47 protein-coding genes and 2 pseudogenes (1 of these 49 running past the window's edge) are annotated in these 57,671 nt (G+C 34.1%); 27 read left to right on the top strand and 22 right to left on the bottom strand.

Annotated features, from left to right (window positions below; translation table 11 throughout):
* Both B0A66_RS18070 and B0A66_RS18065 read left to right on the top strand, forming a co-directional pair.
* Positions 1–258: the 3' end of an aminotransferase class I/II-fold pyridoxal phosphate-dependent enzyme gene (locus tag B0A66_RS18070; RefSeq protein WP_089051260.1), read on the top strand. 1,002 nt of this gene lie to the left of the window's left edge; only the last 258 of its 1,260 coding nucleotides appear in the window; the start codon falls outside the window, past its left edge; the stop codon is at positions 256–258.
* Positions 259–378: 120 nt separating this feature from the next.
* Positions 379–852 carry a hypothetical protein gene (locus tag B0A66_RS18065; RefSeq protein ID WP_089051308.1) on the top strand — a complete coding sequence of 158 codons (474 nt, stop codon included), beginning with the start codon at positions 379–381 and terminating at the stop codon, positions 850–852.
* A gap of 85 nt (positions 853–937) precedes the next feature.
* Here the strand turns inward: B0A66_RS18065 and B0A66_RS18060 are convergent, their stop codons facing one another.
* Positions 938–2,056 (bottom strand): GTP cyclohydrolase, encoded by a 1,119-nt coding sequence (locus tag B0A66_RS18060; protein WP_089051259.1) that lies wholly within the window; start codon positions 2,054–2,056, stop codon positions 938–940.
* A 46-nt stretch (positions 2,057–2,102) separates the two neighbouring features.
* Entirely contained in the window at positions 2,103–3,101 is a 999-nt protein-coding gene (locus B0A66_RS18055) for a transporter (protein ID WP_089051258.1), read from the bottom strand.
* Between the two features lie 126 nt (positions 3,102–3,227).
* Between B0A66_RS18055 and B0A66_RS18050 the strand changes: the two genes are divergently transcribed.
* From B0A66_RS18050 to B0A66_RS18025, 6 genes are all read left to right on the top strand, one after another.
* On the top strand, positions 3,228–3,512 hold the full coding sequence (locus tag B0A66_RS18050; protein WP_089051257.1) for a DUF4834 family protein: 285 nt from the start codon (positions 3,228–3,230) through the stop codon (positions 3,510–3,512).
* 51 nt (positions 3,513–3,563) lie between these two features.
* Complete coding sequence (locus tag B0A66_RS18045) at positions 3,564–5,999, top strand: YfhO family protein (protein WP_089051256.1); 2,436 nt, start codon at positions 3,564–3,566, stop codon at positions 5,997–5,999.
* Positions 6,000–6,046: 47 nt separating this feature from the next.
* Positions 6,047–7,333 (top strand): glycosyltransferase family 4 protein, encoded by a 1,287-nt coding sequence (locus tag B0A66_RS18040; protein ID WP_089051255.1) that lies wholly within the window; start codon positions 6,047–6,049, stop codon positions 7,331–7,333.
* Between the two features lie 60 nt (positions 7,334–7,393).
* Entirely contained in the window at positions 7,394–8,866 is a 1,473-nt protein-coding gene (locus B0A66_RS18035) for an oligosaccharide flippase family protein (RefSeq protein WP_089051307.1), read from the top strand.
* 83 nt (positions 8,867–8,949) lie between these two features.
* Entirely contained in the window at positions 8,950–10,566 is a 1,617-nt protein-coding gene (locus B0A66_RS18030) for a mechanosensitive ion channel family protein (RefSeq protein WP_089051254.1), read from the top strand.
* A 285-nt stretch (positions 10,567–10,851) separates the two neighbouring features.
* Positions 10,852–11,100, top strand: a complete 249-nt coding sequence (locus B0A66_RS18025) for a hypothetical protein (protein WP_223871199.1) — start codon at positions 10,852–10,854, stop codon at positions 11,098–11,100.
* A gap of 90 nt (positions 11,101–11,190) precedes the next feature.
* Here the strand turns inward: B0A66_RS18025 and uvrA are convergent, their stop codons facing one another.
* The 3 genes from uvrA to B0A66_RS18010 form a co-directional block, all read right to left on the bottom strand.
* Entirely contained in the window at positions 11,191–13,986 is a 2,796-nt protein-coding gene (gene uvrA / locus B0A66_RS18020) for an excinuclease ABC subunit UvrA (RefSeq protein ID WP_089051252.1), read from the bottom strand.
* A 342-nt stretch (positions 13,987–14,328) separates the two neighbouring features.
* Positions 14,329–14,667 (bottom strand): n-acetylglutamate synthase, encoded by a 339-nt coding sequence (locus B0A66_RS18015; RefSeq protein ID WP_089051251.1) that lies wholly within the window; start codon positions 14,665–14,667, stop codon positions 14,329–14,331.
* Positions 14,668–14,767: 100 nt separating this feature from the next.
* A complete protein-coding gene (locus tag B0A66_RS18010; RefSeq protein ID WP_208862604.1) occupies positions 14,768–15,010 on the bottom strand; it encodes a helix-turn-helix domain-containing protein in 243 nt (80 codons plus the stop codon).
* Between the two features lie 564 nt (positions 15,011–15,574).
* Between B0A66_RS18010 and B0A66_RS18005 the strand changes: the two genes are divergently transcribed.
* From B0A66_RS18005 to B0A66_RS17970, 9 genes are all read left to right on the top strand, one after another.
* Positions 15,575–18,376 (top strand): triple tyrosine motif-containing protein, encoded by a 2,802-nt coding sequence (locus B0A66_RS18005; protein WP_283407332.1) that lies wholly within the window; start codon positions 15,575–15,577, stop codon positions 18,374–18,376.
* A gap of 239 nt (positions 18,377–18,615) precedes the next feature.
* A complete protein-coding gene (locus B0A66_RS18000; protein WP_089051249.1) occupies positions 18,616–21,681 on the top strand; it encodes a SusC/RagA family TonB-linked outer membrane protein in 3,066 nt (1,021 codons plus the stop codon).
* A 10-nt stretch (positions 21,682–21,691) separates the two neighbouring features.
* Positions 21,692–23,191 (top strand): RagB/SusD family nutrient uptake outer membrane protein, encoded by a 1,500-nt coding sequence (locus tag B0A66_RS17995; protein WP_089051248.1) that lies wholly within the window; start codon positions 21,692–21,694, stop codon positions 23,189–23,191.
* Positions 23,192–23,203: 12 nt separating this feature from the next.
* On the top strand, positions 23,204–24,811 hold the full coding sequence (locus B0A66_RS17990; protein ID WP_089051247.1) for a PKD domain-containing protein: 1,608 nt from the start codon (positions 23,204–23,206) through the stop codon (positions 24,809–24,811).
* A 52-nt stretch (positions 24,812–24,863) separates the two neighbouring features.
* Positions 24,864–26,543, top strand: coding sequence for a family 16 glycosylhydrolase (locus tag B0A66_RS17985; RefSeq protein WP_089051246.1), 1,680 nt, complete (start codon positions 24,864–24,866; stop codon positions 26,541–26,543).
* A gap of 79 nt (positions 26,544–26,622) precedes the next feature.
* Complete coding sequence (locus B0A66_RS17980) at positions 26,623–27,381, top strand: glycoside hydrolase family 16 protein (protein WP_089051245.1); 759 nt, start codon at positions 26,623–26,625, stop codon at positions 27,379–27,381.
* A 322-nt stretch (positions 27,382–27,703) separates the two neighbouring features.
* Positions 27,704–28,288, top strand: a complete 585-nt coding sequence (locus tag B0A66_RS17975) for an RNA polymerase sigma factor (RefSeq protein WP_089051244.1) — start codon at positions 27,704–27,706, stop codon at positions 28,286–28,288.
* Positions 28,289–28,338: 50 nt separating this feature from the next.
* The gene (locus B0A66_RS22965; protein WP_165766647.1) at positions 28,339–28,482 is read left to right on the top strand and encodes a hypothetical protein; all 144 of its coding nucleotides are present in this window, start codon (positions 28,339–28,341) and stop codon (positions 28,480–28,482) included.
* 643 nt (positions 28,483–29,125) lie between these two features.
* Positions 29,126–30,190, top strand: coding sequence for a tetratricopeptide repeat protein (locus B0A66_RS17970; protein ID WP_089051243.1), 1,065 nt, complete (start codon positions 29,126–29,128; stop codon positions 30,188–30,190).
* Between the two features lie 16 nt (positions 30,191–30,206).
* Here the strand turns inward: B0A66_RS17970 and B0A66_RS17965 are convergent, their stop codons facing one another.
* Positions 30,207–30,863 carry an endonuclease III domain-containing protein gene (locus B0A66_RS17965; RefSeq protein ID WP_089051242.1) on the bottom strand — a complete coding sequence of 219 codons (657 nt, stop codon included), beginning with the start codon at positions 30,861–30,863 and terminating at the stop codon, positions 30,207–30,209.
* Between the two features lie 326 nt (positions 30,864–31,189).
* Here B0A66_RS17965 and bcp point away from each other — a divergent pair, with 326 nt between their 5' ends.
* Positions 31,190–31,642 (top strand): thioredoxin-dependent thiol peroxidase, encoded by a 453-nt coding sequence (bcp, locus tag B0A66_RS17960; protein WP_089051241.1) that lies wholly within the window; start codon positions 31,190–31,192, stop codon positions 31,640–31,642.
* A 54-nt stretch (positions 31,643–31,696) separates the two neighbouring features.
* Here the strand turns inward: bcp and B0A66_RS17955 are convergent, their stop codons facing one another.
* Positions 31,697–33,157, bottom strand: a complete 1,461-nt coding sequence (locus B0A66_RS17955; RefSeq protein WP_089051240.1) for a TonB-dependent receptor — start codon at positions 33,155–33,157, stop codon at positions 31,697–31,699.
* A 90-nt stretch (positions 33,158–33,247) separates the two neighbouring features.
* On the opposite strand from B0A66_RS17955, the gene B0A66_RS17950 reads away from it, so the two are divergent.
* The 3 genes from B0A66_RS17950 to B0A66_RS17940 are packed head-to-tail and all read left to right on the top strand — an operon-like array spanning position 33,248 to position 35,035.
* Positions 33,248–34,012 (top strand): MBL fold metallo-hydrolase, encoded by a 765-nt coding sequence (locus tag B0A66_RS17950; RefSeq protein ID WP_089051239.1) that lies wholly within the window; start codon positions 33,248–33,250, stop codon positions 34,010–34,012.
* A gap of 12 nt (positions 34,013–34,024) precedes the next feature.
* Entirely contained in the window at positions 34,025–34,528 is a 504-nt protein-coding gene (locus tag B0A66_RS17945; RefSeq protein ID WP_089051238.1) for a hypothetical protein, read from the top strand.
* Between the two features lie 48 nt (positions 34,529–34,576).
* Positions 34,577–35,035 carry a hypothetical protein gene (locus B0A66_RS17940; protein WP_089051237.1) on the top strand — a complete coding sequence of 153 codons (459 nt, stop codon included), beginning with the start codon at positions 34,577–34,579 and terminating at the stop codon, positions 35,033–35,035.
* 82 nt (positions 35,036–35,117) lie between these two features.
* Here B0A66_RS17940 and B0A66_RS17935 read toward each other — a convergent pair whose 3' ends face one another.
* The 4 genes from B0A66_RS17935 to B0A66_RS17915 all read right to left on the bottom strand — a co-directional run bounded on the left by B0A66_RS17935 (position 35,118) and on the right by B0A66_RS17915 (position 40,053).
* Positions 35,118–35,762, bottom strand: a complete 645-nt coding sequence (locus B0A66_RS17935) for an alpha/beta hydrolase (RefSeq protein ID WP_089051236.1) — start codon at positions 35,760–35,762, stop codon at positions 35,118–35,120.
* A 674-nt stretch (positions 35,763–36,436) separates the two neighbouring features.
* Complete coding sequence (locus tag B0A66_RS17925; RefSeq protein WP_089051234.1) at positions 36,437–36,763, bottom strand: hypothetical protein; 327 nt, start codon at positions 36,761–36,763, stop codon at positions 36,437–36,439.
* 5 nt (positions 36,764–36,768) lie between these two features.
* Positions 36,769–38,025: a dihydroorotase gene (locus B0A66_RS17920; RefSeq protein WP_089051233.1), complete on the bottom strand. Its 1,257-nt coding sequence runs from the start codon at positions 38,023–38,025 to the stop codon at positions 36,769–36,771.
* A gap of 99 nt (positions 38,026–38,124) precedes the next feature.
* Positions 38,125–40,053, bottom strand: coding sequence for a vWA domain-containing protein (locus B0A66_RS17915; protein ID WP_089051232.1), 1,929 nt, complete (start codon positions 40,051–40,053; stop codon positions 38,125–38,127).
* A 472-nt stretch (positions 40,054–40,525) separates the two neighbouring features.
* On the opposite strand from B0A66_RS17915, the gene B0A66_RS17905 reads away from it, so the two are divergent.
* The gene (locus B0A66_RS17905) at positions 40,526–41,635 is read left to right on the top strand and encodes a lactonase family protein (RefSeq protein WP_089051230.1); all 1,110 of its coding nucleotides are present in this window, start codon (positions 40,526–40,528) and stop codon (positions 41,633–41,635) included.
* A 168-nt stretch (positions 41,636–41,803) separates the two neighbouring features.
* On the opposite strand, the gene B0A66_RS17900 is transcribed toward B0A66_RS17905, so the two are convergent.
* The 4 genes and pseudogenes from B0A66_RS17900 to B0A66_RS23230 form a co-directional block, all read right to left on the bottom strand.
* On the bottom strand, positions 41,804–43,156 hold the full coding sequence (locus B0A66_RS17900) for a DEAD/DEAH box helicase (RefSeq protein WP_089051229.1): 1,353 nt from the start codon (positions 43,154–43,156) through the stop codon (positions 41,804–41,806).
* A gap of 102 nt (positions 43,157–43,258) precedes the next feature.
* Positions 43,259–44,023, bottom strand: coding sequence for a TIGR02757 family protein (locus B0A66_RS17895; RefSeq protein WP_165766646.1), 765 nt, complete (start codon positions 44,021–44,023; stop codon positions 43,259–43,261).
* A 117-nt stretch (positions 44,024–44,140) separates the two neighbouring features.
* Positions 44,141–44,590, bottom strand: a pseudogene (locus B0A66_RS23235) (ABC transporter ATP-binding protein); the annotation flags it as partial.
* A 216-nt stretch (positions 44,591–44,806) separates the two neighbouring features.
* A pseudogene (locus tag B0A66_RS23230) lies at positions 44,807–45,019 on the bottom strand (ATP-binding cassette domain-containing protein); the annotation flags it as partial.
* Positions 45,020–45,191: 172 nt separating this feature from the next.
* Here B0A66_RS23230 and B0A66_RS17885 point away from each other — a divergent pair.
* On the top strand, positions 45,192–45,488 hold the full coding sequence (locus B0A66_RS17885; RefSeq protein WP_089051226.1) for a hypothetical protein: 297 nt from the start codon (positions 45,192–45,194) through the stop codon (positions 45,486–45,488).
* Positions 45,489–45,497: 9 nt separating this feature from the next.
* Here B0A66_RS17885 and B0A66_RS17880 read toward each other — a convergent pair whose 3' ends face one another.
* The 6 genes from B0A66_RS17880 to B0A66_RS17855 all read right to left on the bottom strand — a co-directional run bounded on the left by B0A66_RS17880 (position 45,498) and on the right by B0A66_RS17855 (position 50,413).
* The gene (locus B0A66_RS17880) at positions 45,498–45,800 is read right to left on the bottom strand and encodes a DUF6787 family protein (RefSeq protein WP_089051225.1); all 303 of its coding nucleotides are present in this window, start codon (positions 45,798–45,800) and stop codon (positions 45,498–45,500) included.
* 32 nt (positions 45,801–45,832) lie between these two features.
* Positions 45,833–46,273, bottom strand: coding sequence for a DUF6146 family protein (locus B0A66_RS17875; RefSeq protein WP_089051224.1), 441 nt, complete (start codon positions 46,271–46,273; stop codon positions 45,833–45,835).
* Positions 46,274–46,445: 172 nt separating this feature from the next.
* A complete protein-coding gene (locus tag B0A66_RS17870) occupies positions 46,446–47,003 on the bottom strand; it encodes a DUF937 domain-containing protein (RefSeq protein ID WP_089051223.1) in 558 nt (185 codons plus the stop codon).
* A gap of 103 nt (positions 47,004–47,106) precedes the next feature.
* Complete coding sequence (locus tag B0A66_RS17865; RefSeq protein WP_089051222.1) at positions 47,107–48,057, bottom strand: D-2-hydroxyacid dehydrogenase; 951 nt, start codon at positions 48,055–48,057, stop codon at positions 47,107–47,109.
* Positions 48,058–48,178: 121 nt separating this feature from the next.
* On the bottom strand, positions 48,179–49,249 hold the full coding sequence (gene serC / locus B0A66_RS17860) for a 3-phosphoserine/phosphohydroxythreonine transaminase (RefSeq protein WP_089051221.1): 1,071 nt from the start codon (positions 49,247–49,249) through the stop codon (positions 48,179–48,181).
* 93 nt (positions 49,250–49,342) lie between these two features.
* Positions 49,343–50,413 (bottom strand): acyl-CoA reductase, encoded by a 1,071-nt coding sequence (locus B0A66_RS17855; RefSeq protein ID WP_089051305.1) that lies wholly within the window; start codon positions 50,411–50,413, stop codon positions 49,343–49,345.
* Positions 50,414–50,563: 150 nt separating this feature from the next.
* Between B0A66_RS17855 and B0A66_RS17850 the strand changes: the two genes are divergently transcribed.
* Positions 50,564–50,914 carry a 4Fe-4S dicluster domain-containing protein gene (locus B0A66_RS17850; protein WP_089051220.1) on the top strand — a complete coding sequence of 117 codons (351 nt, stop codon included), beginning with the start codon at positions 50,564–50,566 and terminating at the stop codon, positions 50,912–50,914.
* Between the two features lie 160 nt (positions 50,915–51,074).
* Complete coding sequence (locus B0A66_RS17845) at positions 51,075–52,238, top strand: hypothetical protein (RefSeq protein WP_089051219.1); 1,164 nt, start codon at positions 51,075–51,077, stop codon at positions 52,236–52,238.
* A gap of 57 nt (positions 52,239–52,295) precedes the next feature.
* On the opposite strand, the gene B0A66_RS17840 is transcribed toward B0A66_RS17845, so the two are convergent.
* The gene (locus B0A66_RS17840; protein ID WP_089051218.1) at positions 52,296–54,962 is read right to left on the bottom strand and encodes a TonB-dependent receptor; all 2,667 of its coding nucleotides are present in this window, start codon (positions 54,960–54,962) and stop codon (positions 52,296–52,298) included.
* Between the two features lie 329 nt (positions 54,963–55,291).
* Here B0A66_RS17840 and ychF point away from each other — a divergent pair, with 329 nt between their 5' ends.
* Positions 55,292–56,386 carry a redox-regulated ATPase YchF gene (gene ychF / locus B0A66_RS17835; protein ID WP_089051217.1) on the top strand — a complete coding sequence of 365 codons (1,095 nt, stop codon included), beginning with the start codon at positions 55,292–55,294 and terminating at the stop codon, positions 56,384–56,386.
* 389 nt (positions 56,387–56,775) lie between these two features.
* Positions 56,776–57,453 carry a TIGR02117 family protein gene (locus B0A66_RS17830; protein WP_089051216.1) on the top strand — a complete coding sequence of 226 codons (678 nt, stop codon included), beginning with the start codon at positions 56,776–56,778 and terminating at the stop codon, positions 57,451–57,453.
* The last annotated feature ends 218 nt before the right edge of the window (positions 57,454–57,671 follow it).

Here is a 57,671-nt window from a genome sequence, read left to right as displayed (position 1 = left end):
CCAGTTTACTTAGAGGGAAGTATTCCTGAAGCAATGGTAATGGTAAACGATTTAAGAGAAAATTACGGAATTTTCCTTTCTATCGTAGTTTATCCTGTAATTCCAAAAGGTATTATTTTGTTAAGAATGATTCCAACAGCTTCTCATACTTTAGCTGATATTGATGAAACGTTAACTGCTTTCGAAGCAATTCGTGAGAAATTAGTAAACGGAACTTACAAAGAAATTGCAGAACGCACAACGGTAGATGTTTCTTAAGTAATGCGCCTAAAATAAAATTCCTTGATGTGGGAATTATGTAAAAAATCCATTCGTTTTGCGAATGGATTTTTTTTTATTTTAACTAATTTTATCTCACTAATCAAAAAAAAGCAAAATATGAAAAAAGTTTTAACATTAATGACCGTGATTTTAACCGTACTTATTTCTTGTAAAAAAGAAACAACTCCGGCTCCTCCGGCAATAACTCCAGATGCACCAAAAGAAGCTGAAATTGCAGAGCCTGCAGGCGACGAATGTTATGTCTCTACAGCAAATGATATTAAGCTAAGTTTTAATATTAATTCTCATCAGGAAGTGAACGGAAAACTATTTTATGGTTTGAAGGAAAAAGATAAAAACGAAGGAACTTTAATAGGAAATATAAAAGGAGATACATTAATTGCTGATTATACTTTTATGTCAGAAGGTGTTTCTTCTATTAGAGAAGTTGTATTTCTTCACAGAGAAAATACCTATATTGAAGGATATGGTGATATTGTAGAAACGAACAATAAAGTATCATTTAAAAATAGAAAGAACTTAAAATTTGATGCAACCAACGTGTTAACAAAAGTGGATTGCGACAAATAATTCCATATCAGAAAAAAAATTGTAAAAAAATAAAAATCCATTCGTTTTGCGAATGGATTTTTTATGTTTAAAAGATGTCTTAATCTTAAAGATATTTTAAATACGTTTTTCTTTGACAGTGAATGGTTGGATCGAAATTTTTCCAAAGCAAATGTATTGCCGTATTCTCTGCTAATTCCGGAGTTCTAATACAATTTACAATTCCTCTTTCAGTAAAAGTTTTAAAATATTCATCAAATATAATAGCAGTTACACCTTTATTTTGATAATCCGGATGAACTCCGATCAGGTAGAAAACCACATCTTTACTCTTTTTTCTTGCTTTTAGTAAATGAAGAAATCCAAACGGAAATAGTTTTCCTTTTGCTTTTTGTAATGCTTCTGAGAAACTGGGCATTACGATACTAAAAGCAATTAAATCATCATTTTTATCTACTACAAATTTGATGTATTCAGGATTAATAAAACTAATGTATTTCTTTTTGAAGTATTCTTTCTGAACATCAGAAATAGCAACAAACGAAGCCAGATTAGCGTATGAAGTATTAAAAAGATCAAACATTTTGTCCACATGCGGCATAATGTCTTTTGTCTTCGTAAATGTTAACGATCTTAGTCCGTATCTCTTTTTGATTAATTCCTGAGCTTTTAAGAAAAATTCAGGATGCACGTTAGAAAACGGGAAAATACTTTCGATGTATTCCTTTTCAACCTGAAAGCCTAATTGTTCAAAATGCGTTACATAATAAGGATTGTTATACCAGGTAATCATAGTTCCCATTTGATCGTATCCTTCTGTTAGAACGCCTACTTTGTCCAGATTAGAGAATCCCATAGGGCCTTCAACATGTTCCAGTTTGTTTGCTCTTCCTAATTCGTACACTTTCTCCAGTAAAGCCTTCGTAACTTCGATATCGTCGATTACATCAAACCAGCCAAAACGAACTTTTCTTTTGTGTTGGTTGTTTACTTCAGCCCAATTGATGATAGCTGTAATTCTTCCCACAATTTCATTATTCTTGTAGGCAATGTAAAAATAAGCTTCGGCATTTTCAAAAGCAGGATTTTTTGTTTTATCAAATGATTCCAGTTCATCAGCAATAATAGGAGGAACCCAATACGGATTGTCCTTGTATAATGAAAAAGGAAATTTGATATATTCTGTTAATTCTTTTTTGCTTTTAGCTTCTTTTATTGTAATCATTAAGATCGGTATTGAAAATGTCTCTGTTAGAGAAGTTGATTATTAATTATTCGTATTGTGATTTACGTTTTCTTTCCTGTTCTTGAAAATCAATTTCTTTCTTCGATTTTTTATTTTTAGGATCCTCCGGTAATTTATTTTTATCCTTAGCTTTTTTAGCGTCTTTTTTAAACTGCATTTGTTGCTCTTTGTATTTAGCATCATAACGCCATGAAACGCCAACTCCTCCGTACATTATAGAAGGTGAGTTTTTGAAGTTGCTGCTAAAAGAAGCATCAACCTGAAGATTAGGATTAATAAGATAAGCAGCTCCAACGCGCCCAATAGCATCGCTGTAAAAGTCGCTTTTAAAACCTTGGTTTTCTACAAAACCAGACCATCTTTCATTAAATCCGTGTGTCAAAGTTAATACATAACCGTAACTTGGAAAATCTGTTGTTATATGATCCGCAATGATGTTAGTAACGAAAACCCATCTTCCACCAGCAAACTGGTTTTGAGTAATCAACATAATTTTAGGAGAAATGGTAGCATCCGGAGAAAAAGAGTAAGGGTTTTTTGCTCCTACGAAATTTGCTCCTGCAAAAGCCGAAACTGCTGGTATTAATTGGTGCCAGTCAAATTTTCGGTTGGCATTATAACTGTAAATGTTTTTTTTCTTTTCGTAGTTTTTAAAAGGATCGTAGATTAAATATTTAGCTCCTAAAACGGTTTGTCTGAAATTATTTTTTTTGTAACTTGTGTAAGGAGTGTTAAAACTTTCAGTCTGGTATTGTAAATCAAGGATGAATTCCAGTTTTTCAAGAAAAGCACCATAACGAAAAGTCAGGTCAGTACCAAAACCGCTTCCGTCATAATCCAGCAGATCGTGTTTTTCTTTGATAGCGTAAACACCCGCTTCTGCTTGGATAACAGACCTTCCAACTGCAAAAGCAGACATTGTTTCGCCAGGTCTGTTAGAGTTGATTACGTCAGTAAATTGCGCGAAAAAAAACTGAGGTATTAAAAAGAGAGTTGCAACAAATAAATTTTTAATTTTCAACATACGTGTATTTTTGGGGTTAAAAAGATATAACGCATTTCAAATGTACTATATTTTATTATTAATTTAAGATTGATATTTTAATTTTAAAGAACGGATTTATTAATTTTGAAAAAAAATTATACAATTATGCAAGAAGCATCTTTTTCAGGTCTAATGAAAGCCATAGTTTACATGGTAGCATTTTATTATATTTTTAAATTTTTAGCTAGAATCTTTTTACCGGTATTGGTAAAAAAAGCGGTTGAGAAAGCGGGAGAAAATTTTTCGAGACAACAACAATATAATCAGGACAACTCGTGGCAAAAAACGCGTACTAATAATGATGAAATAATCATTAATACTGCTAATGCCAAAAATCCTCGTGAAACCAAAAAGGTTGGCGATTATGTTGATTACGAAGAAATAGATTAAGTTTGCGATCTGAATAATAAGATCCAATCATTTAACCCAAACCAGCCAAAATTGAAAATAGTAAATAAGTTCTATCCGCACGCCCTTGTTATCTTGGGCTTTATTCTCGTTTCGTTAATTTATTTTTACCCGGTTTTACAGGGAAAACAGATCTTTCAATCTGATATTGCTCAGTACACCGGAATGGCAAAAGAGCAAAATGATTTTAGAGCTGCGGAAGATTCCGAACCTTACTGGACCAATTCTGCGTTTGGTGGTATGCCAACGTATCAATTAGGAGCAAATTATCCAAACGATTATGTGGGTAAATTAGACGACGCTTTGCGTTTTTTACCGCGTCCGGCTGATTACTTATTTTTGTATTTCTTAGGTTTCTACGGATTACTATTGGTTTTAAAAACCGATCCTTTAAAAGCTTTTATTGGAGCCATTGCATTTGGTTTCTCTACTTATATGATTATCATTCTGGGAGTTGGTCACAATGCAAAAGCACATGCTATTGCATATATGCCGCTGGTAATTGCCGGTTTTATACTCGTCTTTCAGAAAAAATACGTTTGGGGAGGTTTACTCACCATGTTTGCAGTAGCGCTTGAAGTTAATGCGAACCACTTTCAAATGACCTATTATTTATTGATATTCTTATTGATACTTTCAGGTTATTATACTTTTACATTTATTAAAGAAAAAGAATATAAAGAACTTTTGACTTCAATAGGCGTTTTGGCTGTAGCCGGAATTTTTGCTATTGGAGCCAATGCAGCCAATTTAATGGCAACATCTGAATACGCTAAATTTAGTATTCGTGATAAAAGCGAACTGACATTTAATCCTGACGGATCAAAAAATCAAACTACCGCTTCTATGACTACAGAGTATATCACGGAATACAGTTACGGAATAGCAGAAAGTCTTAATCTTATTGCACCAAGAATTTTCGGTGGTTCAAGCCATGAAAATGTGGGTCCAGACAGCCATATGTATTCTTTTATGTTAGAACATGGTGTTGAACCGGCACAAGCGCAGGATTTTGTTTCAGGTTTACCAACCTATTGGGGAGATCAGCCTATTGTTTCTGCGCCGGCTTACATAGGTGCGGTTGTATTCTTTTTGGCAGTTTTGGCACTGTTTATTGATGAAAGAAAAATTAAATATGTATTCCTTTCCGGAGCATTATTTACGTTGATGCTTTCATGGGGTAAAAACTTCTCTTTGTTAACCGACTTCTTTATCGAGTACGTACCAATGTACGATAAGTTTAGAGCGGTATCGTCTATTCAGGTTATCTTAGAATTGTGTTTCCCTGTACTTGCTGTTATGGGATTACAATCGTTTTTTAAAGCAAAAGACGAACCAAAAGTGCAGCAAAAAGCTTTAATTCAGACAGGAGTTTTTGGTATAGGTGTTTTATTGATTTTAGTTATTGCTAAAGGTTTTTTCCATTTTACAGGAATGAGCGATAATCAATATATGGAAATGTACGGACCTGACTTCGTAGATGCTTTAAAAGAAGACAGAATGACAATGTATTCTGCTGATTTATTGCGTTCAGGGTTCTTTATAGTTGTAACTTTTGCCATGTTATGGCTTTTTATAAAAAACAAATTCTCTCAGACTACAACTTTAATTATTGTTGGTTTACTAATGATTTTTGATTTGTTTTTTGTGGATAAAAAATACGTTTCTGCAAAAGATTTTGTGAATCCGGTTCAAATTGCGGCTCCTTTTCAGGAAACACCTATTGATACTGAAATTTTAAAAGATACATCAGTGTACCGTGTATTTGATTTTCAGGGTCAGTTACAGGGAAGATCGTCTTATTTTCATAAAACAATTGGTGGTTACAGCGCTGTTCGTCCAAGAAGAATGCAACAGTTAGTTGATTATCAGATTGTGAAAGGTAATGTAGAAGTACTTAATATGCTAAATGTTAAGTATGTTATTCAGGTAGATAAAGAAGGAAAACAGTTTCCGGTCATCAATCCTGAAGCTAATGGAAATGCATGGTTCGTAAGTACAGTAAGGCTGGTAAACAAGCCTGATGATGTTATGAAAGCCTTAGACAACATCGATACAAAATCGGTAGCAGTATTTAATGTACGCGAAAGCGGAGAACACTTTAAGGCTGCCCGTTTAAAGAAATCGTGGGATACAACAGGAACAATTAAGCTTTTAAAATACAAACCAAATTATATTAAATACAAAGCAAACAGCAAGAAAGATGCATTAGCTGTTTTCTCTGAGATTTATTATAAAGATGGCTGGAATGCTTATATCGATGGAAAATTGACAGATCACTTTCCTGTAGATTACGTTTTAAGAGCGATGGTAATTCCGGGAGGAAAAGAACATACTATTGAATTTAAATTTGAACCACAAGTTGTAAAAACAGGAGGAACAATTGCCTTAATAAGTTCAATCGGAATGTTGTTGTTCTTGATTGCAGGTATTTACATTGAAAGAAAAAAAGCAAATACGGAACTTTAACAGCGAAAAATTAAATTCAAAGTAAGTAGTTTTAGAAAAGAAATAAATTGGAACAAAAAAAAATCTTAATCATTACGTATTATTTCCCGCCAGCTGGAGGCCCAGGTGTTCAGCGCTGGTTAAAATTCGTAAAATATTTGCCTGAATTCAATGTACAGCCTATCGTTTATGTGCCGGAGAACCCGACATATCCAATTGTAGACGAAGGTTTGGTAAGTCAAATATCGGATAAGGTAATAGTTCTTAAAAATAAGATTTGGGAGCCTTATCAATTGGCTTCTGTATTTTCTAAAAACAAAACAAAAAAAATTAGTTCCGGGATTTTTCCGCAAAAGAAAAAACAAACCTTTTTAGATAAATTGTTTCTTTGGGTTCGTGGTAATTTGTTTATTCCGGATGCCCGTGTTTTTTGGGTAAAGCCATCTGTTGCCTACCTCGAAAAATATATTGCAGAAAACAATATCGATACGATTATTACGTCTGGTCCACCGCACAGTCTGCATTTAATTGGATTGGAATTAAAAGAAAAACTAAACGTAAAATGGTTTGCAGATTTCCGTGATCCCTGGACAACGATTGGATACCATAAAGCATTGCGACTTTCGAGTTACGCTGCAAAAAAACATAAGAAATTAGAGCATAAAGTTTTAAATGCTGCTGATACTATTATTGTAACCAGTAAAACGACGAAAACCGAGTTTGAAGCCATCACGACCAAACCAATTTCGGTTATAACGAATGGTTATGATCTCGAAAATGTTGAGCAACAAACATTAGATACCAAATTTACTTTGGCACATATCGGATCATTTTTATCTGATAGAAACCCGCAATTCTTATGGGAATGTCTGGTAGAATTACTTCAGGAAGTTCCGGATTTTAAAACCCATTTAGAGATCAAATTAATAGGTGCTGTAAGTCAGGAAGTTTTGGATGCTATTACTGATTTTAAGCTAAAAGAATACTTAAACCTTTTGGGTTATGTTTCACATCATGAAGCCATTGCACACCAAAAGAAATCGCAAGTTTTGTTGTTGATAGAAATCAATTCTGAAGATACAAAAAGCATTATTCCGGGTAAATTATTCGAATATATGGTTTCCAACCGACCAATAATTGCCATAGGACCTAAAGGTTCTGATTTTTCGGATATTATAAAAGAAACCAATACAGGCGTATTTTTTGATTATTCTGAAAAAGCGAAATTAAAAAGTGTAATTTTGGACTTTTATAATCAATTTTTAGAAGGAAAGTTACAATCTCATGGTGTTGGTTTACAGCAATATTCAAGAAAGAATCTGACCAAACAACTTGCACAGTTGATTAACGGATAACAGCAACAAATAATAATCCTGATGAAGATCGGGATAACACATAAATTCAGAAATCCTAAAATGGGTATTGTTTTAAATCAGTCTTTCAAGAATACTATAATCACTTATATTGGTTTCGCAATTGGTGCTATCAATACACTTTACTTATATCCTATTTACTTAGGAGCAACGTATTATGCATTAACCAACTACATTTTATCAGCTGCAAATGTTATCATGCCTTTGTTTGCTATTGGTATGCAAAATACGCTAGTAAAATTTTACTCGCAATACAAAACCGAAGAAGAAAGAGAACAGTTTTTATCTTTCACCGCTTTATTTCCTATTTTGATGTGTATTCCATTAGGAATCATTGGTATTTTTTTCTTTGATGATATAACAGCATTTGTTACCAAAAAAAATCCCGTAGTAAGAGAATTTATGTTTCTGATTCCATTTATCGGAATTTGTATGGCATACTTTGAAATTTTCTATGCCTGGGCGAGAGTTCACATGCATTCTGTTTTTGGAAATTTTGTGAAAGAAGTGGGGCTTCGATTGGTTTCTACACTTGCCTTAATAGGTTTATATTTTAACTGGATGACGCTTATTCAGTTTGTTTATTTTACAGCGGGAATTTATTTCGTTGCGTTTCTTATAACGATGGGTTACGCTTTTTATGTAAAAAGACCTAATTTTCAAATTACAATACCAGAGAATGTAAAAAGTGTAATGGAGTATACTTTCTATATTATTTTGTCAGGAAGCGTCGCAAATCTACTTTTAGACGGCGATAAATTGATTCTGAATCAATATATGGAAATTGAAAACATTGCGTATTACTCTGTAGCAACCTATATTGCTTTGGTGATTTCAGTACCAAGCCGTGCCATGCACCAAATAGTGTATCCAATTACTGCAAAATTAATGCACGAAAACAAATTTGAGGAACTGAATGTTTTGTACAAAAAGACATCGATCAATCTTCAGATTGTGGGAGGTTATGTCATGTTATGCATTTTTGTAAATATCAATCAGCTTTATGAGATCGTTCCTGAAGATTACAGAGGTGGTATTCCGGTTGTATTTATGATTGGTTTGTCTAAGTACTTCGATCTTATTTTAGGAAATAATAACGCTATCATTTTCAATACAAAATATTACCGTACCGTACTGTTTTTAGGATTAGGATTGGTGGTTTTAACCTTCGTTTTAAACGTTATTTTTATACCGCCTTTCGGTATTATGGGATCTGCTTTTGCTACTTTACTGTCGATTACGTTCTACAGTTTAGCCAAGTTAATGTTTGTGGTTAAAAAATTGCATTTGTATCCGTTTACAGAAAAGAACTTGCATTCTTTAATCTTGACAGGAATCTTGTTTATAGTATTTTATTTTTGGGAGTTTCCGGTATATCCTTTAATCGGGATTGTTCTAAAATCTATTTTGGTAACCATTTTATATTTATACCTGAATTATAAATTTACTATTTCTCCAGACATCAATAAGGTGTTTGATACTATTTTGAGAAAAATAGGTTTTAAAATTAAGTAAGCTTTCTCGCTAAAAAATAGCTGTTTTTATTTTTTTGAAGTTGTTTTGTTTTTTATATTTATCTGAAAATAAATGAATTGTTTATGATAAAAGTAAAAAAGACATTACTTTGTTTTTTACTGCTCTTTGGTTTAGGGTTTTCTTTGAATGCCTTTGCGCAAAAAAAGACGGTTACGCATGTTACCTTAAAACCTTACGCTGTTGCACCTTTTAAGGATACGCTTTTTTATGTTTATAATAAAGTAGGTTCTTTTTCTGCTGAGCACAGAGCCAATCTCATTACATCAAAAATAAGGGAACTTTATGAAGATTCCTTTTTCGAAGCAGATTCGCTAAAAATTGTACGTTCCGATATTAGTCAGGATATCATGTATAAGGGCGATTTTGTAATAATGTCGGTTTTAGAAGCTGATGCTAAAGCTGAAAATCAATCAGCCATTGTTATTGCGAAACGTAATTTACAGCTCATTAAAAAAGCTATTACGTATCAGAATGAAAATCATTCAAGACTCCCCAAACGTTTAGGCTATACGGCTTTGTTAATACTAGTTATTGGCGTATTTCTGTATTTGGTTGGGAAAATTTTTAGCATCATAAAATTATATCTTTTAAAAAATAGCGATAAGCATTTTAAAGGCTTCACCTATAAGTCGATTAATTTCCTTTCGCCGGAGAAACAGCAGTTTGTCTTAATGAAACTGTTTGATTTCATTAGATTGATTACGCTAATTTTGATCGTATATCTATCTTTGCCGGTATTATTTAGTCTTTTCCCTGCTACAGAAGAATATACAACGACTTTATTGCGATGGATTTTAGCACCTGCCAAATCTGCTTTGATGGGATTTGTTGGTTTTCTGCCAAGTCTAATTACTATAATCGTTATTGTAATCATTTTTAAATATGCGATAAAAATCATCAAATTCTTTTTCGACGAAATAAAAAAGGAGAATATCAAAATTGATGGCTTTTATAGTGATTGGGCAATGCCAACTTTTAATATTGTTAGGTTTTTAATGCTGGCGTTTATGCTGGTGATAATTTTCCCGTATTTGCCGGGATCAGATTCGACTATTTTTAAAGGTGTTTCTGTATTTGTTGGTGTCCTTTTCTCATTAGGATCATCGAATGCAATTGCCAATATGGTAGCCGGTTTGGTTATTACGTATATGCGTCCGTTTAAAATGGGAGACTTTATAAAAATTGGTGATGTAAGCGGAGAAGTGATTGAAAAAACAGCCTTGGTAACCCGAATCAGAACACCAAAATTTGAAGAAATTACAATTCCAAATGCAACCGTTTTATCAAGTACATCCACAAATTACTCTGCCAATACAAAACATACTACAAATGGTCTTTTGATTCATACCACCGTTACAATAGGATACGACATACCTTGGCAGGATGTTTACAAAGTTTTGATAGAAGCGGCCTTAAAAACAGATCTTATAGTGCAAACGCCTCCGCCTTTTGTACTGCAAACCAGTTTAGAAGATTTTTATGCTTCGTATCAAATCAATGTGTACACCAAAGAACCAACCAGACAACCGCTGATTTATTCTTCATTGCATCAAAACATTCAGGATTGTTTTAATGCTGCGGGAATAGAGATTATGTCACCACATTATAGAGCCACACGCGATGGTAGTGCCATAGCCGCTCCGCCTAAGAAAAATAGTTTTGATGATCCCGATTTATAATTAACTGTTTATTAGTTATTTAAATTTAACAATTGATTTTTTGTTATTAACCTTATAAAAAGTACTTTTAGGTAAGAATTTGTTATCAGTTTAATTAATCTTATCTAAAATATCTTATAAAATGCAATAAATGGAAGGGTTATTGTGTTTATAGAGATAGTAGACTACTAAAAATAAAAGAAGAACGAAAGTGAATTGTAGTAAAATTTAGATTAATTTTTAATTTTGGTGGTTATGAAAAACAATCAATTGAGCCAGGAGCAGAGCTTGCAAGTATTTTCAAATATGATATCCAATAAGGTTCATAGAGGATTTACTTTAGAAGAACGAAATGATGAACTGCTTTTTGCAGTTCTTTCTAAGGGAGGGAAAGCAGTAGATCATGGCTTAAATTTCATAATTTTTTGCCTTACTTTGGGGTTATGGTCATTCGCATGGTTGTATTTGACTGTCGAAGCTTCGAAACCCAAAAAAGTATTGGTCGCAATCGACGAAGATGGATTTCCTTTTGAAGAAAGATGCTTGGTGGCATAGACAAGAAACGGTTTATTTTAAAAAGAGAAAGAGCCCTAAATTACAGGTAACAATGTAATTTAGGGCTCTTTATTATTTATTCGATATGAGTTAGAGTTTGTCTTTCAGGTAAATTCCCGTTACCGATTTCTTTTCTTTTGCGACATCTTCAGGAGTTCCTACGGCCAATAAGTGTCCGCCATTTTCACCACCTTCAGGTCCTAAATCAATAATCCAGTCAGCACATTTTATAAGATCAAGATTATGCTCGATCACAATAATAGAATGTCCTTTTTCAATTAAAGCATCAAAGGAAGCTAAAAGCTTTTTGATATCATGAAAATGTAATCCCGTTGTTGGTTCATCAAATACAAACAAAGCTTTGTCTTTTGTTGCCCCTTTAACTAAGAAAGATGCTAACTTAATACGTTGTGCTTCACCACCGGAAAGGGTAGATGAAGATTGTCCTAATTGCACGTAACCAAGTCCAACATCCTGCAATGGCTGCAGTTTTTGCGTGATTTTCGTTTGTTTGTTTTTATCAAAAAAGGCAATAGCATCATCGATAGTCATGGTTAGAATATCGTTGATGTTTTTATCGTCAAAATTTATTTCAAGGATCTCCTTTTTGAATCGTTTTCCTCCGCAGGTTTCACAAGGTAAAGAAACGTCGGCCATAAACACCATTTCGATATTTATAGAGCCTTCTCCCTTACAAGTTTCGCAGCGGCCACCATCAACGTTGAACGAGAAATGTTTGGCCTGATACCCTCTTATTTTAGATAATTTTTCCTTTGCATACAAGTCACGAATATCATCATACGCTTTTATGTAGGTTACAGGATTCGATCGCGAGCTTCTTCCAATCGGATTTTGATCTACATATTCAATATGCTTAATCTGAGAGAATGAACCGCTTATTTCGCTGAACTGACCTGCTTTTTCAGCAGCATTTTCAAGCTTCTTTTGCATCGCAGGAAACAATATCTTTTTAATCAAGGTACTTTTTCCACTTCCGGAAACTCCCGTGATTACGGTTAAGACATCTAACGGAAAAGTAACATTGATGTTTTTCAAGTTGTTCTCTCTGGCGCCAATAATGTCAATATGATTTTTGAATTTTCGTCTTTTTTTAGGAACCGAAATTTCCAGATCACCATTTAGATATTTTGCTGTCAAAGACTCAGATTGTAATATTTCGTCATACGTTCCCTGGGCAACTAAGTTTCCACCAAAAGTTCCAGCTTCAGGACCAATATCAATAATCATATCGGCTGCTTTCATGATGTCTTCATCATGTTCTACAACAATTACTGTATTTCCCAGATCACGAAGTGAAAGCAAAACTTTGATTAAACGCTCCGAATCCTTAGGATGCAGACCAATACTTGGCTCATCCAGAATGTACATCGAACCTACTAAGCTGCTTCCTAATGAAGTCGCCAGATTGATACGTTGTGATTCTCCTCCTGAAAGCGTTGCAGAGTTTCGGTTTAAAGTAAGGTAATCTAAGCCAACTTCTGTCAGGAAAGATAATCTGTTGTTGATTTCGACCATTAAACGTTTTGCGATTTGCTGTTCGTAAACATTTAATTCGACGTTTTTGAAAAAAGTAACGAGATGTTTAATCGGTAAATCAACTAAATCTGAAACTGTTTTTCCGTTTATTTTTACATACGAAGCTTCTTCACGTAAACGTTTTCCGCGACAAGCGTGACATTTTGTTTTTCCGCGGTAACGCGATAACATCACACGATTTTGAATTTTATAATTTTTTTCTTCCAGTTCTTTAAAGAAACCGTTCAGACCCTGAAAATATTGATTTCCTGTCCAAATAATGTCTTTTTGATCGTCCGATAATTCAAAATATGGCTTGTGAATAGGGAAGTCAAATTTATAAGCATGTTTGACCAATTCGTCCTTATACCAGCTCATGCTGTCGCCTCGCCAAGGATAAATGGCATTTTCAAACACTGATAACGAGGTATTTGGAACCACTAAATCAGCATCGATACCAATAATGTTTCCGTATCCTTCGCAAACCGGACACGCTCCATACGGATTATTAAAACTGAACAAATGTACATTCGGTTCTAAGAACGTAATCCCGTCTAATTCAAAATTGTTTGAATAAGAAAATTTTCGTTCGCCATTTAATTCCTGCAGGTAACAAATTCCTTTTCCTTCAAAAAAAGCAGTTTGTACAGCATCGGCTAAACGATTGTAGAACTCTTCTTCGTCTTTTACAACAATCCTGTCAATGATTAGTAAAATGTCTTTATTATCTAATTTATGAATTTCAGTTGGAGTAAATTCATCCAGACGCATCGTTTCATTATCAACCAAAACACGGGCAAAACCTTGTTGCAGCAACACTTTTAGTTTGTCTTCGAGTTTTCTGCCTTCTTCCAGGTGAATAGGAGCAAGCAACAGCCATTTACTGTCTAATTCTAAAGTTTTTACATCACCAACAACATCGGTAACCGTATTTTTTTTGACTTCAACTCCTGAAATTGGTGAATACGTACGACCAACTCTCGCGAACAATAGTTTTACGTAATCGTAGATTTCTGTTGAAGTTCCTACGGTAGATCGGGCGTTGGTTGTATTTACTTTTTGTTCAATAGCAATAGCGGGAGCAATACCTTTTATGTATTCTACTTTTGGCTTGTCCAGTCGTCCTAAGAACTGACGTGCGTAAGAAGATAAACTTTCTACATAACGACGTTGTCCTTCGGCATACAAAGTATCAAATGCCAAGCTTGATTTTCCTGATCCTGAGAGACCTGTAATTACGACAAGTTTATTTCTGGGAATAGCGACGTCTACATTTTTTAAATTATGTACCTGCGCTCCTTTAATGATAATATTATGTTTGGGGTCTAGTGTAGAAAGATCAATTTGCATAAAAAAAGTCAATTTCTACAAAAGTAATCAATTTTGAATTGAGTTTTGTTAATGTGATTGTTCCAAATTCTAACAGATTTGCAGTACGTTATCCTAAAATAGATTTATACAAAGAATTGTGTGGGCAAGCAAGATGCTTGAAGGCTGGAGAATTATGTAAGCGATGATATTTTATACCTAACAGGTCTCGAAGACCTGTTAGGAAACGTGATTGAGATTCGTTATCCTAACAGGTTTTTAAAACCTGTTAGGTATTTAGGATATTTCCATAAGCTTTTGAACAGAATGTTCGTTCTGAAATGGTTTAGAACAAATGATTTGCCCGACTCCACAGGAATATTTTTATTGCTCCTCAATTATTGACTCTCCTTTTGATTTGTCGCCGGAAGTCCATTCCCAGCTTTCGTGAAGACGAATTTTTCCATTTTCAAGAATTTCCGGTGTTGATTTACAAATTCCTGTCATAAGTTCATCTTTGTCGTTTACCTGGTGATAGCGCATTTCTATATTTCCCGTACTATCGACTAAACCAATTAAATGTCCATATTTAATTTTTCCGCCCGAATATTCAGAAGTCAAAACATTGTTAACTTGTTTGTAGTAAAAAATGGTTTCGTTTGTAGTTTCTCCATTTTCTGTATTACTTATCGGTCTGAATGTTTTATTGTTATAATTTATCATTCTTTAATTTGTGTTTTTTATAGCTTTTACTCGTAGTGTGTTTATTTCTGTAAAAGATTTATCATTTATTTCATTTCAATGACAAAATTGCGAAAAAGGTCTAATCTTGCTCAAATCCTTCGGAAAAAAAATCTTCGAAGGTCATTCCAAAAGCTGAAATTATTTTTGCCAGAGTACTAAATCTTAAATCTTCACCTCTTTCATATCTCCCAAATTGAGCACGAGATATATTATGCTCATAAGCAAAATACTCATAACTGGTATATCCTTTACTGATTCTTATTTCTTTTATTCTTTTACCTAAATTTTTTAATACAATATCCTTAGAGAATTCTGCTTTCATTTTTTTAATAGTTAAAATATAATTACAAAACTCATAAATACCCATCATATTAGTTACTACTAAAAAGATGTATCTTATTAGTATCTTTTTGTCGAAATTATTAAGCACTAACATTTTATACCTAACAGGTTTTTAAAACCTGTTAGGAGATGTAGTTGAGATTACTTATCCTAACAGGTTTCCAAAACCTGTTAGGTATTTGGGAAATTTGAAATAGTATGTTATTATCATAAGAAATCGAAATGACAAGAATGGGGTTAGAATCCTTATCATCTGCATACTATAAATCGTAAAGTATTTAATTGCGTTAGGGATAGAAGCGGTATCCTTTTTGTTTTTTCTTTAAAAACAAAAAGATTTAGCGGATAGCCCGGCCGGAGGAAACGCCTAAAAACTTAAAATATCACTCTTTACTTCGCTCAATAGGAATAATCAATTTTAACAGATTTGCAGAATGTATAGGTATTTTGGTATTGCAAGTTTTTTATAGCTAAAGTTTGCTGTTGTAAGATAAAATAAGCTATTTTAGAACTGTTTTTGTCGTAATAAATACCACCGCCAATTTTGAAAGCTAAACTTTTTATACTCTGCTGCCTAGTACATTTTACTCTGTTTTCTCAGGAATTACCGCCCATTATAAAATATGCTTCCACTACTTATGGAGCAGGAAATCAAAGCTGGATGATTTCGCAGGACGAGCAGAACTACCTTTATTTCGCTAATAACGAAGGACTTTTAGAATTTAATGGAACAAATTGGGAGCTGTATCCAACTCCTAACGAAACTATTATGCGTTCTGTAAAAGTAATTGACAATAAAATTTACACGGGCTGCTATATGAATTTTGGTTTTTGGACGAGACAAACCAATGGCAAACTAAAATATACTTCGCTGAGTGATACGATTAAATCAAAGATTCTGGATGACGAACAATTCTGGAATATCTTAAAGTACGACCAATGGATATTGTTTCAGTCGCTGAACAGGATTTATATTTATGACACTAAGACGAAAGGATTTAAAATAATTTCTCCTAAGAATGGCGTAGTAAAATCGTTTAGCACGCAAAAGTCAATTTATTATCAAACGATAAACGAAGGACTTTTTGAGATAGAAGGTGGAAAGGGGAAATTGATTTCTGATGATCCGCTGCTAAAAAAATACACGATTGTAAATATTTTTACGCTTGATGATGGTTTGTTGCTACAAACGCAATTAGACGGTTTTTACAAACTAACGGGTACATCGTTGACACCTTTTAAAACGGAAGCTGATGCACAGTTAAAAGCAAGTTTTGTGTACAGCAGTCAGCGTTTGGAAGACGGAAGTTATGCGCTTGGAACGGTTTCGAACGGAATTTTTATTTTATCGAAAGCGGGAAAACTGAGATATCACATTGCACAAAGTAAAGGTTTGAGTAATAATACTGCACTGTCTTTGTTTGAAGATAAAGACCAGAATGTTTGGGTTGGACTTGATAACGGAATTAATTGTATCAACTTGCAGTCGCCTGTGCATAGTTTTACTGACGATACTGGCGTTTTAGGAACCGTTTATGCTTCTATAACGCATAACGGAATTTTGTACGTAGGAACTAATCAGGGTTTGTTTTGTAAAAAATACCAGAGTAATGGCGATTTTCAGTTTATAAGCGGAACGAAAGGGCAGGTTTGGTCTTTGTATGAGTATGATAAAACGCTGTTTTGCGGTCATGATTCCGGAACGTTTGTGATTAATAATGAATCAGCTAAGAATATTTTTTCGGGTTCCGGTACCTGGAAGTTTGAACCGATTAATGGGGAAAAGAATAAATTGCTTCAGGGGAATTATTACGGAATTTCGGTTTTGGAGAAAGTAGACAATCAATGGAAATTCAGAAATAAGATTGAAGGTTTTAATTATTCGTCGCGCTACTTTGAAGTTTATCAGAATCGTGAAATCTATGTTAGTCACGAGTACAAAGGTATTTTTAGAGTACAACTTGATCGTGATCTGCGTAAAACAACTTCATTTTATGCTTATTCTTCACCGGGAAAAGGAAAAAATGCCAGTTTAGCGAAGTTTAATAAAACTATTTATTATGCGTATAAAGATGGTGTTTTTAAGTTGAATGCCACAACAAAGCAATTTGAAAAAGACAAGCAGCTGAGTGCTATTTTTGAAAAGGAAGAGTATACATCTGGAAAGTTAATTGTAGATCATTCAAATAAAATATGGCTGTTTTCTAAAAACTACATTCATTATTTTTCGTCGGGAAAGCTGACCAATCAGTTAAAGCAAAATGTGATTCCGATTCCGTCTTCGCTTACGAATTCGATGTTGGGCTTCGAAAACGTGACTCAAATAGCTAAAACGACTTATTTGATAGGAACTACGGATGGTTATTATACCTTGAATGTTGATGATTTAAGTTTTAAGAATTATAATGTTTCTATTTCAGAAATTCTGATCAATAAGCAAAATGAAATTTTAACGAATGTTATTTTAAAGGATGAAGGGCAATTTAAAGCGACTGAAAATAACATCACGATCAACTATACTGTTCCGGAGTATAATAAATACATTAATTCAGAATATCAATATTTGCTGGAAGGATTTCAGAACGAGTGGAGTGAGTGGAGTACAAGATCAACGGTAAACTTTAAAAATTTATCGCCTGGAAAATATGTTTTTAAAGTGCGTGCTAAATACGCCAATACACTTTTGCAAAATACGGCGACTTACACTTTTGTAATTGCAAAGCCTTGGTATCTGACCAATCTTGCCCTTTTTATTTATCTTTTGATGCTGTTTGTTGCAGCGTATTTTGTGAATAAAGCCTATTTGAATTTTTACCGCAAACAAAAAGAAAAACTGATTGAGGAGAATAATCTTTTACTTGAAATTAAGGAATTGGAAAATGAGCAAAAGCTTATGAAACTCAGAAACGAACAATTGTCGCAGGATGTGGATAACAAGAACAGAGAGCTGGCAGTTTCGACAATGAGTTTAAACAGTAAAAATGAGCTGCTGGCTTTTATTAAAGATGATTTGAAGAAAACGAGTCAGGATGATACTAAAAACATTAAATCTGTTATTAGAACGATCAATAATAACATAACAGAAGAAGATTCCTGGAAGGTTTTTAAAGAAGCTTTTGACAATGCCGATAAAGATTTTCTGAAAAGAATAAAACTGCTTCATCCTGCGCTTACGCCAAACGATCTGCGTCTTTGTGCATACTTGCGTCTGAATCTTTCGTCTAAAGAAATTGCCCCATTGTTTAACATCTCTGTGCGAAGTGTGGAGATAAAGAGATATCGTTTGCGTAAAAAGATGGATTTACAGCACGAAATCGGTTTAGTAGAATATATACTGGCTGTATAGTTCGTCAGAAATTGCTTAAAATCACCTATACATTACCTCAACATTAACCTTTTGTTGTGATTTGAATGTTTATATGTTAAGGAATTTAACATTCTCATTTTATGACTAAACAGGGCTTATTTTTATGATATAAAAAATTTAGATCGATTTTTTTATCATGTATGTTTTTTGTTGAGGTAAATATTATGGTTTTCTTATTCGGATAACATTAAATTTATCTTCAATAAAAACTAACTAATATGAAATCTAAATTATTACTACTAGTATTGTTACTATTTACATCTTTTGCATTTTCGCAATCGATTGATGTAACCGGAACTGTACTTGATGGCTCAGGTTTATCATTGCCGGGCGTAAATGTAAAAGTGAAAGGAGCATCGCAAAGTACAACCACAGACTTTGATGGTTCTTTTAAATTAACAGGTGTCCCAAAAGGTGCCACAATTGTTTTAAGTTATATTGGTTTCCGAACTCAGGAAGTCGAAGTTACAGGAACTAAGCTAACCGTAAAAATGGTCGATGACGCAAAATCACTGGATGAGGTTGTTGTGATTGGTTACGGTAGTCAAAAGAAAAGAGAAGTTACCGGAGCTGTTGCTGTTTTGGACAGTAAAACACTTGATGTTTTGAAACCGGCTCGTATTGAGCAGGCTTTGCAAGGAACAATTTCCGGTGTAAATGTTACTACACAATCCGGATCTCCGGGTGCACCGCTTGATATTCGTATTAGAGGTGTGGGTACAAACGGACAAGCTGGTCCTGTAACTTTTATAGATGGTTATATGGGAGACTTAAACCTTATTAGTCCAAATGATATTGAAACGATTACTGTTTTAAAAGATGCTCAGGCTGCTATCTACGGATCTATTGGAGCGAATGGTGTTATTTTAGTAACTACTAAAATGGGTAAAAGAAATTCTAAAGCAAGAGTTTCGTTTAATACCTATACTGGTTTTCAGGAAGCTTCAAGAAAACTACCAATGCTGGACGCTACAGAATATGCTCTATTATTAAACGAAAGTTATTCTAATGGCGGAAGAGCGTTGCCTTATCCAAGTGTTACCGGATTAGGAGCAGGAACGAAATGGCAAGATCAGGTTATGGGCACAGGTGTTCCTATTTTGAATCATGATTTGTCTATTTCCGGAGGATCAGATAAAATGACCTATTCGATAAGTGGTTCGCACTTAGATCAGGAAGGTATTGTTGGAAGAGATAAATCAGGATTTCTTAGAAATACAGCAAGAATCGCATTAGGTGCAGATTTGACGGATAAAATCAAAGTAAAAACAAATGTTATTTATACATACGTTAATAGAAAAACTATTAACGAAAATGGTTTAGGTTCTGTTTTGTTTAATGCCTTAAACGTGCCGGCAACTCTTAGTCCAAAAGATGAAAACGGAGAGTTTACTTTGGTACCAAGTACAACCGGATTAGGAACAGAAATTATCAATCCGTTAGCACAAGTTGATAATACTTACAACGCTTATAATTTGAAAAAGATCAACGGAAACTTTGGTTTAGATTATAAAATGTTCGATGGATTTGTTTTAACGAGTTCAATGGGTTTTAATTCGGCAAATAGTGAATCAAAAACATTCGGAAAACAAATTAGCTACGGAGGAAAAGTTTTTGATGTACAAAGAAGTTCTGTTACACAAGGAGCGGTAAACGATAATAACTATTCGTTTGATATTTATGGTACATATACAAAGAAAATTGCTAATGATCATAATATTACAGGAACACTTGGTTCAACGATATACAGAGAATGGGGTAACGGATTAACTGCAACAGGTTATGATGTACCAAACAATTCTTGGGAATTTGCAGATATATCATTGACAAAAGGTTTACCGGAAACAGTAAACAATACATCTTATATCTACGACGAAAGAAGACTTTCTTATTTTGGAAGATTACAGTATGATTATCAGGGAAGATATTTGTTATCTGCTATTCTTAGACGAGATTCTTCTACTAAGTTTGGACCAGGAAACAAAGTAGGTTACTTTCCCTCTTTTACAGGAGGTTGGGTAATTTCTGATGAAGAATTTTTTGGAGATCCAAAAAGCTTTAGTTTCTTAAAATTAAGAGCAAGTTATGGTACTTTAGGAAATGACCAGATTCCTAAATATGGCTTTTTAGGTCTTTTATCAGGAGAAGCAACGTATGTTCTTGATGGTACTTTAGTAAACGGAAGAGCTGAAGGACAAGTTCCGAATCCGGATATCAAATGGGAAGAAGCCAAAAAATTTGATGTTGGTTTTGATATGAGATTTTTTAATGATAAAGTAAATGTTGTAGCAGATTATTTTATCGATACCAGAAAAGATTTATTGATTCCAGGTATTCCGGTTTCAGGAATTGTGGGAGTAGGTGCTCCGGGTGCAAGTTCTCCAACGCTAAATGCAGGAACGGTTAAAAATTCAGGATTTGAATTTGCGATAGATTATAAAGAAAAATTTTCTGATTCATTCTCAGCAAGTTTTGGTTATAATGTAACGTTCCTTAAAAATGAAGTAACAAAAGTTAACAACGGAACTGGTTTTATCGAAGGCGGTTCTTTTGGAGTAGGACAACAGGCTGCTTCCAGAATGGAAGCTGGTCATGCAATAGGATATTTTTATGGTTACAAAACCGATGGAATCTTTCAGAATCAGGCAGAAGTTGCTGCTCATCCGTCGCAACTGGCTTTAGGAGCTAATGCTGCTCCCGGAGACATTCGTTATGTAGATGTTAACGGTGATGGTGTAATTGATTCAAAAGACAGAACTAATATTGGCGATCCAATTGCAGATGCTACAATGGGTTTCAATATTCAGTTAAATTATAAAAATTTAGATTTTGCTGTCTTTACATTTGCTTCTATAGGAAATGAAATGGTACGTAATTACGAAAGAGTACTTTCTGACGCTAACAGATTAGATTACGTTTTGGACAGATGGACAGGTGAAGGAACCAGTACTACAGTACCTCGTGTAACAACTGGTGCTACATCAAACAATGTTCTATCTGACTATTTTGTAGAAGATGCTTCTTACGTAAGAATCCAAAACATACAATTAGGCTATACGCTTAGCCCAAAAGTGATTCAAAAAGCCGGAATTACAAAACTGCGTCTTTATGCAGGAGTAAACAATTTGTACACTTTTACCAAATATAAAGGTTTTGACCCGGGAGCTTCATTTGGACCAACTAATCAGGATCAGGTTTCACAATCTCCTATTGGAGCCGGAATCGATTACGGATTTTATCCTGTGCCAAGAACTTACTTAATGGGTTTAAACGTTAATTTTTAATTCAATTAAAATGAAAAAGTATTTATTTACCATCATTATACCACTAACTCTACTTTCAGTGCTAAGTATTTCCTGTTCGGATGAGTTTGTAGATCCTAAACCAGAATATTCAATTGATTCTGAAAATTACTTTAATTCAAAAGAAGAATACGATCAGGCTTTGATTGCTGCGTACGATTTGCTTCAGTCTTCGTATGTAAATGTTTTATTAGGAGAAATAGCTTCAGATAATACTTTGGCAGGAGGAGAAAGCCCATCAGATGTAATTGGTTTTCAGCAAATCGATGATATGATTCACACTCCGGTGAACAGCAACTTAAAAGATATTTGGAACTGGATGTTCGCAGGTGTTCAGCGCACGAATTATATTCTTGAATTTCAAGACAAAACAGATTTCGAAGGCAAAAATCAGCTGATTGCCGAAACGCGTTTTTTAAGAGCGTACTATCAATTTGAACTAGTAAAATGGTTTGGCGGTATCCCGATGAAAGGCGACGCAAGATTTAAAATTGGGGATGAAAAATTAGTGAAACGTTCGTCAGTAGCAGAAGTATACGCTTCTATTGAGGCTGATTTAATTTTCGCGGTAGACAATTTATCTCCAACTGCGGCTCAAAAGGGGCGTGTTACAAAAGGTGCTGCTCAGGCATTACTAGGTAAAGCTTACTTGTATCAGGATAAATTTGCAGAATCTGCAAGTACATTACAAGGATTAATAACAGGATCACCATATTCATTAGTAACCGATTATGATGCTATGTTTGAAGCAGCTGGAGAAAACGGAGCAGAATCTGTTTTTGAAGTACAATATACAGATGTTGAAGGTGCAGGTTTTGGATGTTTACAATGTAGTGAAGGAAACGTTGCTGTAGGTTTCAGCGGTGTTAGAAATTTCAGCGGACCACTTTTTTCTCCTGGTTTTAGTTTTAACCTTCCAACTCAGGAATCTTTTAATGCTTTTGAGGTTGGAGACAAGCGTAAAGCGGTTGCGATATTAGATATTGCTGCTTTTGCTGCTGCTAATACTTCTTATGATAACGGAAAAGGAGTTGCTTACGGAAAAGGAAATGAAGATACCGGTTTCTTCAACAGAAAATACCTTCCGAGAAAGAGAGATAAAAATGCTGCAGGAGATTTAAATCTTACTAATCCAAACAATTACAGAGCAATACGTTATGCTGATGTTTTATTGATGGCTGCAGAAGCTTACAACAGAGGAGGAATTAATGATGCTCAGGCAAGAGAATATCTAAATCAGGTGAGAAGACGTGCCTTTGGAGATAACAATCATGATGTATCTGCTTCGGGTGCTGCATTAACAGATTTTATTTTAGCAGAAAGAAGATTGGAACTTTTTGGAGAAGGTCATCGTTTTTTCGATTTAGTGAGAACCAAAAGAGCAGAAGGAACAATACCTGGCTTTAAGGCTAATAAAAATGAATTGTTTCCACTTCCAATTGAAGAAATTCAATTTGCTGCCGGAAATTGGGATCAAAACCCTGGATACTAAAAAATATTAATTATGAAAAAATTACATTTTATTATAAGTTTTTTCGTTTTAGCAATGCTCGCAGCTTGCTCAAATGATGATATTAGCGATATTAATTTAGATAATTTAACAGCGCCGGAAAATGTAACGGCACTTGCTACCGTAACACAGGACAATTCAGGGAGTGTGACTTTTTTACCAAAAGGAGAAGGTGTAACACAATACAAAATTAATTTTGGTGACGGAAGTCCCGAATCCGATTATGTATCTCCTGGAGCAACAATAACACATGCTTACAAAGAAGGAATCTACAAAGCAAAAATTATTGCAATGGGATTAAACGGAAAAACGACTGAAGTAGAGCAAGAAGTTATTGTTTCTTTTAGAGCTCCGGAAAATTTAGTAGTAGAGGTTACGACAGATCCAGCAATCTCTAAAAAGGTAACCGTAAAAGCAACTGCTGATTTTGCATTGTTTTATGATATTTATTTTGGAGAAGATGATAACGAGAATCCAGTTTCTATTAACAATGGACAAACGGCTTCTTTCACTTATAAGCAAGCTGGTACGTATACCATTCGTGTGGTTGCAAAAAGTGCAGCAATTAAAACAACAGAGTCTTCGCAAGAGGTTACTGCAGTTTTAATTTTAAATCCAACTAGTGCAGCACCAAAACCGCCAACAAGAGCAGCAGGTAATGTTATTTCTATTTATAGTTCAGAATACAGCAATCTTGCAGGAATAAATTATTTTCCTGATTGGGGTCAGGGAAGTCAGGGAAGCAGCTGGGCAGAATTTGATCTGAACGGTAAAAAAGTCCTAAATTATATTAATTTAAGCTATCAGGGTATTGAACTAAAAAGTGGAACAAGCGCAGATGTTACCGGTATGGATTACGTTCACATGGATGTATGGACAGCAGATTTAGAGAAAATTGAAACTTTTTTAATTAGCGGATCAAGCGGTGAAAAGGGAGTTGTAAAAGACCTTACTCTTAATCAATGGACTAGTATTGATATTCCAATCTCCGATTTTACTAGTCAGGGATTAAGCGTAGCTGACATTATTCAGTTTAAATTTGTTGGAACGCCGTGGGCAGGAGGAAGTGTTTATATTGATAACATTTATTTCTACAAAGAGCAGGAATCATTGAGTACTCCGGCACCAACGCCAACAAAAGCAGCGGGAGATGTAATATCATTGTTTAGTAATGCTTATACCAATATTCCTATGACGACCTGGCGTACAGATTGGTCAAATGCTACATTAGAAGAAACAGCTATTGCAGGAAATGCAGTGAAGAAATATGCTAATCTGGACTTTGTGGGTACTGAACCTGTAACTCCAATTGATGCAACCGCTATGACACACTTTCATGTTGATGTATGGTCTTCTGAATTTACAGCATTTAAAATAAAATTAGTAGACTTTGGACCTAACGGAACTTATGCAGGTGGTGATGATAAAGAACATGAACTTACAATAACGGCTCCGGCATTGGGAACTTGGGTTAGTTTAGATATTCCATTATCTGATTTTGAGGGATTAACAACACGAGCACATATAGCGCAGCTTATTTATGTTGGAACTCCTACAGGAGCAAATACGGTATATATTGACAATGTTTATTTTCATAAATAGAAAATGAAATCAGTCAGTACATTAAAATTTACATTTTATAAAAACACTTGAAATGAAAAAATATAATAAATATTTCGTCTTCCTTTTTGCGCTGCTATTAGCCATAAGCTGTCAAAAAGATGATTACTCTTTTGGAGCTATCAATGCACCAACTAATCTGGAAGTAACTGCTGAAATTGTGGGGAAAACCGCTGATGCTCCTTTTGGTGACGGATCAGGACTTGTAAAACTAACTTCTACAGCGGGTAATGCTATTTCGTATAAATATGTATTTAGCGATGGAACAACAGAAAACGCTCCAAATGGTGTATACACAAAACGTTTTACAAAAACGGGAGTAAATAAGTATGTAGTAACAGTAGTAAGTGCCGGAAAAGGAGGTGTTTCTACGACTAGTACACTTGAGGTTGAGGTTTTGAGTGATTTTAGCGATCATGAAGCTGTTGAGTTTTTAACAGGAGGAACGTCTAAAAAATGGTATTGGTCAGCATCAGAACCTGGACATTTAGGAGTAGGTCAGAATGATGGAAATGCTGAGAAAAACTATTATCCTAATCATTATCAGGCTGGAGCTTTTGAAAAAGCAAATGCACCTTCCAGCAGTTGTTTATACGAAAACGTTTTGACCTTTTCGTTAGATGGAGAAACACTTAAATTTCAGTTAGACAATGGCGGAGCAACTTTCTTCAATAAAGCTTTTGGTAGCGTAGCAGGTGTGTCTTTAGGTGATGATGCTTGTTTACCTTATGATGTAAGCGCTGTAAAAACAGTTTCATTAAGTCCTTCAGAATCTGTTGTAACTAAGAATCCGGAACATGCAACGCAAACCCGCGGAACAATGCTTAATTTCTCTGACGGAGGATTCATGGGGTATTATATAGGACAAAGTTCGTATGAAATTATATCGATTACAGCTAACAGAATGGTAGTAAGAGCTGTAATGGGAGGAGATGCTTCATTGGCATGGTACCATATTTTTACAACAGTACCGCCAAATCAAAATCCGGAACCAGAACCGCCAGTTGATGAGTACACCAAATTAGTATGGTCTGATGAATTTGATACAGATGGTGCGCCAGATCCAACAAAATGGACCGCTGAATTAGGTACTGGAGATAATGGTTGGGGAAATAACGAAAAACAAAGTTATACCAATTCACCTACGAATGTAAAAGTTCAAGGAGGAAGCTTGATTATTACGGCTAAAAAAGAAACTATTGGTACAGCAGCTTACTCTTCTGCAAGATTGAAATCAGAAAACAAATATGAGTTCACTTACGGAAAAGTCGAAATCCGTGCTAAACTGCCAATCGGAAAAGGTACCTGGCCAGCGCTCTGGATGCTAGGAGAGGATTACGCTATCAATGATTGGCCAGCATGTGGTGAAATAGATATTATGGAACATATAGGTAATAATCAGGATCATGTATTAGGAACGTTGCATTACCCAGGACGTTCAGGAGGAAATGCCGATTCAGGCGGAAAAACAATTCCAAATGTTTCAACAGAGTTTCATGTGTATAAAGCAATTTGGAGTCCTACAGTGATACAAATTTATGCTGATAATACATTACTTCATTCTGTTCCTAACAATAGTTCACTTCCGTTCAACAAGAATTTCTTTTTAATTCTTAACGTGGCAATGGGAGGAAACTTAGGAGGAGCAATTGATTCTGCTTTTACACAGTCTTCTATGGAAATCGACTATGTAAGAGTGTACAATAAACCATAAATAAATTAATTAGTAAGTATGAAATAAGAAGGTCAGTCTTAGGCTGGCCTTTTTACTTCAGAAATTTAAAAAACATACTATGAAAAAAGTATTAGTACTTATTCTGATCAGCAGTTTTAGTTTTGCTCAGGAAGTGAAAAGAAAATTGGTCTGGGAAGAAAATTTTAATAAAAAAAATCTAAACGAAGCCAACTGGAATTATGAATTGGGCGACGGTTGCCCAAATTTATGTGGTTGGGGAAATAACGAAAGACAGATTTACACCAAAGACAACCATCAATTTAAAGATGGCAACTTTATTATTGAAGGAAGAAAAGAAGGCGATAAATACACTTCTACTAAAATTACAACAAAAGGCAAAAAAGAGTTTTTATACGGGCGAATAGAAGCAAGAGCAAAATTACCTGTCGGTCATGGTTTGTGGCCTGCTTTCTGGATGTTAGGAGCGAATATCGATGAAGTGAAATGGCCAAAAACTGGCGAGATTGATATTTTGGAATATATTGGTAGAGATCCGCACATGGTGTATACAACTTTGCATACTCAGGATAGTCACGGAAACACCATAAACACAAAGAGAACTCCTTTTCCAACGATTGAAGAGGGCTATCATGTTTACGCTATAGAATGGACAAAAGAAAAGATTGATTTTTTTGTAGATACAACTTTAGTATACACGTTTAATCCTGAAATTAAAAATGAAGATACATGGCCTTTTGATAAACCATTTTATATTATTATAAATCTGGCAATTGGAGGGAATTTTGGAGGTCCTGCCGTAGATGATAATGTGTTGCCACAAAAGTATTATGTTGATTATGTCCGTGTTTACCAATAATACGAAGTAAAATAAATATTATTAAAATTAAAAGGGGTTAAATTACTTGTAATGAGTATTTTAACTCTTTTTTATTTTGTCCTATTTTGTTAAAATAAAGTTGTAAATTGACATTAATAAATGCTTTTTATACAAAACTTGATTTTAATTTAAATTATTTACGATTTTAGTAACAATTATTTTTCATTTGAGTTGCTTTATAAAATAAATATTTGTTAAATTTGGACACTTAATTAACATAAAAAAAGAGACGCCTATACAATAAAATTACTTTTTAGAGAAAATTACTCGAAATTTTAAACAAGAACTAAAAAGTAGTATTATGGCTGATCTGCATATTCCAGACGCTCTATTGGTGAAGAACTATGTGCAAGGCAATGAAAATGCCCTTGCAACATTGATAAAAAGGCACGAGTCTAAGATATATGGATTTATATATTCTAAGATTTCGGATAGAGATATTTCAAATGATATTTTTCAAGATACTTTCATTAAGGTAATCAAAACCCTTAAAAGTAACTCCTATAATGAAGAAGGTAAATTTTTACCATGGGTAATGCGAATTTCCCACAACTTGATTGTGGATCATTTTCGTAAAACCAAAAAAATGCCAATGTACAGAGAAACAGAAGAGTTTTCTATATTTTCTGTAATGTCGGATGATACTTTAACAATCGAAAATAAAATGATTTTTGATCAGGTTGAGGTAGATTTAAAAAAGATAATTGAAGAGCTTCCAGAAGATCAAAAAGAGGTTTTAGTAATGCGTATGTATCAGGATATGAGCTTTAAAGAGATATCTGAACTGACAGGTGTAAGTATTAATACAGCACTGGGAAGAATGCGATACGCACTAATGAATTTAAGAAAAATAATTGACAAACATCAAATTATTTTAACCAACTAATACTATTTTGACTATTAGCTCGTTATACTTTATATAAAACATTTGATAGTATGGCGAAAATTTACTCTAAAAAGGCATTAGCTTCTAAAATCTTAAAACCTAAAAAAGAAGTTGTTTCTTTTTTACTAAATTATTCACAAGCACTTACGGTTGTGAAAATTGACGAGAAAAGTTATGAGATTATAGCTAACTAAACAGCCCACCAAAACGGTCGGATGTTTAGTCGAAAGAAAAACCAAATGGTCGTTTTGGTTAAAACTCACTATTTGTATGAAAATACAGATAGTGAGTTTTTTTTATTTCAAAATTTATCGCAAGCACTGTTTTCGCAGTAAATACGGTGCGTTTCGCGTTTAATGGTCTTATTAGTAAGTGATTACAAAATTGCTTTTGAAAGAAATTTTTGTAGCTTTTTGTTAAATTTTTATATTTTGCTTCACTTTTATTTATTTATTCAATTTTTAATTTTATTTTAGTTAAAAAGTAATTTTTAATTCAATATTATTGACCAAATAGAATATTTAATGAGCTAAAATATTACTTGTTTTAAATTTTGAATAATTTTTTAGAATTACATATTAACCCCCGAAATACCACATGTTTATGATGAAAAACTACATTACTACATTTTGTTCGTTTCAAGTCTCGTCTTATTCAAAGACTAGTATAATTATCAGTTAGCTTTTATTTAGAAGAATTAAAGGAGGCAAAAAACCATTGTCATTCTTTAATTGTGTATTGTTTCAGGTTTTTGAGATTATTTTTTTTCTCAAAGGTTTGTTGCAATATCCTTTATAAAGCTGTAAAACTCTATTTAACAAACTAAACCAAACCAAAATGAAGAAAAATTTTAAAATACTGGGATTCCTACTATTGATAACTGCGAGCGTTTTTGCTCAAAAAGACGAAATAAAAGAAGCACAATCTAATTTCGAAAAAGGCAAAATTCAGGAAGCGCAGGCAATTTTGAAAAAAATAGAATACTTAATTGTAAATGCCCCTGACGAAACTAAATCTGATTTCTTTTATATTAAAGGAAATGTCTACAAAGATCTGGCAACCAAAAATATCGATGCAGCCGCTAATTTTGCAATAGCATCTGGCGCTTATCAGGATGTACTTTTGTATGAAAACGATTCTCGTAATTATAAATATGCATTTAAGGCGAATTTAGCTTTAAAAGATATGAAGTCTGTATTAGTAAATGGTGCATTCAGCGATTATAAAGAAGGAAAATTTAAAGAAAGTGCTGCTAAAAGCTACGAAGTTTATTTGTTTGATAAAAGAGATACATTAAATCTTTTAAATGCTGCTACATCATCCTTGACAGCCAAAGATTATACAACAGCTGTTAAATATTACGAGCAGCTTAGAAAAATAAACTATACAGGAAGAGGGATGGTTTATTATGCGACGAATAAAAAGACAAAGTTAGAAGAAGCATTTATTTCTATGAGTGCACGCGAGTCTAATATTAGAGAGGGACTATTTGAAAAACCAAGAAATGTTTTTCCACCATCGAAAAGAGAAGAAATCTTGAGTGATCTTGCCTTTGCCTGTTTAGAAACTAAAGATTATACTAAGGCAGATAAATATTATGAAGAAGGGTTACAGGTAAATCCAAACTGTGTAGATTGTTATATCAATCAGGCATTTGTAAAATTGCAATTGAAGAAAGATTTAGTAGATCAAATGGCATTGTTAGGAAATAGCGCCAATGATATGAAAGAATATGATAAACTCGATGCTAAAAAAGATGAAATAGTAAAAAGTGCTATTCCTTATCTTAAAAAAGCATTAAGTCTTGAACCTAAGAATGAAGATGCTATAAAATCGCTTCTTGGAGTTTACCGAGCGCTCAATATGACTGCTGAGTACAACACGCTCAAAAGCGGTATGTAAAAGCTTAAAGAAGCTGCTAAACTTTACCTTTAGCAGCTTCTTCAATTATAGATTTTTTGCCAATCGTTCGGGTAATAATATCTTTTTCCAGACTCCAGCCTCTTGCAGGTGAATATTCTCTTCCGTACCAGATAATCTGCAAATGCAGATCATTCCATATAGCTTTAGGGAAAAGACGTTTAGCATCTTTTTCAGTTTGTACCACATTTTTACCGTTCGATAAATTCCAGCGATACATTAACCTGTGAATGTGTGTGTCAACGGGAAAAGCAGGAACTCCAAAAGCCTGAGACATGACAACGCTGGCTGTTTTATGTCCAACCGCAGGTAGAGCTTCAAGTGCTTCAAAACTTTGCGGAACTTCACCATTATGCTTGTCAATTAAGATATGCGATAAACCATGAATACCTTTCGATTTCATTGGTGACAAGCCACAAGGCCTGATAATTTCTTTAATTTCTTCCACCGACATTTTAATCATATCATACGGATTGTCAGCCTTTGCAAAAAGCAACGGTGTAATTTGATTAACGCGGACATCGGTACATTGAGCAGAAAGCAAAACAGCAATAAGTAAAGTATAAGGATCTTTATGGTCTAATGGAACAGGTATAGTAGGGTAGAGTTCTTTTAACGTATTTATAACAAATGTTACGCGAGCTTCTTTATTCATTTCCGTAATTTTAATCCCGTAAAAATAGTTATTTATTGTTGAATCGTTGATTTGTTTAACTGTTTAATCGGTAAATTGTTTGATCGTTAATTTGTTGAATCGTTGATTTGTTGAATCGTTGATTTGTTGAATCGGTTAATTGTTTAAGTGTTTAATCGTTTATGACTTAATCTTTAAATATTTCAATCATTCAATTTTTCAATAAAAAATAAAAAATAAAAAATGTTTAATCGTTTAGCAATTAATCTTTAAATATTTCAATCATTAAATTTTTCAATCAAAAAATCAAAAATCTAAAGTCTAAAATCAAAAATCTAAAATAAGATATGGTAACATTACAAAAAGGAGATAAAGCTCCAAATTTTTCAGGAGTAGATCAGGAAGGTAAAACGCATACATTGGCGGATTATGCAGGAAAGAAATTAGTAGTTTTCTTTTATCCAAAAGCAAGTACGCCAGGTTGTACGGCAGAAGCTTGTGATTTGCGTGATAATTTTGAACGATTTAAAGCTAATAACTATGAGCTTTTAGGTGTAAGTGCTGACAGTGCAAAAGCACAATTGAAATTTAAAGACAAATACGAATTACCTTTTCCGTTATTGGCGGATGAAGATAAATCGGTAATTACTGCATTTGGTGTTTGGGGACCTAAAAAGTTTATGGGTAAGGAATATGACGGAATTCATAGAACAACCTTCGTAATCGATGAAAAAGGTATTATTGATGAGGTTATTTCGCAAGTTAAAACAAAAGAACACGCTGCTCAAATCTTAAAATAAAGGAATAAAAAAAGTCCAAAATAGAAATTTTCTTATTTGGACTTTTTTTTATGTTTATAGTTTTTGCTCTAATTCTTTTTGCGGATGATATCCAAAAAGATGATGCTCTTTTATAATTTCCGGTATTCCTTCCGGTAACATGTGTTCCCATCCAGGTAATCCTTGATTGATCATTTTTAAAACTTCTCGAGAGAAAACCTCTAAGTTATTTGGGTTGTAATTCGCAATATCCACTACTTTTCCGTTGAATTTGAAGAACTTGTACAATTCTTTCATTCTAGGATGTACTTTTAAGTTGGTAGAATTCATCAGAACGCCATTTTCGTCTAACATCGGATATAAGAAAACTTTCATATCTCTGTAGAATAATTTTCCAAATGCTTCCAGAATTCCTCCGCTCAGGTGACGGTAGTATTTCTCGTCAAAAATATCAACTAAATTGTTAACTCCCATTGCCAATCCCATTCTGGCTTTAGTATAGTTAGCAAAATATTCAACCACTTTGTAATATTCCTGAAAATTCGAAATCATAACAGTCTGTCCCAATGAGCAAAGCAATTCAGCTCTGTCCATAAAGTCACGTTCATCAATTTCACCATCTGAACGTAGATTCGAAAGGGTAATTTCAAAAACGACTAAAGTATTGTCTTTTTCAACTTTATTTTCTTCAAGGAACATGTTCAGCGATTTCTCGTACATGTCCATGTTTACCTTAGTTACCGGACGAAAACTTCCTCTTAAAGCAAGAAGATTCTTTTTATATAAAATCGCAGCCGGTAAAATATTTTTTCCTTCAGGATTAAACATTACGGCGTCAGTCATTCCGTTTTTAACCAATTGTAAACTCATCAAACGATTGTCAACATCTGCAAAACGAGGTCCTGAGAAGTTAATCGTATCAATTTCAAGCTGGTCTTTGTCTAAGTGATCGTATAAGTAACGAAGTAATCGTTTAGGATCATTGTATTTGTAAAAAGCACCGTAAATTAAGTTTACACCTAAAATACCAAGTGTTTCCTGTTGTAGTCTGGCATCAGTTTCTTTAAAACGAATGTGTAGAATAATTTCGTTGTAAGCTTCGTCAGGTTCAATTTGGTATCGGATTCCAACCCAACCGTGACCTTTAAATTGTTTTGCAAAATCTATTGTTGCAACGGTATTGGCGTAACTAAAGAAAAGTTTGGTAGGATGTTTTTCTCTGCTTAATCGTTCTTCGATTATCTGACCTTCGAGAGTCAGCATTTTTTTTAATCGCTCTTCGGTTACATAGCGACCATCTTTTTCAATTCCGTAAACGGCATCACTAAAATCTTTGTCATAGGCAGACATAGCTTTCGCGATTGTTCCTGAGGAACCTCCGGATCTAAAAAAATGCCTAACGGTTTCTTGTCCAGCACCAATTTCAGCAAATGTTCCGTAGATATTCTCATTTAAATTAATCCGTAACGCTTTGTCTTTTATAGAAGGAATCTGTTCGATGACCTTGTCACCCTTTAATTTTATTTCTGTACCCATTTTATTTTAAATAGATTTGTTACAAAGTTAGCAAATTAGGCTTCTAATGAAAGAGAAATAATCCTATTTTTGTAAAAAAATTAAGTTCAATTGAAGATCTATTTTCTAGGTACTGGTACTTCTCAGGGCATTCCAATAATTGGAATCGACCATCCCGTTTGCAAAAGCGCTGACGCTAAGGACAAAAGACTTCGTGTATCGATCTGGATTACATGGGGCGAACATTCGTATGTAGTAGATTGTGGTCCTGATTTCAGGCAGCAAATGCTTTCTTGCGGATGCAGACATCTTGATGCCATTTTATTTACGCACGAGCATGCAGATCATACCGCAGGTCTTGATGATATACGTCCGTTTAATTTTAGACAGGGCGAAATTCCGGTGTACGCCCATCAGCGTGTAATTGATAATCTAAAACGTCGTTTTGAATATGTGTTTGAAACCGTAAACAAATATCCCGGTGCTCCAAGTGTAAAAACAATCGAAGTGGTTAATAACGAACCTTTTGCTGTTGGAGATAAAATGGCAATTCCAATCAATGCTATGCATGGCGATCTACAGGTTTTTGGATATCGTATTGATGATTTTGCTTATTTAACAGACGTGAAAACTATTGAAGAAGAAGAAACTCAGAAATTACAAAATCTAAAAGTTTTAGTAATCAATGCATTGCGTATCGAACCTCATGATACCCATTTTAGCCTTCAGGAAGCACTTGATTTTATACAATTGGTTAAGCCTGAAGTCGCTTATCTAACTCATATTAGCCACGTATTAGGTTTTCACGAAGAAGTACAAAAACAACTTCCTGAAAATGTTTTTCTGGCCTACGATAATCTCGAAATTACAATCTAATTATATTACAAAATGAAAAAATCCTTAATGCTTTATCTTTTTATCCTGGCGATATTAATGAATGTTTTTACTTATATGTTTTACAGCCGCGAAGTAAAATTTGGAGAAGAGCGCTACGAAAAAACGACTAAAAAATTGAGAGACAGCATCAATTTGGTGTCGACAAAATTAGCCGAAGCTGATTATTTTTCGCTGGCGAACAATGAAAATGCACAAAATTATTTTGACAATAGTGCTACAGGCGGAAAATTAATTCAATACGAAAAATTAATTCCGGTAGTAACTGAAAAATTATTTGATTTAAATTCCAATCCAAACGGAAATCCTTATACAGGACAAGATAAAATTGAAGACAAAAAATTTATCATCAATAAAGTAAAAATTCTGAACCACAGATGGATCATTGCTGATTACAGTAATGGTGAATTATGGGGTGAAGTTTTGTTGAAATACTTCGTTAACGATGACGAAAGTATTAGTTTTGAAATCAATCAATCCTTGCTATATCAAAAATAGTGTTTTTTATATCCTTGATATTTTGTAACTTTAAATAAAAAAGGAAATATGAAAAAAATATTTTTAGTAGCGATTATCGCAGGTTTGTCTTTTTCGTGTGGAAAAAAGACCGCTGAGGAACAGAAAGAAGTGCAACAAGAAGAACCAATTCAACAAGAAGTAAAAGAAGATTCTGCTGCTGTTGTTGTTGTCGGAAATGATGCCGATGAAAATGACTGTAAGCCTTCTACGGGTTACACTTGGTCTGCTCTTAAAAAAGAATGTGTAAAGCTTTCTGAAGTAGGTACAGAACTGAAACATGCCGATGATGGAAAAGAATATACTACGGTTGCTTACGTAATTTTTGATGGTGATAAAGCAGAACTTTTTCTGGATACTCAAAAAAAAGCAATTCTATTAGAAAGAAAATCTGAAGGTGAATCCTGGGTTAATGGAGATTACATATTAATTCCATGGAAAGGTTATGTACTCAAAAAAGGAGATGATATTATTTACACCGGACAGTAAACATAAAATGATATATTAAAAAAGGTCGCAGTTTAAACGTAAACTGCGACCTTTTTTTATAGTAAATTGTGAAATTATTTTGTTATAAAGCCAGCCAGCTCTTAAAATCAAAGAAATTCTGCGGTGCTACGCCGTGACCTACAGGATATTCTTTATACGTTACCGGAATAGTAAGTTTTTCAAGAATTGCAGGCGTTTTTCTAGCCCATTCAATCGGAATAACCTGATCTACAGTTCCGTGTGAAGCAAATATTTTTAAGTTTTTAAAGTTATTCTGCTCGTAGCCTTCTTTAATTATTTCGTCATTAAAATAGCCGCTCATTGCCACAACTCTTTGCACCTTTTCCGGATAAGAAAGGGCAACAGCATAACTTAGGATAGAACCTTGACTAAAGCCTACTAATGTTACCTGATTTGCATCGATAGGATAATGAGCCACTAATTCATCAATAAAACCGGCAATATGATCACGTGACGTTTTTGCTTGTTCGTTATCTGAAAATTTATTTTGATCAGCATCAAAATTGATAGCATACCAGGCATACGCTCCATATTGTAAATCGTAAGGCGCTCGTGCAGAAATGATATAATAGTTATCCGGTAATTCAGTAGCAAATGAAAACAAATCTGCTTCGTTGCTTCCGTATCCGTGTAATAAAATTAAAACAGGATTTTTGTCTAAAATTACTTTTGGTTCTTGTATTTTATATTCTAATGATAGATTCATTTCTTTCTTAAGTTATGAGTTTTGAATTATGAATTGTTGGATTGTGAAATTTATACGCTGATAAAACGGATTCATTTTGTGAAAACGCGGATTTTGGCGGATTTTTTTCTTCTGGCTTTATTACTTTGAATGCAATATAATTAAAATCAGTTTTTATCTGTGTTTTTGCTTGCAAATCAGCGTCATCTGCGTCCAAAATGATTGCGAATTATAACGCTGATAAAACAGATTCACTTCGTGAAAACGCGGATTTTAGCGGATTTTTTTCTTCTGGCTTTATTACTTTGAATGCAATATAATTAAAATCAGTTTTTATCCGTGTTTTTGCTTGCAAATCATTGTCATCTGTGTCTGAAATGATTGCGAATTATAACGCTGATAAAACAGATTCACTTCGTGAAAACACTGGTTTTGGCGGATTTTTTCTTCTGGCTTTATTACTTTGAATGCAATATAATTAAAATCAGTTTTTATCCGTGTTTTTGCTTGCAAATCAGTATATCTGTGTCTGAAATGATTGTGAATTATAACACTGATAAAACAGATTCACTTCGTGAAAACGCAGATTTTGCGGATTTCTTTTTTAGATCATTGCATATAAAATCAGTTCTTATCTGTGTCTTTGCTTGCAAATCAGTGTCATCGGTGTCTAAAATTTACACGCTAAAATTTTATTACCCAATACTTTTAAACCATTTTTGAAAAAGGCTTCCCACTAAAGGAATCGGTCTTGTCTGACCTTGAATAGCGCTAAAAATTCCGTACGTCCATAAAATGGAAATACAAATCCACATTGGAAACGTAATATAAAAACTGTCGAAATTGCTGATGATAGCACCAAATGAAATAAAGGTTAACGATAAACCTAAAGCCTGACGAATGTGAAAAGAAGCAAAGCTATTTTTGTTTTCAGAGTTCATAGACATCGCGATCAAAACACCTATAATTAAAATATAGCTTGTTATTGCGATTGATTTTCCTTCTTCTATTGAATTATTCATTGTGATTATTTAGATGTAATAAGTTGATTTTGGATGAAGATTCCGTAAACAGTTCCTTTAACTTCGGTTCCTAAAAAGGCAGAATTTTTAGATTTTGACAGAATGTTTTCTTTCTTAAAAGTACCGTTGCCTTCTGGTGTAAAGAAAGTAAAATTGGCTTTGGTACCTTCTGCAATAGCATTAGTTTCAATTCCAAAAACAGCTTTTCCAGACGTTAATTTCTCTATAACAGTTTCCAAAGGTAAAACCGTTAATAAGGCTCCAAAAGCACTTTCAAGTCCAATAGTTCCGTTTTTAGCAGTATCGAATTCCATTTTCTTGAATTCCACATCGATTGGATTATGATCAGAGGTAATCGTGTCAATAGTTCCGTCTAAAACTGCTTTTACTAATGCTGCTCTGTCTGATTCTGTTCGTAATGGAGGCGTAACTTTATAGCGGGTATCAAAGCCTTCTAATTTTTCGTCTGTAAGTACTAAATGATGTACAGAAGCGCTGCAGGTAATATTTAATCCTTTAGCTTTTGCTTCTTTGATTAATTCAATAGATTTAGTTGTAGAAACCGTTGGTATGTGTAGTTTACCGCCAGTATATTCCAGTAAAAATAAGTTTCTTGAAATTTGTAATTCTTCGGCTAAGTTCGGAATTCCTTTTAGTCCTAATTTCGTAGAAACAATACCTTCGTTAGCGACACCGTTTCCTTTTATGTTTGGATCTTGCGAGTAAGCGATAACAAGACCATCAAAATCCTGTACATATTGTAACGCTATTTTTAACAGATTGGCATTGTCGATACTTTTATTGTAATCTCCAAAAGCAACAGCGCCTGCCTTTTTCATATCAAACAACTCCGCCATATCTTTTCCTTCACTTGCTTTGGTTAAAGCGCCGATTGGGAATAGTTCTGTAGCAAAACCATTTGCTTTGCTTTTTACAAAATTTACCTGCGACTGATTGTCAATAACAGGGAAGGAGTTGGGTTGTAATGCAACAGCTGTAAAACCACTTTTTGCCGCAACATTTAATCCATTTGCAATAGTTTCTCTGTCTTCATAACCTGGCTCTCCAAAAGAAACACTGCTGTCAAACCAGCCTTGTGAAAGATGTAAATTGTCAAATTTAACCTCAGTTGTATCATCAGATGCAGAAAGTGAAGTTCCTATTTTTTCGATTAAACCATCTGAAATTAAAAGATCAACGGTCTGGTTATGGAACTGACTTTTTGAATCGATAATTTTCGCGCTTCTGATGATTATTTTCATATATAGATTTTTATTTTATTCAAAAAAAAGCTGCAAGAGCAGCTCAAAATATTTACTCTTAATTTCGTAATAGTTCAAAAAAAAGTAAAACATTACGTTTTACTTTACAAATTTGATGATTGCCATTTCCAATGCCAAAAATAACAGTGCAAAGATAACAAACCATTTCCAAACTTGGCTGTCAGTTCGCTCTGTTTGTAGGGTGTTAAAAATAGTTGAAATGGTATCAGCGGTTTTAAAATCAGAAATAACACTTTTATTGATCTGACTTAAATCGCTTTCGCTTCTTTTATAATTGAAACTTATATTTTCGACAGCTTCTTTTTTGTCAAAGACATTGTAATTTCCTGCCGTTTCCGGAAAATCATTAAAAACCAATTTGACTTTATTATTCAAAATTTGCTGAATTGGTATAAAGGAATCATCATTTCCTTTTACTTCCAGAATAGCATCCTTGCTTAGTAAAACATCAACAAAATAAGGTTGATTATTGCCAATAGTCAAAGCATTTACACCTGTTTTTTGATTGTTTTGCGCCATTTTATAAAAAAGCGGAACAATAATAGGAGATTGCTGAAAATTAGAATTTTGAACATTTACTGGAGCTGAAAACACCGTCACGCTTGAAACTGGATTTTGAATCATGGTTACAAAAACGCTCTGATCTTCAAAAGACAAAGCTGCCGGATACGGACTTGTAACAGCGAATGAAAGACTTGTTTTCGGATATTGAAAATTGCTGATTTTATTCTCAAAAACGCCGGAAAACAAAGGATGATCAAAATTGATTTTGGTAATAAGCTTACTTGCATTTTCAGAATTTCCAAACTGAATTTTTCCAAAATTGCCTAAGAAAGTATTCAAATTTGAGATTGAACTTTTCTCAGACGGAATTACTACCAGATTACCACCTTTTGATACAAATGATTTTAGTGTAGTTTGTAATGCCTGAGGAATTTCGATTAATTCATTAAGGATTATGGTATTTTGTTTGTCTAAACTGTTGTAATCTAAATTGCTGATTGCATAGTTTTTATAGTTGAATTCAGCAGAGGTATAAATTCGGGATAAGAAATTACCTTTTTCAGGTTCTCCAATACTTATTACATTTGTTTTCTTTGCTTTCGAAATGCTAAAGAAAAGCTTGTTGTCGTATGTTAAGCCATTATCTTCGATCGTAACATAACCATGAAATGCTTCTTTAGGAATGGTAAAGTTGACTTTCTTTTTCTTCGCGTCAAAAGTAATAATCGTTTTAGCAATCAGTTTGTTTTGATTGTAAAGCGCCATTGAAACGGGTTTGAAATCATCGCCGTAAGCAGATAAATTAACCCCAATTTCGTAAAAGTTTTCTAAACTCTGATTGATGTAAACACTATCAATAGCAATGTTGTTTTTCTGTTCTGCTTCAGGCTGAATGAAATAAGGTTTATCTTCTGTTTCACTATTCTGTACATCGTTTGGAGTTAATCCAACAGCATCACTAATGATAATAATGTCTTTTTTGTGTGCCGATTTATGTGCTTTGATCTTTGCCATAATTGCAGAAAGCTCAAATGGTGTGGCGCTGTAGTTAAGATTTTGTAATGCGTTTTTAGACGATTTAATATCGGTATTCCAATAGTTTTCAGTGTTGGTTAACAAAGAAAATTGGGCATTTTCAGGTGTGTTTTCTAATAATTCCTGTACTGCACGTTTTAGCAATTCACCTTTTTTTCCTTTTGCCTGCATACTAAATGAATTGTCAAGTACAATGTACATTTCATTTGAAGCATTCTTTTTGTCTTTAGCTTCAAAAAAAGGCTGAGCAAAAGCCAAGATTACACACGCAAGCAATAATAAACGTATTGCTAATAATAATCTTTTTTTGATTTTAGAACTTTTTCGGGTTTGTATCGAAAGTTCTTTTAAGAAACGGACGTTTGTAAAATAAGATGTTTTAAAACGCCTTAATTGAAATAAATGAACCAAAATTGGAACAATCAATAAAAAGAGAAAGTATAGAATTTCGGGTTGTTTAAAATGCATTCTGGCTTTGATTTATTTCACTACGTTTTGTAGATACTGGTCAAAAATACAAATTTTTAGTCAAATCAGAGAAGTAATATTTAGTATTTGAAAGTTGTAATGGAATCGTTTTATTTTAAGGTATTAGGATTTAATTATAAAGAAATACAGCAGCATGTTATATGAACAATGTGTTTTCGGGGCAAATTGTTTTTTGAAGGCGGATAATATTTACCGATCTCATTTTGCAATATAGCATATAAAAAAAGTTCCGGAGGAACGAAACATTTTGTAGCCGCGGATTTTAATCCGCGGTATTTAAGGTTTGTTAGTAAAGTTCCATAGGAACGATACATATCTCGTTCAAAATGAATAGATATGATTGTAAGTCATTCCAGAAGGTTTGAAAAATATAACTTTTGTAAATTCATTTGTAATAAAAAATAAACTTCTTAAAAGGAATATTGAGTATTTTAGCATAAAAATAAAAAATATGAAAAGATTATATATATTGCTTTTTACGATTGTAGCTTGCTCATTGCAGGCTCAGAACAAGTTTAATTTAGTAGTAGGGACATACACTAATACTTGTCAAAGCAATGGAATTTATGTTTACGAATTTGATACAACTACAGGTAATTTTAAATTGAAAAATTCCTCAGAGAATGTTTTAAGTCCGAGCTATTTATCAGCTTCAGCAGATAATAAATTTATTTATGCGGTAAACGAAAACGGACCGCAAAGTACAGTAAGTGCTTTTGGCTATAATGCGCCATCTGGTAAGCTTACTTTTTTGAATAAAAGTGATGCGTTAGGTGCAGATCCTTGTCATTTAATTAATGATGATAAAAATGTGATTGCTGCTAATTATTCCGGAGGAAGTATTGTTGTTTTTAAGAAAAAAACGGACGGAAGTATTACGCAAGTGCAGCAAATACTTCAGCATGAAGGAAAAGGTAAAAACGAAGCACGTCAGGAAAAAGCGCATGTTCACATGGTTTATTTTTCGCCTGACAAGAAATATGTTTTATCGAATGATCTAGGTACTGATAAAGTTTTTATCTACAACTACAATCCTGATTCTAAAAATGAAATCCTGAAATTGAAACAAACTGTCGATGTAAAAGCAGGAAGCGGACCAAGACATTTGGTGTTTAGTAAAGATGGAAAATTTGTGTACTTGGTACAGGAATTAGATGCTACGCTAACGACTTTTAGTTATGATAAAAGTGGAAGCTTAAAGATTATTGCTGAAACGAGTATTCTTGCCAAAGATTTTAAAGGCGGAACAAGTGCAGCAGCTATTAAAATTTCAGCAGATGGAAAGTTTTTATATGTTACGGATCGCGCAGATGTTAATGCTATTTCTACTTATAAGATTCTTAAAAATGGAAGTATTCAATTAGTAGAGCAGGTAAGTACGTTAGGAAAAGGTCCAAGAGATTTTGCTATTGATCCATCTGGAAATTATCTTTTAGTAGGACATCAGTATACGAATGACATCATCATTTTTAAAAGAAATAAAGTAACAGGAAAACTAACCAATACAGGTAAAAAAATCGAATTGTGCTCACCAGTTGGGTTGATTTTTACAAAAAGCTAATTTTGAGGTTCAAAGTTGCAAAGGTTCAAAGGGACAAAGGTTTTGAAGTTCTTTGTAAAAAGACGCAAAGTATAGAATAAATAAAAGGCTCAAAGTTGTAAAACTTTGAGCCTTTCTTTTAAACCTTTGAACCTTTGTTTCTCAGAACCTTTGTCCCTTTAAAAAAAACTATTTATCCTTATCTTTTCTTTTCTTGTCTCTGGTTTTCAACATATTTCTATTTACAGAACCGTGTGTTTTCTTTTTCGTTTTAGAAGGACCTCCTAAGTTAACTTTTTTATTCTTTTTTGCTTTTTCATGAAAAGCACCGTCACCGTCAAGTTTTGGTTTTTTCATTAAAAACTTAATAGGCTGTTTGTCTTTTTCTGGTTCGATTAATTTTAGTGAAATTTCAACTTCTTCCGGGAATTCAGCGATGTCAAGTTCCTGATTCATTAGAACTTCTACTTCTACTTTAAACTCTTCTTCACGAGGCGTTATAAAGCTAATCGCAGTTCCTGTAGCATCCGCACGACCTGTACGACCAATTCTGTGCATGTATAATTCCGGAAACTCAGGAAGCTCAAAGTTAATAACATGTGAAATGTTTGAAATATCCAAACCTCTCGCCATGATATCGGTTGTGATTAGTCCACGAAGATTTCCTTCCTGAAATTCTGCCATCGTACTCAAACGGTAATTCTGAGATTTATTAGAGTGAATTACACCAAACTGACCATCAAAATCTTCTTCGATTCTGGTGTGCAGCATATCAGAGATCTTTTTGTTATTCACAAAAACCAAAACACGTTCCATGCTTTCGTCTGTAGCTAATAAATGCTTTAACAGATTTACTTTAGTATTAAAGTTAGGAACGTTATACGTTATCTGAGTTATTTTTTCAAGAGGTGTTCCTGAAGCTGCAAGTGTAACTTCTTCAGGGAAATCAAAAAAGTCATTTAAAACAGCATCAACTTCATCTGTCATTGTTGCTGAGAAAAGAATATTTTGACGTTTTGTTTTCATCATCGCCAACAACGCTGTTAGTTGTGTGCGGAAACCTAAGTTTAGCATTTCATCAAACTCATCGATAACTAACTTTTGAGTTTCATCGAAACGAACCACGGCATCAAGCGCTAAGTCCATTGTTCTACCTGGCGTTCCTACCAAAATGTCGACACCTTCGTAAACGGCTTTTTTTTGTGTATTGATGTTTACTCCCCCAAATATCCCAAGTGTTTTAACCGACATGTATTTGGTTAATTTTTCTACTTCTTCTACAACCTGAACTACTAATTCACGTGTTGGAACCAGAACGACAATCTTTGGTGTGTTGGTTGGGGTAAATTTGTATAATTTTAAAAGAGGCAATAAGTATGCAAATGTTTTTCCGGTACCGGTTTGCGCAATTCCCATCATATCACGACCTGACATAATCACAGAAAAGGATTTTTCCTGAATAGGAGTTGGCGTAACAAATCCTAATTCGTCGATTGCTTTTTGTACTGATTTTGGAAGATTGAATTTTTCGAAAGTGCTCATTTACATTAAATTTTGTGCAAATGTACATTAAATTCACGGTTAGATCACTAGATAATTCTAATGATCTAATATTCTAATGATTTAACAGTCTGTTTTTCAGTATTAAAACCCTTCAAAGACACCTAATCCAAACAAGGCAAAATCGTATTTTACAGGATCTTTAGCGTCCATTTTACGAAGCGCAAGGTCTAATTCGGTTAATGCTTTTCCGTCGTTTTGTTTTCGGGTTAAGATGTTCAGTTTTCTGGCAACGTTTCCGGAATGTACATCAAGCGGGCAGGATAGTGCAGCGGGCGAAATGGTTTTCCAGATGCCTAAGTCAACTCCTTTGGTGTCCTGACGAACCATCCAGCGCAGGTACATATTGATTCTCTTTGCCGCTGAATTATTTAGCGGATCAGAAATATGTTTTTGTGTTCGGGGTAAATGATCGATTTCGAAAAATATCTTTTTGAATTCATGTATACTTTTTTGCAAACTGTCTTTTTCCTGATGTTTTGCAAAAACAGTTTCCAGACCGCCATGATTTTGGTAGATATGCTGTAATCCTTTGATGAAACCACCAAAATCTTTTCCATTAAAAGTTCGGTGAACAAAGGTTTCTAGTCTTTCTAAGTCTTCGTCTGAATGTGACATGACAAAATCGTAAGGTGTATTACCCATCAATTCCATCATGCTATGGGAGTTTTTGATAATCATTTTGCGATTTCCCCAAGCAATTGTTGCGCTTAGAAAACCTGCAATTTCGATGTCTTCTTTTTGAGAGAATAAATGCGGAATTTGTACAGGATCACTTTCGATAAAATCCTGATTGTTATATTGAATGACTTTTTCGTCAAGAAATTCTTTGAGTTCTTTTTGGTTCATGTTGAAAATGAATGTTCTTATTGTTCAGAAGTTCTAGCCCTGATGGAAGCGGCATCCTTTTTCCTGCTTTTTTAGCAGGGAAAAGATATAGCGTACAGCAGGAAATAGCTCCTAATTCTAATTGCTAATTTGTCCGTCGACCATAATCAATTTTCGATCAGCCATATTTGCCAATTCCTCGTTATGTGTTACAATAACAAAGGTTTGCCCGAATTCATCGCGAAGCTGAAAAAATAACTGGTGCAGGTTTTCGGCAGAATGCGTATCAAGATTTCCGGAAGGTTCATCGGCAAAAATAACGTCTGGTTTATTGATTAAAGCTCTTGCAACCGCCACACGCTGTTGTTCTCCACCTGAAAGTTCGTTGGGTTTGTGATGAATTCTGTGTGATAATCCTAAATATTCAAGTAATCTTTTGGCTTCGGCTTCTGTTTCAGCTTTTGGTTTATTGGCCATAAAAGCAGGAATACAAACGTTTTCTAAGGCGGTGAATTCAGGAAGCAATTGATGAAACTGAAAAATAAATCCCAGATTCAGATTTCTGAAGTTAGATAAAACTTTGTCTTTTTTGCTTTGTTTTTTAAAGTAGCGGTTCATGTAAATAGTAACTAATACTAAAGGAAAAAAAATGATAACATAAGTAAGTGTACCTATTAAACCTGTTTCGATAGTATGTCTGAAAAACAATAAAAAGAAGATTAAAATAATGGAATAAATACCTCCTGCCCAAGAAAAGATCTTGAATGTTCTTTCTTCTTTTGAATTGTCTTTTTCTACATCTTGCAGCTGAAAAATATTGGCACCATTTATGCTTAATGAAGATTCGGTATTTCGTTCGGGTTTGTCAAGCGTTCCCAGAATTTGTAAAAGTGTCGTTTTTCCGGCGCCTGATGCGCCAACGATCGAAACAATTTCTCCTTTTTTGATATGTAAATTAACTCCTTTTAGAACTTCGAGCTGATCGTAGAATTTATGTATGTTTTTTGCGTGTATCATCGATGGAAACTGTTTCTACAAAGAAACAAAGATTCTGCCGATATTAAAATGGGTTGTAACAGAATTTTAGGAAGAAAAACACAAATGGGAATTTAGAAACAAAATTATACCAACGAATAAATTTGATATACTAATTTTTTTTAAATTCGAATAATATCTAAAGCAAAGTAAGATGCAGGAAATTAAAGCAGTAAACGACGATAAAATGAAAAAGCTCCTTTTTGGGTTGCTTTTTGACGCTATTGGAATGGTTTCATTTTCGATTCCGGTATTGGGAGAATTCGGTGATGTGATCTGGGCGCCAATAGCTGCTTTTATAATGACCAGAATGTATAAAGGAAGAGTAGGGAAGGTTGCCAGTATTTTAACCTTTGTCGAAGAGATTCTTCCATTTACAGATGTGATTCCGTCTTTTACAATTACATGGATTTACACCTACTTTTTTTCAAAACAGGAAGAAGAAATCTAGCTAAAGAATTTAGTCTTTAAACAGAAATCCTAATCCCATACTTTTGAGCATTTTCTTTTCGAATTTCCAGAAAAACTGAAATTGTCCGAACAGAGTTCCTATCGCCACAAGCAAAACCTGATAAATAGGGAAAATAATGATTAATCGGATTAGGGTAAACCATCCGCCAAAATCTTCTTTGGTGACACCCAACCATTCGCAAAAGGGTTTAGACAACCATGCCGAAGATGATCCTGTGACGGCAAAAACGATGAAAATGATGATAAGCTGAAAATTGGAGGTAATGCCCCAGCGTTGTTTTAATTTATTCATTTTGACTTATAATGATTACAAATATAATAACATTATCTTGAAGGAACATATCCCCAAAGCTTTTGTTTATAAGTATTTTGAAAATAAATCATATAATTATAAATCAGGTAATTTACTTCGTATCCGTAATCGATACCAGGCTCGTAGTTGATATTCATTTCGTACAAATTAGGATCATAGCGTTGCGGTTGGAGTACTCGGCTATTCCATTCTGTTACGTATAATCTGTTTTTGTTCTCAAGGTAACTTTGTGTGTGGTAATTTCTAGGAAAAGCTCTTGAATTCAGCCATGTGCTAAAACCGTTATCGATAATAATGACTTCATATTCAAGAGAATCATTGGCGATTCGAATAGTATCATTTAAGGCAACGTTTTGCTTGTCAGTGTTTTGTTTGTCAACGTTTGTTTTTTGTGACGTGGAGCAGGCAATTATCGTAAACAGGGTGATCAATATGTAAATGCAATGCTTCATGTTGTCGGGAGTTAGAAATGTTGAAGTTTAAAATTACAAAAAAATCAATGTGAAGCGTTGTTATTTAACAGTTTATATTGTTTGAAGTTTTGAACAAGATCAAGGTTTGCAATAAAAAAAGCTACTTACAACGTAAGCAGCTTTTAGGCTATATTTTAAATTTAGAAAAATTCTATTTACTAAATAATCTTCCGAACAAACCTCCAAGTCCGCCTTTTTTAGCAATAGCTGCCACATCAGCTTCGTCGATTTTACCGTCATTGTTTTGGTCTAAGCCAAATTGAGTTCCGTATTTAGAAATCGCATCCATAATTCCGGAAGCCTGACCGCTGTTTCCGGTAATAGAACTGATGATATCTGAAATTTGAAAACTACTGTCTTTAGGATCTTTTGCTTTGTTTACTAAAGAGTTTAAAACCTGTGGAATTAAACTCGCAGCAACTCCAGACGAAGTTTCGCTGCTTATTCCAAATTTATTGCCTAACGTTCCGGATAATTGCTCTGTTATTTTTTGAACTACAGGATTAGAACTGTTTACAGGTGCGCTTCCGTTGAATAAGGCTGCTAATTGCTCTGTACCGCCTTCTGAAGCGATCTTTTTTAATCCGTCGAATATTGAGTTACTTGTTTCGGTTATTACCGCCTCATTGTGTTCATTTGGAACAGCTTCGTTTTTAACGACTGTATCACCGCTGTACTGCTGTACTAATTGCGTTAATTGTTCAAACATGATGTATAGGTTTTTAGATTAGAACTCAAATTTAGTTAAAAAATAAAAGGGATTTATTAAACGATGTTAATAAATCCCTTCTAAGATATTTAATTATAGTTGATTAGCTCAACAAAGTAATAATTTGTGATGCTAATTCAGTACCAATTCTGTCTTGTGCTTCTCCGGTTGCTGCTCCAATATGAGGAGTCAAAGAGATTTTAGTGTGCATTAAAAGTGCCATTTCCGGTTTAGGCTCGTTTTCGAAAACGTCTAATCCTGCAAAAGCTACTTTTCCTGAATCTAAAGCTTTTACTAAAGCTACTTCATCAATAACCCCACCACGTGCACAGTTTACGATTCCAACACCATCTTTCATGATTTCGAATTCTTTTTCACCAACGATGTAACCATTTTGAGCAGGAACGTGTAGTGTAATGAAATCAGCTTCTTTGAATAAAGATTCTAATGATTGTGAAACGATAGTTGTAGTGATAGACTGACCGTCAAAGAATTCTACTTTAATATCTACCTGAGGGATAAAGCTATCGGCAGCGATAACTTTCATACCTAAACCAAGCGCCATTTTTGCAGTAGCCTGACCAATACGTCCGATACCAACAATACCAAGCGTTTTTCCTCTTAATTCAATTCCGTTTGCGTATGCTTTTTTCAAACCTTCGAAGTTAGAATCTCCTTCAAGAGGCATATTTCTGTTAGAATCGTGTAAGAAACGAACACCTGAAAATAAATGTCCGAATACTAATTCAGCAACAGATTCTGAAGAGGAAGCAGGCGTATTAATAACGTGAATTCCTTTGCTTTTTGCATAATCCACATCGATGTTATCCATTCCAACACCACCACGACCAATAACTTTTAGTCCAGGACAAGCATCGATAATATCTTTACGTACTTTAGTTGCGCTACGCACTAAAACAACGTCAACATTGTTTTCATTCACAAAATTAGCTACTTGTTCTTGAGCTACTTTTGTAGTTATAACTTCAAATCCACCTTTTTCTAAAGCTAGAATTCCACTTTTTGAAATTCCGTCATTCGCTAATACTTTCATTTTTTTTTGATATTTAAAGATTGAAAAATTTAATTAAAAAAATATCCAATCTGAATTTTTTTGAATAAATAGAATGATTTAGTATTTGTGTAAATCTTTAAATCATTTAATATTTTAATTTTTAAATCTTAGTTTCAAGCGCTTTCATTACATCTACTAAAACCTGAACACTTTCGATAGGCATAGCATTGTAGATAGAAGCTCTGTAACCACCAACAGAACGGTGTCCTGGCAATCCTGAAATTCCTGCTTCTTTCCATAAAGCATCAAAAGTAGCGGTATGCTCGTCATTGTTTAGCAAGAAAGTAACATTCATTTTAGAACGATCTTCAACAGCTGCAGCACCTTTGAATAATGGGTTTCTGTCAATTTCAGCATAAAGTAAGTCGGCTTTTGCGTCGTTTAGTTTTTCAACCGCAGCAACGCCACCTTTACTTTTAATCCATTGTAATGTTAGTAATGAAACATATACAGAAAAAACAGGAGGAGTATTGTACATACTTTCTGCTTTGATATGTTTAGCATAATCCAGCATACTTGGAATTGTTCTTCCGTTTTTCTCTAAAATTTCTTCTTTTACTACTACCAGAGTAGTTCCTGCAGGGCCCATATTTTTTTGAGCTCCGGCATAGATTAAATCAAATTTAGAGAAATCTAAATCACGTGAAAATATATCAGAACTCATATCGCAAACAACAGGTACATTAGTTGTTGGGAATTCTTTCATTTGAGTTCCAAAAATAGTGTTGTTACTGGTGCAGTGAAAATAATCTGCATCACTTGGTATTTCGTATCCTTTTGGAATGTGATTGTAGTTTTCTTCTTTAGAAGAACCTACGATTACCGTTTCTCCAAAATATTTTGCTTCTTTGATTGCTGCGGTAGCCCATGTTCCTGAATCCAGGTAAGCGGCTTTTCCGTTTTCTTTCATTAAATTATAAGGAGCCATCAGGAATGCTGTGCTGGCACCACCTTGTAAAAACAAAGCCTGATATCCTTTTCCCTGAAGTCCTAATAACTCTAAAGCAAGCGAACGAGCTTCATCCATAACGGCAACGAAATCTTTGCTTCGGTGCGAAATTTCAAGGATAGAAAGTCCTGAATCATTAAAATCTAATATAGCTTTTGACGCTTTTTCAAAAACTTCTTGAGGTAAAATACTTGGCCCTGCGCTGTAGTTGTGTTTTTTCATGGTTGTTGTTAATAGTCGGAAATTTTAAAAAGGCAAATTTCGGCAATAGGAGCTGAATAAGCGATAAATTATTCGAAATAATTAAACATTTTTTTACTTTGTTGTTAACAAAAACGATATAGTATCCACGTTATCTGCATAATCCCACAATTGTGGATTTTGTGTTTGACCGAATGCAATACTATTTTCTGTTAGATTGTTACTTACGATGCATTGAATTTGTTCAGCTTCCGTTTCAAGACGCGCTTTTAATTCGTCGATATTGTCGTAAAATTCATAAAAAACGCTCGAAATTGGAGAAGCATAACTTGAATCTTCTTTCAAAGTAAGGAAACCGTTGTCTAATAATTTAAAATTACTCATTAGAAAAACAGCTTTGTTATAGTCGTAATTGTTAGCGTATTTTTCGTAGTGAATGACATCCTGATACTTAAAAATAGCCTGAAAAAACGCATCAAAAGTATAGCCTTTTGGTACAAAAAGCTTAGAAACATTGCGGCATCCTAAACCAAAATACCTAAAAATATCTTCGCCTAAAGCTTCCAGTTCTTCATGTGTTTCTTTTCCGTTTAAAATAGCGGCTGAATTTCTGTTTTTACGAATTATAGAAGGTTTGTCCTTAAAGTAATATTCAAAATAGCGCGCTGTATTATTGCTTCCTGTGGCGATTACGGTGTCAAAGTTTTCCAGTTTCCCTTCCACGAAAGTGATTTTATCTTTTAAGCTTTCATCAGCAAAAATTAAATACTTCGCTAAGAAAGGCAATAAGTGCTGATCGTTTGATGATGTTTTGATCAAAGTTTTGTTACCTGTAATTAAAACAGATAAAAAATCGTGAAATCCAACTAACGGAATATTTCCGGCTAAAATAAGAGCGACTGTTCGTTCTTTTTTGTTAACGGCAAAGTCAGCTCCATAAGCAGAAAGCCACTTGTCAATATTTTCTTCCGTTAGGGCATTTGCCCAGGATTGTATAGCAAAATACACTTGTTCAGGAGTATACCATCCGTTATGGGATTGCGAAAGCTGAATAAGTTTTATAAAATCATCAAAAAACAGGTCATTGCCTAAAACCGATTCATTACGAGTGTTTTCTGCTTCAGAAAACTGATTTAAAAATCGACCTAGTGCTATAAAAGACTGCTTTTTTTCGTTTTGTAACATAAGTAATTTGTTTATGAAAGGTTTTGATTGTAATTTTGCACAAAAATAAGCATAAATAACTCGAAAGTCAAAGGTCATGAAGTCAAAAGCTTGGAATGTCTTTTTTGATTTTAGAACTTTGAGACTTTTAACTATTAAGACTAAAAAGCAATGGCAATAATTATAACCGATGAATGCATAAACTGTGGGGCCTGTGAACCAGAATGCCCAAATACAGCAATTTATGAAGGAGCTGATGATTGGAGATACAAAGACGGAACAAGTCTTTCTGGAAAAGTAATTTTACCGGACGGAACTGAAGTTGATGCAGAAGATGCACAAACACCAATTTCTGACGAAGTTTATTATATCGTTCCTGGAAAATGTACAGAGTGTAAAGGTTTTCATGATGAGCCTCAATGTGCTGCTGTTTGTCCGGTTGATTGTTGCGTACCAGACGACAATCACGTAGAAGATGAAGAGACGTTATTGAACAGACAAGCCTTCTTACACGGCGAATAATATATAATTTTTAAAATATTTAAAAATCCTAAGTCAATAACTTAGGATTTTTTTTATTTACTGAATTTTATTAGTAAAATTCAAGCTGTTTATTGGTTTATTTTTGTTATTTTGCCGCAAAATTTAACACTTATTTGATAATGTTAAAAAAATAGCCCCTATGAACAAATTAATAATTTTGCTTCTTAGTTTTATAACCTCTGTAGGAATAGCTCAGGAAGCCGAATACTCAATTGTGGTGAAAGATATTGAAACACTTTTACCGATAGAAAATGTTACCATTGTAATTTTAAAAACCAAACAAATTTTATTAACGAATCAGGAAGGTAAAGTAAGTTTTGTATTAAATGGCGGATCTAACGTTCAGATTTCTGAAACGAATTATGAAAATATAACCGTTCGCTGGGCCAATCTTAAAGAAAGCGAATTTGTGGTTTACTTAAAAAGCAAGCATAACAAACTAGACGAAATTGTGGTTTCTAAAGAAAATCCGCAAAAAACATTGCAACGCATTGTTTCCAATTCGGCTAAGAATTTAGCGATGCCATATCGACTAAAAGTGTATGTAAGAGAATTTTTTATGCTCAATAATAAATACTCTTATTATAATGACGGATTGGTAAATTTTCAGTTTTCAGGAACCCAAAAGAATGTAAGTACTACTTTACTTGTAGAGCAAAACAGATCCTATGGATTATTGGAAACCGATGTAAGTGCTGATCTGAAAGGATATGATTTGAATAACATCATGGAAAATTATTCCAATTTGTCCTATTTTGACCCTATTCTGGATCCAAAAGCTAAAAAAGATTATAATTTTACGACCAAAGGGCATCCTACCAATTCAGCGTATTACATCATGTCAGTAACGCCTTTGGATAAAGCCAAGGAAGCAGTTGATAATTTTGAAATTGTTTACGATCCGGATAAAAAACTCATTATTGAATTTACTATTAGTATCGCACCCGGAGTTGTAGCAGAAATAGAAGAAAAAGCAGCAATTGGTTCTAAAAACATTACAAGGTCTATTGTGAATGTGAATTATAGAATAGAGGGAACCGATTATTATGTGTTAAATTCAAATGAAGAGATTGGCTATGATCTTGTGATGAAAGAAGGAGTAAAAAACATTCAGGTTCGAAACAATTTTATCACGACACATTTTGATAAACAAAAATTCACTTTTAAGGATAGTGATGTTTTTAAAGACAAAACACTTTTCAATAAAAAGAATAAGATTATGACCAATTATTGGAATATCTCCGGATTTACCTCCACCGAAGAAGAGAAGAAAATTATAGATTCTTTAGAGTTTAAATTATAAATAAAAAAAAGGTTGTCATTGCTGACAACCTTTTCGTTTATTAAAACAATTCTAAAATTAGAATTTGTAGTTAACTGATAAATTAAACATCGTTCCTAATTGGCTAAAGTGAAAACCATCGTATGTCATTCTTGAATAACGTTGGTTGAAAGTAATTAAGTTAGATTGTGTTTTAGTTTCAGCCGGATCAGCAAGAATTGCAGCTCCTGCAGCATTTTCAGCTACGAATTTCCATTCTGGTAAAACATTAAACAAGTTGTTTACATTTAGACCAATAGTCAATTTTTCAGTAGCGTTGAAGTTAACACCTAAGTCAGTTACGATTTTAGGAATGAATTCTGTTTTCAGGTTATCATCCAAACCGTCCTGGTTGAAAGTTGTTTTTCCGAAGTAAGTATTATTCAAAGAAAATCCGAATTTACCAATTTCGTAATTGATACCAAGAATCCATTTTGTATCAGGTCTTGATGTAAAAGTCAAAGAGTTTAAGATATCTCCAAAAGAGTTGTTTCTAACATCAGAGATTCTTTCGTTTTCTAACGTAATGTTTCCAGATACGTTAAAACCTAATTTACCAGCTCCAATTCCAATATTGTTGTAATTTGCCACAACATCTAAACCAGACGTTCTGGAATCAAATGAGTTTGAGAACCAAGCCACATTACCAAACGGAGTATCTTGTCTGTCTCCTAAAACAATTCTGTCTTCTACTTTAATATTATAGTAATCTACCGTAAAATTGAAGTTAGCAAAAGGTTTAGCTCCAATTCCCACAGTAACGTTAGTTGATTTTTCAGCATCTAAAGCAGGAATTCCTAACTGACGTGCCTGAGGCGAAACGTTATTGATAATACCACTAATTTGAATACCTTGTCCGGCTACAAATGAATACTGTGATTTTTGAGTATAAATCTGATGTAGAGTAGGTGCTCTGAATCCAGTAGAAACAGATCCTCTTAAAGTAACTTTATCCTCAAGGAATTTATATCTCGTACTTGCTTTCCAAACAGTCGCTCCTCCAAAATCGCTGTACTCTTCGTGACGAACAGTTCCATTGATTAAAAAGTCTTTTGTAATATCATAAGCAACGTCTAAATATACACCTACATTATATCTGTTCCATTTTCCTGAATTTTCAGGTCTGTTTCCTGCAAATGAGTCAGCTCCGGTTCCTTCCCAAGAAGCTCTGTCTCCCTCAAGAACAGCAAAATATTCTGATCTAAACTCTGTTCCAAAACCAATACTGATTTTCTCAGATAAAATTTTAGAAATATCAAGGTTCCCAACTACGTGATTAAAAGAAGTTCCTCCTGGTTTAAACGAGATCGGGCTATTTTCTCTGTAAACATTGTTTCCATCTGCATCCTGAAGATCAGATCTGTTCGCAGAGTTATTTACAGTATATACTTGTTTGTTTCCTCCAACAGTTACACTCGCATCAGTATGCCAGCCATTTTTTAGGGTTTTAAAACCTAAAGTACCATTGTAGTCATTCAAATCTCCTTCAAAAGTTGGTCCGTATCCATCATAAGACGGGTTAGCAGCATTACCATTTCCAAAGAAATTATTCAAATACGGGTCATCTCCAAGTGGTCTCCAATATGGAGTTCTGAAATTCGCGAACGAATTCACTTTTTTGTAAACGTAAGCCGCATTATAATACAAGCTTGCCGTTTCGCTAATTTCGTTTCCACCATTGATTAAGAATTTAGCAGCAGCCGTTTCTGGCGAACCATTTACGTTTTTAGCATCAGGATGTCTCGTCAAATATTCGTTTACCTGTGCAACAGCAGCTGGTGATCCGTCTAAAAAGTCAGTAGCTTCACCCAAAGCATCAACAGTTCCGGCTCTGTTGGCTAAACTAACTTTAGAAAAATCAATCGTATAATTCAAAAAGCCTTTTTCGCCAACTGTAGTACCGTTGTTTAAACTTACGCCTAACATTTCGCCATCACCTTCAGAAGTAATTCCACTTCTCAAAGTCACAGAACCATCGTTATTGTTTTTCTTCAAAATGATATTCATAACTCCCGCAATCGCATCAGAACCGTATTGCGCAGATGCACCATCACGAAGGATTTCGACTCTTTCGATCGCATCTGTTGGAATAGAAGAAATATCAGCACCGGTTTCTCCACGTCCCGGTGACGTTTGTACGTAAAGCAAAGAACTTAAGTTTTTACGTTTACCATTAATAAGGATTAACGTTCTGCTTGGTCCCATGTTTCTAATTTCATACGGATCCAGTAATGATGTAGCATCATTTACAGGAGTTTGTACCGTGTTGAAAGAAGGAATTTTGTATTGCAGTGCCTTATCAAAAGTTGCCTGACCTGTAGAAGTTAAGTCTTTAGACGACAATATATCTATAGGCAGTGCACTAGTAGTGTTTGTTCTGGCGGCTGTACGTGATCCGGTTACGACCACTTCATCCAGATTTTGCCCACTTTCTTCCGTTAAATTTACGTCAATTTGTGCTGCGTTGGCTAATCTTGTAACGCTGTTGTAGCCCATGTAGCTAAAAATCAATGAGCTTCCTTCTTTTACTGTAATTTTATAAGATCCGTCAATATCAGACGATACACCGTTGTTTGTACCCTTTTCGACAATGTTAACACCAGGCAGCGGATTGCCTGTGTTGTCCTTTACTACACCTGAAATTTGCTGTTGAGCAAAAATGACCAGCGAGTTGAATAGAAATAATAAAACTGCAATTTTTTTCATGTTTAAATTGGTTTGGTTAAAAATTTGTATGTGGTTTGTTAAATAATGGGATAAAAGTAGGTTTATTTAACAAAACATTAATAAAAAGTTTTAAAATTTTTAGGAAAAGTAGTAAAAAAACAGATATCGTCATTTTTTGTATATTTTAGAGGTATTAAATCTTATATTTGCAAAATTTTAAGGGCAAAATCTATCATTTTAGCAAAATAAAAAATTCTCACAGTAATAAACAGAATATGATTATCTTAGTCGCTAAATAATTGATGTTTAGTTAGTAAACACAGTGCCTAAGCGGGTAAAATCACATAAAAAACAAATATTATCTACATATGAAAGCAGGAATTGTAGGATTACCAAATGTTGGAAAATCGACACTATTTAATTGTTTGTCTAATGCAAAAGCGCAAAGTGCGAACTTTCCTTTTTGTACAATTGAACCAAATATTGGTGTTGTAAACGTTCCGGATCCAAGAATCAATAAGTTAGAAGAATTGGTAAAACCAGAGCGCGTACAAATGGCTACAGTTGATATTGTTGACATTGCAGGATTGGTAAAAGGAGCAAGTAAAGGTGAAGGTCTTGGAAACCAGTTTTTGGGGAACATTAGAGAGTGTAATGCTATCATTCACGTTTTACGTTGTTTTGATAATGATAATATTGTACACGTAGACGGAAACGTAAATCCAATTCGTGACAAAGAAACCATCGATATCGAATTACAGTTAAAAGACTTAGAAACGATCGATAAACGTTTAGAAAAAGTAAAACGTGCAGCTAAAACAGGAAATAAAGAAGCACAGACAGAAGAAGCTTTATTAAACCGTATCAGAGAAGCATTATTGCAGGCAAAATCAGCAAGAACAATCATTCCTCAAAACAATGATGAAGAAGTGCTAATGGAAGCCTTTCAATTAATTACAGCAAAACCAGTATTATACGTTTGTAATGTAGACGAAAGTTCAGCAGTAAACGGAAACAAATATGTAGATCAGGTTCGCGAATTAGTAAAAGACGAAGAAGCAGAAGTTATCATCCTTTCAGTAGGAGCAGAAGCTGATATCACAGAATTAGAAAGCTACGAAGAGCGTCAGGTTTTCCTTGAAGACATGGGATTACAAGAGCCGGGAGCATCAGTTTTAATTCGTGCTGCTTACAAATTATTAAAACAACAAACCTACTTTACAGCAGGTGTAAAAGAAGTTCGTGCCTGGACAATCAACATTGGTTCAACAGCACCACAAGCAGCAGGAGTTATCCATACAGATTTCGAAAAAGGATTCATTCGTGCAGAAGTAATCTCATACGAAGATTATGTACACTACGGATCTGAGGCGAAAGCAAAAGAAGCAGGAAAATTCAAAGTAGAAGGAAAAGAATATATCGTAAAAGATGGTGATGTAATGCACTTCCGTTTTAACGTATAATTTCCATACCATATAATAGAATATAAGCGAGAGCTAAGTCTAAAAAAAATTGTAAGCTAAACTGCCGTAGAAATTCGGCAGTTTTTTTATGTCTAAATTTTAAGGATTATTATTAGAACCTGATCCAGCTTTCCATTACAAGATTTTTTGTGAATTTATTTTTTTGTCCGGTATAAAAAGAGCTTCTTTCAGTCGCTTTTTTACCGCCACAAAAAATACAAATTCACAAAAAAATGCTTTCCATTTCAATCTGGGGTAGAAACGTAACCCACGCCTAGATTAACTTTGTTAAAATAATTTTACAAAATAGCTTGATTTATATTTTTTGGCTCAAAAATTGGTTAAGACGTTAAAACAAATTTCAACAACCTAAAACAAACCAAAAACCAATGCTAAAAAAAACCTTCAAATTTGCAGGCTGGACAATTCTCGCCATTATTTCCTTTCTTATTCTATACATCATCTCCGTTTATCTGATCTCTAAAATCACCGTAAACTCAGATATAGCCAAAATCAAACAGCAAAAAACAATTCCTATTTACATTCTTTCCAACGGAGTTCATACCGATATTGTTGTTCCAGTTGTCAACGAAGTAAAAGACTGGAGAAAAGAAATTCAGTTCAGCCATACACAATCAAAAGACAGTACAATGAACTACATAGCCTTTGGTTGGGGCGACAAAGGATTTTACCTCAATACACCCGAATGGTCAGATCTAAAAGCAAGTACAGCCCTGCGCGCCATGTTTGGAGTAAGTTCATCAGCCATGCATACAACATTCTTTAAAAACCTTAAAGAGGGCGAAGATTGTAAACGTATTTTAATTTCAGAAGAAAACTATAAAAAATTAGTAGCCTATATTTCAGAAAGCTTCCTTATTCCGGGTCAGCCACAATGGATAGAAGGACACAGCTACGGAAGAAAAGATGCCTTTTATGAAGCCAAAGGAAGTTACAACTTATTTTATACCTGTAATACCTGGGCAAACAACGCTCTAAAAGCAGCCAACCAAAAAGCAAGTCTGTGGACGGTTTACGATAAAGGGATTTTTTGTCATTATAAGTGATTTTTAGTACCTAGTTCTTAGTGCCTAGTTCTTAGTTTGTTAGTACTTAGTTTTATTAGTGCTTAGCGCTTAGTTTTTTTAGTGCCTAGTTAAAGAGTTGTATAACAATACATTTGATAAATTGTGCGCTTAAAATAAGTTCCGTAGGAACGAGTATAAATGAATAGTTCCGCAGGAATTGTTCATTTATAGAAAACGCTAAGAACTAAGAACTAAGA

The organism is Flavobacterium hercynium (assembly GCF_002217285.1).
In the GTDB taxonomy this organism is placed as follows: domain Bacteria; phylum Bacteroidota; class Bacteroidia; order Flavobacteriales; family Flavobacteriaceae; genus Flavobacterium; species Flavobacterium hercynium.
The sequence above is the reverse complement of the archived record's forward strand: the minus strand, read 5'-3'. Positions and strand labels throughout refer to the sequence as shown.

Bases quoted from the DNA above. Each gene is read 5' to 3' on its own strand.
- B0A66_RS18065 (WP_089051308.1), top strand. From the start codon at position 379: ATGAAAAAAGTTTTAACATTAATGACCGTGATTTTAACCGTACTTATT.
- B0A66_RS18060 (WP_089051259.1), bottom strand. From the start codon at position 2,056: ATGATTACAATAAAAGAAGCTAAAAGCAAAAAAGAATTAACAGAATAT.
- B0A66_RS18055 (WP_089051258.1), bottom strand. From the start codon at position 3,101: ATGTTGAAAATTAAAAATTTATTTGTTGCAACTCTCTTTTTAATACCT.
- B0A66_RS18050 (WP_089051257.1), top strand. From the start codon at position 3,228: ATGCAAGAAGCATCTTTTTCAGGTCTAATGAAAGCCATAGTTTACATG.
- B0A66_RS18035 (WP_089051307.1), top strand. From the start codon at position 7,394: ATGGGTATTGTTTTAAATCAGTCTTTCAAGAATACTATAATCACTTAT.
- B0A66_RS18030 (WP_089051254.1), top strand. From the start codon at position 8,950: ATGATAAAAGTAAAAAAGACATTACTTTGTTTTTTACTGCTCTTTGGT.
- B0A66_RS18025 (WP_223871199.1), top strand. From the start codon at position 10,852: ATGATATCCAATAAGGTTCATAGAGGATTTACTTTAGAAGAACGAAAT.
- uvrA (WP_089051252.1), bottom strand. From the start codon at position 13,986: ATGCAAATTGATCTTTCTACACTAGACCCCAAACATAATATTATCATT.
- B0A66_RS18015 (WP_089051251.1), bottom strand. From the start codon at position 14,667: ATGATAAATTATAACAATAAAACATTCAGACCGATAAGTAATACAGAA.
- B0A66_RS18010 (WP_208862604.1), bottom strand. From the start codon at position 15,010: ATGAAAGCAGAATTCTCTAAGGATATTGTATTAAAAAATTTAGGTAAA.
- B0A66_RS18000 (WP_089051249.1), top strand. From the start codon at position 18,616: ATGAAATCTAAATTATTACTACTAGTATTGTTACTATTTACATCTTTT.
- B0A66_RS17995 (WP_089051248.1), top strand. From the start codon at position 21,692: ATGAAAAAGTATTTATTTACCATCATTATACCACTAACTCTACTTTCA.
- B0A66_RS17990 (WP_089051247.1), top strand. From the start codon at position 23,204: ATGAAAAAATTACATTTTATTATAAGTTTTTTCGTTTTAGCAATGCTC.
- B0A66_RS17985 (WP_089051246.1), top strand. From the start codon at position 24,864: ATGAAAAAATATAATAAATATTTCGTCTTCCTTTTTGCGCTGCTATTA.
- B0A66_RS17980 (WP_089051245.1), top strand. From the start codon at position 26,623: ATGAAAAAAGTATTAGTACTTATTCTGATCAGCAGTTTTAGTTTTGCT.
- B0A66_RS17975 (WP_089051244.1), top strand. From the start codon at position 27,704: ATGGCTGATCTGCATATTCCAGACGCTCTATTGGTGAAGAACTATGTG.
- B0A66_RS22965 (WP_165766647.1), top strand. From the start codon at position 28,339: ATGGCGAAAATTTACTCTAAAAAGGCATTAGCTTCTAAAATCTTAAAA.
- B0A66_RS17970 (WP_089051243.1), top strand. From the start codon at position 29,126: ATGAAGAAAAATTTTAAAATACTGGGATTCCTACTATTGATAACTGCG.
- B0A66_RS17965 (WP_089051242.1), bottom strand. From the start codon at position 30,863: ATGAATAAAGAAGCTCGCGTAACATTTGTTATAAATACGTTAAAAGAA.
- bcp (WP_089051241.1), top strand. From the start codon at position 31,190: ATGGTAACATTACAAAAAGGAGATAAAGCTCCAAATTTTTCAGGAGTA.
- B0A66_RS17955 (WP_089051240.1), bottom strand. From the start codon at position 33,157: ATGGGTACAGAAATAAAATTAAAGGGTGACAAGGTCATCGAACAGATT.
- B0A66_RS17945 (WP_089051238.1), top strand. From the start codon at position 34,025: ATGAAAAAATCCTTAATGCTTTATCTTTTTATCCTGGCGATATTAATG.
- B0A66_RS17940 (WP_089051237.1), top strand. From the start codon at position 34,577: ATGAAAAAAATATTTTTAGTAGCGATTATCGCAGGTTTGTCTTTTTCG.
- B0A66_RS17935 (WP_089051236.1), bottom strand. From the start codon at position 35,762: ATGAATCTATCATTAGAATATAAAATACAAGAACCAAAAGTAATTTTA.
- B0A66_RS17925 (WP_089051234.1), bottom strand. From the start codon at position 36,763: ATGAATAATTCAATAGAAGAAGGAAAATCAATCGCAATAACAAGCTAT.
- B0A66_RS17920 (WP_089051233.1), bottom strand. From the start codon at position 38,025: ATGAAAATAATCATCAGAAGCGCGAAAATTATCGATTCAAAAAGTCAG.
- B0A66_RS17915 (WP_089051232.1), bottom strand. From the start codon at position 40,053: ATGCATTTTAAACAACCCGAAATTCTATACTTTCTCTTTTTATTGATT.
- B0A66_RS17905 (WP_089051230.1), top strand. From the start codon at position 40,526: ATGAAAAGATTATATATATTGCTTTTTACGATTGTAGCTTGCTCATTG.
- B0A66_RS17900 (WP_089051229.1), bottom strand. From the start codon at position 43,156: ATGAGCACTTTCGAAAAATTCAATCTTCCAAAATCAGTACAAAAAGCA.
- B0A66_RS17895 (WP_165766646.1), bottom strand. From the start codon at position 44,023: ATGAACCAAAAAGAACTCAAAGAATTTCTTGACGAAAAAGTCATTCAA.
- B0A66_RS17885 (WP_089051226.1), top strand. From the start codon at position 45,192: ATGCAGGAAATTAAAGCAGTAAACGACGATAAAATGAAAAAGCTCCTT.
- B0A66_RS17880 (WP_089051225.1), bottom strand. From the start codon at position 45,800: ATGAATAAATTAAAACAACGCTGGGGCATTACCTCCAATTTTCAGCTT.
- B0A66_RS17875 (WP_089051224.1), bottom strand. From the start codon at position 46,273: ATGAAGCATTGCATTTACATATTGATCACCCTGTTTACGATAATTGCC.
- B0A66_RS17870 (WP_089051223.1), bottom strand. From the start codon at position 47,003: ATGTTTGAACAATTAACGCAATTAGTACAGCAGTACAGCGGTGATACA.
- B0A66_RS17865 (WP_089051222.1), bottom strand. From the start codon at position 48,057: ATGAAAGTATTAGCGAATGACGGAATTTCAAAAAGTGGAATTCTAGCT.
- serC (WP_089051221.1), bottom strand. From the start codon at position 49,249: ATGAAAAAACACAACTACAGCGCAGGGCCAAGTATTTTACCTCAAGAA.
- B0A66_RS17855 (WP_089051305.1), bottom strand. From the start codon at position 50,413: ATGTTACAAAACGAAAAAAAGCAGTCTTTTATAGCACTAGGTCGATTT.
- B0A66_RS17850 (WP_089051220.1), top strand. From the start codon at position 50,564: ATGGCAATAATTATAACCGATGAATGCATAAACTGTGGGGCCTGTGAA.
- B0A66_RS17845 (WP_089051219.1), top strand. From the start codon at position 51,075: ATGAACAAATTAATAATTTTGCTTCTTAGTTTTATAACCTCTGTAGGA.
- B0A66_RS17840 (WP_089051218.1), bottom strand. From the start codon at position 54,962: ATGAAAAAAATTGCAGTTTTATTATTTCTATTCAACTCGCTGGTCATT.
- ychF (WP_089051217.1), top strand. From the start codon at position 55,292: ATGAAAGCAGGAATTGTAGGATTACCAAATGTTGGAAAATCGACACTA.
- B0A66_RS17830 (WP_089051216.1), top strand. From the start codon at position 56,776: ATGCTAAAAAAAACCTTCAAATTTGCAGGCTGGACAATTCTCGCCATT.